At 71.7% G+C, this 46782-nt stretch carries 53 protein-coding genes; 32 read left to right on the top strand and 21 right to left on the bottom strand.

What is annotated here, in order from left to right; all coding sequences use genetic code 11:
• Nucleotides 1-172: 172 nt before the first annotated feature.
• From ACZ61C_RS27980 to ACZ61C_RS28000, 5 genes are all read right to left on the bottom strand, one after another.
• Nucleotides 173-922, bottom strand: a complete 750-nt coding sequence (locus ACZ61C_RS27980) for a short-chain dehydrogenase/reductase (protein ID WP_465310809.1) — start codon at nt 920-922, stop codon at nt 173-175.
• Nucleotides 923-947: 25 nt separating this feature from the next.
• On the bottom strand, nt 948-1196 hold the full coding sequence (locus tag ACZ61C_RS27985) for an Atu4866 domain-containing protein (protein WP_465310810.1): 249 nt from the start codon (nt 1194-1196) through the stop codon (nt 948-950).
• A gap of 54 nt (nt 1197-1250) precedes the next feature.
• Entirely contained in the window at nt 1251-2033 is a 783-nt protein-coding gene (locus ACZ61C_RS27990) for an HTD2 family dehydratase (protein WP_465310811.1), read from the bottom strand.
• 15 nt (nt 2034-2048) lie between these two features.
• Complete coding sequence (locus ACZ61C_RS27995) at nt 2049-3206, bottom strand: acyl-CoA dehydrogenase family protein (RefSeq protein WP_465310812.1); 1158 nt, start codon at nt 3204-3206, stop codon at nt 2049-2051.
• Between the two features lie 129 nt (nt 3207-3335).
• A complete protein-coding gene (locus ACZ61C_RS28000; protein WP_465310813.1) occupies nt 3336-4775 on the bottom strand; it encodes an alpha/beta hydrolase in 1440 nt (479 codons plus the stop codon).
• A gap of 85 nt (nt 4776-4860) precedes the next feature.
• On the opposite strand from ACZ61C_RS28000, the gene ACZ61C_RS28005 reads away from it, so the two are divergent.
• Nucleotides 4861-5997, top strand: coding sequence for a sensor histidine kinase (locus ACZ61C_RS28005; RefSeq protein WP_465310814.1), 1137 nt, complete (start codon nt 4861-4863; stop codon nt 5995-5997).
• Nucleotides 5994-6599, top strand: a complete 606-nt coding sequence (locus ACZ61C_RS28010) for a response regulator (RefSeq protein ID WP_465310815.1) — start codon at nt 5994-5996, stop codon at nt 6597-6599. The genes ACZ61C_RS28005 and ACZ61C_RS28010 overlap by 4 nt, the downstream gene beginning before the upstream one ends.
• Before the next feature lie 66 nt (nt 6600-6665).
• Here the strand turns inward: ACZ61C_RS28010 and ACZ61C_RS28015 are convergent, their stop codons facing one another.
• On the bottom strand, nt 6666-7139 hold the full coding sequence (locus ACZ61C_RS28015) for an ArsI/CadI family heavy metal resistance metalloenzyme (protein ID WP_465310816.1): 474 nt from the start codon (nt 7137-7139) through the stop codon (nt 6666-6668).
• Between the two features lie 82 nt (nt 7140-7221).
• Between ACZ61C_RS28015 and ACZ61C_RS28020 the strand changes: the two genes are divergently transcribed.
• Together ACZ61C_RS28020 and ACZ61C_RS28025 are read left to right on the top strand one after the other, a co-directional pair.
• Entirely contained in the window at nt 7222-7584 is a 363-nt protein-coding gene (locus ACZ61C_RS28020) for an ArsR/SmtB family transcription factor (protein WP_465310817.1), read from the top strand.
• 193 nt (nt 7585-7777) lie between these two features.
• Entirely contained in the window at nt 7778-8005 is a 228-nt protein-coding gene (locus ACZ61C_RS28025) for a three-helix bundle dimerization domain-containing protein (protein ID WP_465310818.1), read from the top strand.
• 7 nt (nt 8006-8012) lie between these two features.
• Here the strand turns inward: ACZ61C_RS28025 and ACZ61C_RS28030 are convergent, their stop codons facing one another.
• The gene (locus ACZ61C_RS28030; protein ID WP_465310819.1) at nt 8013-9788 is read right to left on the bottom strand and encodes a hypothetical protein; all 1776 of its coding nucleotides are present in this window, start codon (nt 9786-9788) and stop codon (nt 8013-8015) included.
• Between the two features lie 77 nt (nt 9789-9865).
• Between ACZ61C_RS28030 and ACZ61C_RS28035 the strand changes: the two genes are divergently transcribed.
• The 4 genes from ACZ61C_RS28035 (at nt 9866) to ACZ61C_RS28050 (ending at nt 11791) form a co-directional block, all read left to right on the top strand.
• Nucleotides 9866-10642, top strand: coding sequence for a hypothetical protein (locus ACZ61C_RS28035; protein WP_465310820.1), 777 nt, complete (start codon nt 9866-9868; stop codon nt 10640-10642).
• A 197-nt stretch (nt 10643-10839) separates the two neighbouring features.
• A complete protein-coding gene (locus tag ACZ61C_RS28040; protein ID WP_465310821.1) occupies nt 10840-11307 on the top strand; it encodes an Asp23/Gls24 family envelope stress response protein in 468 nt (155 codons plus the stop codon).
• On the top strand, nt 11304-11618 hold the full coding sequence (locus tag ACZ61C_RS28045) for a hypothetical protein (RefSeq protein WP_465310822.1): 315 nt from the start codon (nt 11304-11306) through the stop codon (nt 11616-11618). Before ACZ61C_RS28040 ends, ACZ61C_RS28045 begins: the two co-directional genes overlap by 4 nt.
• Nucleotides 11615-11791 (top strand): hypothetical protein, encoded by a 177-nt coding sequence (locus tag ACZ61C_RS28050; RefSeq protein ID WP_465310823.1) that lies wholly within the window; start codon nt 11615-11617, stop codon nt 11789-11791. The genes ACZ61C_RS28045 and ACZ61C_RS28050 overlap by 4 nt, the downstream gene beginning before the upstream one ends.
• A 306-nt stretch (nt 11792-12097) precedes the next feature.
• Here ACZ61C_RS28050 and ACZ61C_RS28055 read toward each other — a convergent pair whose 3' ends face one another.
• From ACZ61C_RS28055 to ACZ61C_RS28065, 3 genes are all read right to left on the bottom strand, one after another.
• A complete protein-coding gene (locus ACZ61C_RS28055) occupies nt 12098-12766 on the bottom strand; it encodes a fasciclin domain-containing protein (protein WP_465310824.1) in 669 nt (222 codons plus the stop codon).
• A 112-nt stretch (nt 12767-12878) separates the two neighbouring features.
• Entirely contained in the window at nt 12879-14462 is a 1584-nt protein-coding gene (locus tag ACZ61C_RS28060) for a molybdopterin-dependent oxidoreductase (protein ID WP_465310825.1), read from the bottom strand.
• 93 nt (nt 14463-14555) lie between these two features.
• Nucleotides 14556-15506, bottom strand: coding sequence for a beta-ketoacyl-ACP synthase III (locus ACZ61C_RS28065; RefSeq protein WP_465310826.1), 951 nt, complete (start codon nt 15504-15506; stop codon nt 14556-14558).
• A 214-nt stretch (nt 15507-15720) separates the two neighbouring features.
• Here ACZ61C_RS28065 and sigK point away from each other — a divergent pair, with 214 nt between their 5' ends.
• The 5 genes from sigK to ACZ61C_RS28090 all read left to right on the top strand — a co-directional run bounded on the left by sigK (nt 15721) and on the right by ACZ61C_RS28090 (nt 19083).
• Complete coding sequence (sigK, locus tag ACZ61C_RS28070; RefSeq protein ID WP_465310827.1) at nt 15721-16320, top strand: ECF RNA polymerase sigma factor SigK; 600 nt, start codon at nt 15721-15723, stop codon at nt 16318-16320.
• A complete protein-coding gene (locus ACZ61C_RS28075; RefSeq protein ID WP_465310828.1) occupies nt 16317-17036 on the top strand; it encodes an anti-sigma factor in 720 nt (239 codons plus the stop codon). The genes sigK and ACZ61C_RS28075 overlap by 4 nt, the downstream gene beginning before the upstream one ends.
• A gap of 154 nt (nt 17037-17190) precedes the next feature.
• Nucleotides 17191-18192 carry a ferritin-like domain-containing protein gene (locus ACZ61C_RS28080; protein WP_465310829.1) on the top strand — a complete coding sequence of 334 codons (1002 nt, stop codon included), beginning with the start codon at nt 17191-17193 and terminating at the stop codon, nt 18190-18192.
• Between the two features lie 160 nt (nt 18193-18352).
• Nucleotides 18353-18820: an SRPBCC family protein gene (locus ACZ61C_RS28085; protein ID WP_465310830.1), complete on the top strand. Its 468-nt coding sequence runs from the start codon at nt 18353-18355 to the stop codon at nt 18818-18820.
• A 101-nt stretch (nt 18821-18921) separates the two neighbouring features.
• Nucleotides 18922-19083: a hypothetical protein gene (locus tag ACZ61C_RS28090; protein WP_465310831.1), complete on the top strand. Its 162-nt coding sequence runs from the start codon at nt 18922-18924 to the stop codon at nt 19081-19083.
• A gap of 15 nt (nt 19084-19098) precedes the next feature.
• Here ACZ61C_RS28090 and ACZ61C_RS28095 read toward each other — a convergent pair whose 3' ends face one another.
• A complete protein-coding gene (locus tag ACZ61C_RS28095; RefSeq protein WP_465310832.1) occupies nt 19099-19419 on the bottom strand; it encodes a hypothetical protein in 321 nt (106 codons plus the stop codon).
• A 263-nt stretch (nt 19420-19682) separates the two neighbouring features.
• Between ACZ61C_RS28095 and ACZ61C_RS28100 the strand changes: the two genes are divergently transcribed.
• From ACZ61C_RS28100 to ACZ61C_RS28125, 6 genes are all read left to right on the top strand, one after another.
• The gene (locus ACZ61C_RS28100) at nt 19683-20399 is read left to right on the top strand and encodes a GntR family transcriptional regulator (protein WP_465310833.1); all 717 of its coding nucleotides are present in this window, start codon (nt 19683-19685) and stop codon (nt 20397-20399) included.
• Entirely contained in the window at nt 20396-21406 is a 1011-nt protein-coding gene (locus ACZ61C_RS28105) for an ADP-ribosylglycohydrolase family protein (protein ID WP_465310834.1), read from the top strand. Before ACZ61C_RS28100 ends, ACZ61C_RS28105 begins: the two co-directional genes overlap by 4 nt.
• Nucleotides 21403-22848, top strand: coding sequence for a purine-cytosine permease family protein (locus ACZ61C_RS28110; protein ID WP_465310835.1), 1446 nt, complete (start codon nt 21403-21405; stop codon nt 22846-22848). Before ACZ61C_RS28105 ends, ACZ61C_RS28110 begins: the two co-directional genes overlap by 4 nt.
• Nucleotides 22845-23765 (top strand): PfkB family carbohydrate kinase, encoded by a 921-nt coding sequence (locus tag ACZ61C_RS28115; RefSeq protein WP_465310836.1) that lies wholly within the window; start codon nt 22845-22847, stop codon nt 23763-23765. The genes ACZ61C_RS28110 and ACZ61C_RS28115 overlap by 4 nt, the downstream gene beginning before the upstream one ends.
• Nucleotides 23766-23893: 128 nt before the next feature.
• On the top strand, nt 23894-24406 hold the full coding sequence (locus tag ACZ61C_RS28120; RefSeq protein ID WP_465310837.1) for a VOC family protein: 513 nt from the start codon (nt 23894-23896) through the stop codon (nt 24404-24406).
• 122 nt (nt 24407-24528) lie between these two features.
• Nucleotides 24529-24789, top strand: a complete 261-nt coding sequence (locus ACZ61C_RS28125) for a DUF3040 domain-containing protein (protein ID WP_465310838.1) — start codon at nt 24529-24531, stop codon at nt 24787-24789.
• A gap of 235 nt (nt 24790-25024) precedes the next feature.
• On the opposite strand, the gene ACZ61C_RS28130 is transcribed toward ACZ61C_RS28125, so the two are convergent.
• Complete coding sequence (locus ACZ61C_RS28130; protein WP_465310839.1) at nt 25025-30757, bottom strand: RHS repeat-associated core domain-containing protein; 5733 nt, start codon at nt 30755-30757, stop codon at nt 25025-25027.
• A 292-nt stretch (nt 30758-31049) separates the two neighbouring features.
• On the opposite strand from ACZ61C_RS28130, the gene ACZ61C_RS28135 reads away from it, so the two are divergent.
• The gene (locus ACZ61C_RS28135; RefSeq protein ID WP_465310840.1) at nt 31050-31463 is read left to right on the top strand and encodes a nitroreductase/quinone reductase family protein; all 414 of its coding nucleotides are present in this window, start codon (nt 31050-31052) and stop codon (nt 31461-31463) included.
• A 61-nt stretch (nt 31464-31524) separates the two neighbouring features.
• Here ACZ61C_RS28135 and ACZ61C_RS28140 read toward each other — a convergent pair whose 3' ends face one another.
• The 6 genes from ACZ61C_RS28140 to ACZ61C_RS28165 all read right to left on the bottom strand — a co-directional run bounded on the left by ACZ61C_RS28140 (nt 31525) and on the right by ACZ61C_RS28165 (nt 37504).
• Nucleotides 31525-32169 (bottom strand): DNA-3-methyladenine glycosylase family protein, encoded by a 645-nt coding sequence (locus ACZ61C_RS28140; RefSeq protein WP_465310841.1) that lies wholly within the window; start codon nt 32167-32169, stop codon nt 31525-31527.
• A 103-nt stretch (nt 32170-32272) separates the two neighbouring features.
• Nucleotides 32273-33415 carry a PP2C family protein-serine/threonine phosphatase gene (locus tag ACZ61C_RS28145; RefSeq protein ID WP_465310842.1) on the bottom strand — a complete coding sequence of 381 codons (1143 nt, stop codon included), beginning with the start codon at nt 33413-33415 and terminating at the stop codon, nt 32273-32275.
• A gap of 138 nt (nt 33416-33553) precedes the next feature.
• On the bottom strand, nt 33554-34483 hold the full coding sequence (locus ACZ61C_RS28150; RefSeq protein WP_465310843.1) for an SDR family NAD(P)-dependent oxidoreductase: 930 nt from the start codon (nt 34481-34483) through the stop codon (nt 33554-33556).
• Nucleotides 34484-34493: 10 nt separating this feature from the next.
• Complete coding sequence (locus ACZ61C_RS28155; RefSeq protein WP_465310844.1) at nt 34494-34970, bottom strand: TspO/MBR family protein; 477 nt, start codon at nt 34968-34970, stop codon at nt 34494-34496.
• A complete protein-coding gene (locus ACZ61C_RS28160) occupies nt 34967-36334 on the bottom strand; it encodes a TIGR01777 family oxidoreductase (RefSeq protein ID WP_465310845.1) in 1368 nt (455 codons plus the stop codon). Before ACZ61C_RS28160 ends, ACZ61C_RS28155 begins: the two co-directional genes overlap by 4 nt.
• A 318-nt stretch (nt 36335-36652) precedes the next feature.
• Nucleotides 36653-37504 (bottom strand): MerR family transcriptional regulator, encoded by an 852-nt coding sequence (locus ACZ61C_RS28165; protein WP_465310846.1) that lies wholly within the window; start codon nt 37502-37504, stop codon nt 36653-36655.
• 230 nt (nt 37505-37734) lie between these two features.
• Here ACZ61C_RS28165 and ACZ61C_RS28170 point away from each other — a divergent pair, with 230 nt between their 5' ends.
• Entirely contained in the window at nt 37735-37878 is a 144-nt protein-coding gene (locus ACZ61C_RS28170) for a hypothetical protein (RefSeq protein WP_465310847.1), read from the top strand.
• A gap of 78 nt (nt 37879-37956) precedes the next feature.
• Here the strand turns inward: ACZ61C_RS28170 and ACZ61C_RS28175 are convergent, their stop codons facing one another.
• Nucleotides 37957-38133 carry a CsbD family protein gene (locus ACZ61C_RS28175; RefSeq protein WP_465310848.1) on the bottom strand — a complete coding sequence of 59 codons (177 nt, stop codon included), beginning with the start codon at nt 38131-38133 and terminating at the stop codon, nt 37957-37959.
• A 113-nt stretch (nt 38134-38246) separates the two neighbouring features.
• Between ACZ61C_RS28175 and ACZ61C_RS28180 the strand changes: the two genes are divergently transcribed.
• Together ACZ61C_RS28180 and ACZ61C_RS28185 are read left to right on the top strand one after the other, a co-directional pair.
• Entirely contained in the window at nt 38247-39791 is a 1545-nt protein-coding gene (locus tag ACZ61C_RS28180; RefSeq protein ID WP_465310849.1) for an SMI1/KNR4 family protein, read from the top strand.
• A gap of 68 nt (nt 39792-39859) precedes the next feature.
• Nucleotides 39860-40369, top strand: a complete 510-nt coding sequence (locus ACZ61C_RS28185) for a hypothetical protein (protein ID WP_465310850.1) — start codon at nt 39860-39862, stop codon at nt 40367-40369.
• 109 nt (nt 40370-40478) lie between these two features.
• Here the strand turns inward: ACZ61C_RS28185 and ACZ61C_RS28190 are convergent, their stop codons facing one another.
• Nucleotides 40479-41510 carry an FAD-dependent monooxygenase gene (locus tag ACZ61C_RS28190; protein WP_465310851.1) on the bottom strand — a complete coding sequence of 344 codons (1032 nt, stop codon included), beginning with the start codon at nt 41508-41510 and terminating at the stop codon, nt 40479-40481.
• A gap of 84 nt (nt 41511-41594) precedes the next feature.
• Here ACZ61C_RS28190 and ACZ61C_RS28195 point away from each other — a divergent pair, with 84 nt between their 5' ends.
• The 6 genes from ACZ61C_RS28195 (at nt 41595) to ACZ61C_RS28220 (ending at nt 44305) form a co-directional block, all read left to right on the top strand.
• Nucleotides 41595-41735, top strand: coding sequence for a hypothetical protein (locus tag ACZ61C_RS28195; RefSeq protein WP_465310853.1), 141 nt, complete (start codon nt 41595-41597; stop codon nt 41733-41735).
• Nucleotides 41736-41822: 87 nt separating this feature from the next.
• The gene (locus ACZ61C_RS28200) at nt 41823-42134 is read left to right on the top strand and encodes a WhiB family transcriptional regulator (protein ID WP_465310854.1); all 312 of its coding nucleotides are present in this window, start codon (nt 41823-41825) and stop codon (nt 42132-42134) included.
• 313 nt (nt 42135-42447) lie between these two features.
• Entirely contained in the window at nt 42448-42630 is a 183-nt protein-coding gene (locus ACZ61C_RS28205; RefSeq protein WP_465310855.1) for a YegP family protein, read from the top strand.
• 206 nt (nt 42631-42836) lie between these two features.
• The gene (locus ACZ61C_RS28210; protein ID WP_465310856.1) at nt 42837-43256 is read left to right on the top strand and encodes an ATP-binding protein; all 420 of its coding nucleotides are present in this window, start codon (nt 42837-42839) and stop codon (nt 43254-43256) included.
• Nucleotides 43257-43356: 100 nt separating this feature from the next.
• Nucleotides 43357-43773: an RNA polymerase sigma factor gene (locus ACZ61C_RS28215; protein ID WP_465310857.1), complete on the top strand. Its 417-nt coding sequence runs from the start codon at nt 43357-43359 to the stop codon at nt 43771-43773.
• A gap of 361 nt (nt 43774-44134) precedes the next feature.
• The gene (locus ACZ61C_RS28220; protein ID WP_465310858.1) at nt 44135-44305 is read left to right on the top strand and encodes a hypothetical protein; all 171 of its coding nucleotides are present in this window, start codon (nt 44135-44137) and stop codon (nt 44303-44305) included.
• Here the strand turns inward: ACZ61C_RS28220 and ACZ61C_RS28225 are convergent.
• Nucleotides 44280-44696 carry a hypothetical protein gene (locus ACZ61C_RS28225; RefSeq protein WP_465310859.1) on the bottom strand — a complete coding sequence of 139 codons (417 nt, stop codon included), beginning with the start codon at nt 44694-44696 and terminating at the stop codon, nt 44280-44282. The two genes, ACZ61C_RS28220 and ACZ61C_RS28225, sit on opposite strands and share 26 nt — an antisense overlap.
• Before the next feature lie 154 nt (nt 44697-44850).
• Here ACZ61C_RS28225 and ACZ61C_RS28230 point away from each other — a divergent pair, with 154 nt between their 5' ends.
• From ACZ61C_RS28230 to ACZ61C_RS28240, 3 genes are all read left to right on the top strand, one after another.
• Nucleotides 44851-45219, top strand: a complete 369-nt coding sequence (locus tag ACZ61C_RS28230) for a hypothetical protein (RefSeq protein ID WP_465310860.1) — start codon at nt 44851-44853, stop codon at nt 45217-45219.
• A gap of 119 nt (nt 45220-45338) precedes the next feature.
• On the top strand, nt 45339-45494 hold the full coding sequence (locus ACZ61C_RS28235) for a hypothetical protein (RefSeq protein WP_465310861.1): 156 nt from the start codon (nt 45339-45341) through the stop codon (nt 45492-45494).
• A gap of 7 nt (nt 45495-45501) precedes the next feature.
• Nucleotides 45502-46503 (top strand): zinc-binding metallopeptidase family protein, encoded by a 1002-nt coding sequence (locus tag ACZ61C_RS28240; protein ID WP_465310862.1) that lies wholly within the window; start codon nt 45502-45504, stop codon nt 46501-46503.
• Nucleotides 46504-46782: the final 279 nt, after the last annotated feature.

Below are 46782 nucleotides of genomic sequence, written 5' to 3' on the forward strand. Positions count from 1 at the left end.
AGAAACCCCCCCACCACCCCCCCCCCCCCCCCCCCCCCCCCCCCCCCCCCCCCCCCCCCCCCCCCCCCCCCCCCCCCCCCCCTCTCCCCCCCCCCCCCCCCCCCCCGCCGCGCTGGTCATCACGATCAGCGGCCGGATCACCGCCTGGCAGACCAACCCGCAGTGACCGCCGCTAGCGCCCCGCCGTCAGGCCGCCGTCGATGGTGACGATCGTCCCGCTGATGTAGCCGGCCCGCTCGGACGCGAGGAACGCGACCAGGTCCGCGACCTCACCGGGCTCGGCGACCCGCCCCGAGGGCAGTGCGGCGAACTGGGCGTCGACGTCGGTGTTCGCGGCCCGCATGGCCGTGAACCGCTCGGTGGCCACCGGACCGGGGTTCACGCCGACCACGCGCACGCCGTGGCGCGGGGCCTCGCCGCCGAGCGCCTTGGTGAAGGCCATCAGCGCGGCGTTGCCCGCGCCACCGGCGATGTACCCGGCGGTCGGCTGCTCACCGCCGGTGCCGATGACGTTGACGATCACCCCGCGGCCCCGGTCGCGCAGCCGCGGGTACACGAGCCGGACGAGGTCGATGTAGCCGAAGACCTTGAGGTCCCACGCGTGCCGCCACCGTTCGGGCCCGACGTCCTCGAGCGTGCCGGCGGGGATGTCACCGGCGTTGTTGACGAGGACGTCGACGGCCCCGGCCGCTTCGGCGAGCCGTGCGAGGTCGGCGGCGACCCGCAGGTCGACGGCATGGGTGGTCACTTCGACACCGTGGTCCGCCCGCAGCGTCCGGGCGCGCTCTTCCAGCGCCTCGCCGTTGCGCGCGGCCAGCCGCAGGGCGCAGCCTTCGGCGGCCAACACTTCGGCGATCGCCGCGCCGATGCCTTTCGACGCGCCGGTGACCAGTGCTCGTTTGCCCGTGAGGTGGAGATCCATCCGGCCAGTCTGCTCGCCTGAACCGTCAGCTGTCTTCGCGGTAGAGGACGAGGTGCTCGTGGTACAGCACGCCGTCGCGGATGTCGCCGGTTGCGGTGAAGCCGGTGTCGTCCACGTAGTCGAGGTGGGTGCCCGTGACCGTGTACCTGCCGGTGTAGGCGCTCGTCCGGGTGCCGCGCGCTTCGTCGTAGCGGCCGTCCGGGAGCAGTTCCTGGCGGATGTGGCCGTCGGCGGTCACCCACATTCCGACGACGGGAGTTGCTTCGTTGTCCATGCTTCCAGCGTCGCCGGTCCGCCGCGGGCGAACCAGGGAGAGCTACTCCCAGGTTCACTTCCCTCGGCCGGGCCGCAGCGTCCCCGTCGCGGTCTGCCGTCCGTGGCGGTCGCGGACCGACGTCGTGGCGCCGTCGGCGCGGGCGACCAGGCCCTGGTGGTCGAACAGCGGCGCCACGAGGCAGTACTCGAAGTCCAGGTCGCCGGTGGCGCCCTTCGCCCGGGCCGCTTCGGCCATGGCGAGGGCCTGGAGCGGGCCGTGGGTGAGCAGGCCGGGATAACCCTCGACGTCACGGCTGTAGTCACGGTCGTAGTGGATGCGGTGCGAGTTGTACGTCAACGCCGAGAAGCGGAACAGCAGCGTCGGCGTCACGTCGAGCGCCCACTCGCCGTCGGCGGGCGGGACCTCCGGGCCGTCGTCGGACGCGGCCAAGGCGCTCGACTCTTCGCGGTAGACGACGTCCTGCCGCTCGTCGACCACCACCTGGCCGCGCTGCCGGATCCGGTGGGCGACCACGACGAACGTCAGCGCGCCCGACCGGCCGTGCTTCTCCGTCGTGGAAAGGACTTCCGAGTGCCGGGTGGCGGGCTCGCCGCACCGCAGCGCCCCGGTCGTCCGGACCCGGCCGCCCGCCCACATGCGCCGCCGGCTCGGTCCCGGCGGGGCGAGGACCGTGCCCCGCACCGGGTGCCCGTCCGGGCCGAGGTCCGCTTGCGCGGGCCGGTCGAGCAGGTACAGCCAGTGCCACAGCAGGGGAAGGCCCGCCTCGACGTCGGGCAGCGGCACGCCGAGCAGCGCGGCGAGCGCCTCGGCCGGCTCGGGCTGGATCAGCTCCATGCTTGTCCTTCCGGCTCAGGACGGGATCGGGTGGCGCTTGACCAGCTGGCGTGCGATCACGGTCCGCTGGATCTCGTTCGTGCCCTCCCCGACGATCATCAGGGGCGCGTCGCGGAAGTACCGCTCGACGTCGAACTCCGTGGAATAGCCGTAGCCGCCGTGGATCCGCACGGCGTCGAGCGCGATCTGCATCGCCGTCTCGGACGCGAAGAGCTTCGCCATGCCGGCCTCCAGGTCGGCGCGCTCGCCGGAGTCGTACCGGCGGGCGGCGTGGTGCACGAGCTGGCGCGCGGCCTCGAGCTTCGTGGCCATGTCGGCGAGCAGGTTGCCGACCGACTGGTGCTGCCAGATCGGCTTGCCGAAGCTCTCGCGTTCCTGGGCGTAACGCAGGGAATCTTCGAGGGCGGCACGCCCGACACCCAGCGCACGGCAGGCGACCTGGATGCGGCCGATTTCGAGCCCGCGCATCATCTGCGTGAACCCGTGGCCCTCTTCCGCGCCGAGCAACGCCGTCGCCGGGACGCGGAAGTCGTCGAAGGTCAGCTCGCAGCTCTCGACGCCCTTGTAGCCGAGCTTCGGCAGGTCGCGCGAGACGTGGAAGCCGGGGCCGGGCTCGGCGAGCAGGATGCTGATGCCGCCGTGCGCGGGTTCCGCGGCGGGATCGGTCTTGCACAGCAGGGCGATCAGCTGCGACCGGCGGGCGTTCGTGATCCACGTCTTCGAGCCGTTGACGACGTAGGCGTCACCGTCGCGGCGGGCCGTGGTGCGCAGGGCCTGCAGGTCGGAGCCGCCGCCGGGTTCGGTCAGAGCCATCGTCGCGCGGATCTCGCCGGTCGCCATCTTCGGCAGGTAGGCGTCTTTCTGTTCGGGTGTGCCGTGCTCGAGCAGGAGCTTCGCGACGACGGTGTGCCCGCCCATCGCCCCGGCGAGGCTCATCCAGCCGCGCGACAGCTCCTCGGTGACGGCGGCGTAGCACCGCGCGGAGACGTGCGCCTCGCCCCACGGCTCGGGGATCGCGAGGCCGAAGATGCCCATCTCCTTCATCTGGCCGATGAGCTTCTCCGGGTACACGTCGCCGTGGTCGAGCTCCTGCGCGACGGGCCGCACCTCCCGGTCGACGAACGCCCCCACCACGGCGACGATCGCCTCTTCCTCTTCGGTGAGCCCGTCCATGACGACTTCCTCTCTGCGGCCGGCCTGCTCACCCCATCATCGCCGGTGAACGCCGCCCCCGCGCCGGACGCCGGCCCTCCGCGCAGCTTCGGACGCGGAGGGCCGATCCCAGCTGACGAACGCCGTCGCTCAGGCCGGGCAGAACGTGTCGTGCGCCGGGCGCTTGCCGGTGGCCAGATAGTCGCTCACCGCGGTGTTGCCGCACTGGTTCGCGCCGTTGAGGTAGGCCACGTGACCACCCTGGTCGGCCGTCACCAACCGGGCGCGGTCGCCGAACGCCGCGCGGAGACGCAGGGCGCCGGGCATCGGCGTCGCCGGGTCGCGGAGGTTCTGCAGCATCAGCACGTTCGCCGGGCCGTGATCGGTGATCCGCACCCGCGGCTCGGCCGGTGACGGCCAGAACGCGCACGGCCGGATGTTCGCCGCGTACGGGCCGTACATCGGGTAGCGGACCCGGTCGACCTCGACGTTGCGCTGGTAGGTCGCCACCGACTGCGGCCACCGCGAATCACCGCAGACCACCGCGAGGTACCCCGACGCGAAGTTGTCGGTACCCTCGGCGGCCGCCGAAGACGACGCCCCGGTCCCGTCGAACTTGTGCCAGAACTTCGCGATGGCGGGCAAGGTGACGTCCGCGCGGAGCAGGGCCGCGGTGAGCGTGCGGAACGTCGTGCCGTCGTACCCCTGCTCCGGAGCCCGGTCCAGGCGCTCGGCGAGCTCGAAGTACTTCGCCTTGACGGCCGCCGGGCTCGTGCCCAGGCCGTACTGGCCCGGGTCGGCCGCGGCGATCTTCGCGAACTCCGGGAAGCGAATTTCGAAGCCCAGACCCTGGCTCCGCAGCGCTTCGACGTCGTAGCCCTCCGGCCCGAGGCTGCTGTCCAGCACGATCCGGTCGCTGCGCTGGGGGAACAGCGTCGTGTACACCGCACCGAGGTACGTCCCGTAGGAATCGCCGTAGTACGACAGCTTCGGCTCACCCAGCGCCGTCCGGATCCGGTCCATGTCGCGCGCGGTGTTCGCGGTGGTGACGAACGGCAGCATGGACGCCGTTTTCGACGTCAGACACTGCCGGGCGACGGTTTTTGCGGCCGCGGCCGCCTTCGTGACGTCCGCCGGGCCGTGCGGGAAGGGCGGGTTCACGCTCGTCGTGCGTTGCTCGGGCGTCAGGTCGCAGGTCACCGGGGTGCTGTGGCCGATCCCGCGCGGGTCGAACCCGATCACGTCGTAGGCGTCGCGCACCTGCTGCGGCAGTCCGGACGCCATGAGCGTGCCCGGGAAGCTCAGGCCGTCGAGGCCGGGGCCACCCTGGTTGACCAGCAGGACACCGCGGCGCTGGGCGGGTTTCGCGCTCGCCAGGCGTGAGATCGCGACGCTGATCTTTCGCCCGTCCGGGTGACGGTAGTCCAGGGGCACGTCGAGGTTCGCGCACTGCAGGCCGGGTTTCGCGACGTCGGCCGGGCACGGCCCCCACGCCACCGGAGCCGCGCTTGTCGCGTCCGCCGCGGACACTCCCGAAACCACCGCGGCGAGGGCGAGCGCCGCCGGCAAGATCTTCGTTTTCATCACCATGGTTTCACCGCACCACCGCGCGGCCGGAGGGCCCTGTGCCATCTGTCATGGGGCGTTCCCGGCCGGTCCTGCCTAGGGTGACGGGGTGAGCGAGCGTGATCCGGGCCGGTTCTCCGTGCGGCAGTGGCCGGACTGGAGCTTCTGGGCGAACCGGCGGCGCCGGGTCGCCCCCGTCGTGGTGAACGGCCTCGCGCTGCTGGTGCTGATCCGCCGGGTCGTGATGATCGTCCACGAGCCGCACGGTACGGCGCGCACGGTGCTCGCGCTCGCCGCGATCACCTGTTACGGCGCCTGCTACGTGTTCGCGCTGTGGTCCGGGCCGGCGGCGCCCCGTCGGCAGCGGGCGGCCCTGGTGGCCGTGGTGTTCGGCTTCGGCCTCGCCCCCGCCCTGATTCTCGGCTCGCCCGAGTACCTGACGGATCTGACCTTCGCCGTCGCGCTCGGCCTGATGCTGCTGCCGCTGTGCTATTCGGTCCCGCTCGGGTTCGCGACGGCGGCGGCGCAGCTCGTCTGGATGCGAGCCGGGCCAGGGCACGTGAGCTGGAGCCAGGTCGCCGCGCTCGGCGGGGTCACCGCGGCGCTCGGGGTGGTCTTCGCGCTGACGTTCACCGTCGGGCACCTGCGGGTCGCCCGCGCGCAGATCCGGCGGCTGGCCGTGGACTCCGAACGCGAACGGGTCGCCCGCGAGCTGCACGACATCCTCGGCCACAACCTCTCGACGATGGCCGTCAAGCTCGGGCTGGCCCGGCGGATCCTGGAGTCGGCCGCCGACCCCGAGCTCGCGCTGAGCGAGGTCCGCGACCTGGAAACCCTGTGCCACCAGTCGCTCGCCGACGTCCGCGCCACCGTCTCGGGGTACCGGGAGGTGTCGCTCGCCGCCGAGCTCTCGGGCGCCCGCCTGGCCTTGCGAGCCGCGGGTGTCCAGGCCGAACTGCCGTCGTCGGCCGACGACGTCGAGCCCGAGCTGCGGGGCGTTTTCGGTTACGTCGTGCGGGAAGCGGTCACCAACGTGCTGCGCCACTCCGACGCCGGGCACTGCCGCGTCCGGCTCGGCCCCGGCTGGGTCGAGGTCACCGACGACGGCACGGTCACCGCGGAACCGGCGGCCGGGCACGGCCTGACCGGGCTCGCCGAGCGGCTGGCCGCGATCTCGGGCCGGCTCGAACACGGCCGCGGCCCGCGCGGCGGCTACCGGGTCTTCGCCGAGGCGGGCGCCGCGTGATCCGCGTCCTGCTGGCCGACGACCAGGCCCTCGTCCGCGGTGCGCTGGTGTCCATGCTCCGCCTGGAACCGGACATCGAGGTCGTCGCCGAGGTCGGCTCGGGCACCGAGGTCCTCCCGGCGGCCCAGCGCACGCAGCCCGACCTGGCCCTGCTCGACGTCCAGATGCCCGGCCGCGACGGGCTCGCCGTCACCGCCGAGCTCCGGCACGCGCTGCCGGCGTGCCGCGTCCTGATCTGCACGACCTTCAGCCGTCCCGGGTACCTCGCCCGCGCGCTGTCCGCGGGCGCGGCCGGGTTCGTCGTCAAGGATTCGCGGCCGGAGCAGCTGCTCAACGCGATCCGCCGGGTCCACGCCGGACTGCGCTTCATCGACCCGGCGCTCGCGGCCGAGTCCCTGGCCATCGGCACGAGCCCGCTGACGGACCGCGAAGCCGACGTCCTCCGCGCGACGGCCGAGGGCGGCACGGTCGCGGACATCGCGAAGACGCTCGGCCTCACCGCCGGAACGGTCCGCAACCACCTCTCGTCGGCGATCGGCAAGACCGAAGCCCGCACCCGCGCCGAAGCCGCGCGCCTCGCCGAGACCAACGGCTGGCTCTGAGCTCGGTTCAGGACAGGCGCCGTCGGGCATACGTCCGTCGAGCAAGCTGCAGCTACGCCTCGGCGGTCAGGAGCAGCAGCCTTCGGGCTGAGCGGCTTTGTCGACCTGGCCGGTCTCCGCGTCGGGCGTGCAGCACGTGGCCGGAGTCGCGACGCTATCGGTGCCGAAGGCTTGCGAATCGGCCTTCACGGTGTAGACCTCCCACGGCTCCTGGCCGGGGCCGTGCACCCACACCTTGTCCTGCACGGCGTAGCAGCACGTCGTGTTGTCCTCGGTCAGGGTCTCCATGCCCTCGCCGGTCAGGCGCTTACTGGCCTCGTTCACCTGGTCGGTCGACTCGACCTCGACGCCGAGGTGGTCCATGACCGTCGCCTGGCCCGGCTCCCCCTCCAGCAGCACGAGCTTGAGCGCGGGCTCGGCGATCGCGAAGTTCGCGTAACCGGGCCGGAGCTTGGCCGGCTCGGCGCCGAACAGCTTCGAGTAGAAGTCGATCGAGCCTTCGAGGTCGCCGACCCGCAGCGCGAGCTGAATCCGTGACATCCCATCCTCCTTGGATAGACGTTCATCAAATCAGGACGCGACTTAGATTGCTCTCTAGATAGACACCTGTCAACATAGACGCATGCCGAAACAGCTCCCGCTCGTTGCGCCGGACGAGTGCTGCTCCCCGCTGGCCCGCGAACCCCTGTCCGTCGACCAGGCGGCCGAGCTGGCGAAGCTGTTCAAGGCGATGGCCGAGCCGGTCCGGCTGCGCCTGCTGTCGCTGATCGCCTCCCACGCGGGCGGCGAAGCGTGCGTGTGCGACCTGACCGACGCGTTCGACCTGACCGGCCCGACCATCTCCCACCACCTCAAGGTGCTGCGCGAATCCGGGCTGATCACCGGCGAGCGCCGCGGGACCTGGGTGTACTACCGCGTCCACCCCGAGGTGCTGGCCCGCCTCTCGGCCGTGCTAATGCCCGGCGACACCCCGGTTCCGGTATGACCGACGCACCGACGGGCCGCTCCCGGGCCGCGGCGACCGCCGGCTGCCGATGACCGTCCGCCTGACCGGCCCGAACCGTTCATGACGCGCGAGTTCCCGCCACGGCCAGCGCCTGCCGTTCATCTCCTATTCACCCCATAGTTGTTTACCGGGCATTCGAACCCCACCGGCATGGCCGACGGGAAGGATCGCGATGAGCAGCCCAACCCTGGACACGCTCGCCTCCGAACAGCTCGACTCCCACCTCGCCCAGCTCGAAGACCGCCTGAGCCACGAATACGCCGAGGTAGCTCAGCCTCGGCTGCACGACCTCATCAGCCACGAACGCGCCCGGTTCACCGGCGCCCGCGTCCATGCCTTCGTGCCGATCCTGATCGAACGGGCCGTCCACACGACGCTGACCGAGAACCACCGGACCTAGTCGCCGGTCAAGGGATGTCGAGCAGCCACAGGTCGCCCGCCGCGGTGATCGCGTGGTGGCTGTCGGGCGTTGCCGCGATGCGGTACGAGTAGGGCATCGTGATCACCCCCGTGCCGCGCCGGGTCGCCGGGTCGATGACGTACAGCAGCGGCGCCGGGTCCATGGTCGGGCTGGCGCGGCTGACGAGCAGCCGCCGGCCGTCCGGGGTGAGGGCGAGCGACGTCGCCCCGCTGGTCCCGGGCGGTGGCGGGCCGAGGTCGACCGGCGTGGTCTTCAGGGTCGCCGTGTCGATCACCGTCAGCGCGCTGTGTGCGTCGGACTCGGTCTGGTTGACGACCCACACCGTGTGCCGCAGCGGGTCCGCCACCAGGTTCCCCGGCCCCGCTCCGGTGTCTACAGTGGACACAGCAGCGTGCCGGGCGGTGTCGACGACCGAGACCGTGTTCTCGTCGAAGTTGGCCACGTACGCGCGATCCCCGTCGAGCGCGATGCCGTCCGGGTCGACCCCGACCGGGACCGAGGCGACGACCGTGCCCTTCTCGATGTCGACCGCGACCGCGGAACCCTTGTCGTAAGCGCTCGGGCCGGAGATGACGGCCCATGCCGTGCGCCCGTCCGCCGACACGGCGACGTCGAGCGGCTGCCCGGCCAGCCGGACCGTCGAACGGACCTGGGCCGTCACCGGGTCGAGGATCGTGAGCGCGCCCGCCGGGGTCTTGGCCGGGCCGGTGCTCGCCACGACGAGACGGCGGCCGTCCCGGCTGAGCGCCAGGGCCATCGGGTGCGGCGCGACCGGAAGCGTCGTGGTCACCGTGCCCGTGCTCAGGTCGACCACCGCGACGTCGCTGCCGGGCCGGTCGGCCGGGCCGGCGTTGCCGACGTAGACGTGCTTGCCGTCCGGGGTGACGGCCACCCCCGACGCCCAGTTCACCGGCGCCCCGATCTTCCGGCCGGCCAGCTGCAGGGCAGGTGCGGAGAGGTCCGGCGCCGCGGCCGGTTCGGGGTGGCTCTCGGCCAGGCTCGAGAAGCCGACCGCGGCCAGGAGAACCACCGCGACCACCGGAAGCACGGCGAACGGCCAGCCCCGCGGCCCCAGCGGCGCCAAATGCGTGCGCTCGGCGCCGGGCGCGGGCGCGTCGTACAGCGCCGTGTCGCGGTGCCGCCGCTGCGCGCCGGTGAGGTTGGCTTTCGTGACGCCCAGCCGCCCGGCCGCGACCGCCGTCACCTCGAGGGCGACCAGGGCGCCGCAGGACAGGACGGCGACCAGCAGGCGAATACCCCAGCCGGCCGGCCAGGACGCGCCGAGCACGCCGAACGTCGCGGCCAGCCCACCACCGAACCCGGCCACGGCCACGAGCGCCCCGGTCAGCTGCCGCCGGGTGCGGCGCCGGTCGTCGCGGGCGTCGTCGAGGTCGTCGAGCTGCCGCTGCCGGTCCCGGACGTCCTCGGCCTCCCAGCCGGCCAGCTCGTGGGCGCGGTGCAGGCGGACCGCCAGCCGCAGCCGGCCGGCGTCGTCCTCGTGCTCCCTCAGCCGGGTGAACGTCGTGCCGGCGAGACCTTGGCCCACCGCCAGCAGGACCGCCAGCCCCGCGCCGGACCAGAACGGCTGCACGGCCAGCACCGCCGGGTCGGCCACCACGGCGAGCACGGTCAGCACCACCAGCGCCGCGAGCACCCACGCCGCCGGCCGTACCGTCCCCCGCACGCGGTTCGCGCGGCCGCGGGCGCGCTCGTCCTCGACCCGGTCGAGCAGGACCCGCAACTGGGCTTCGCGGTCGATCACGCTGCCTCTCCGGGGCCGGATCTGGGACCATGGTCACCGAGCACCACCGGGAAACGCAACCACCCGGGAAGGACCCGATGGACGGACCCGACGCGCAGGTCACCGCGTTGCCCTCCATGATCCGCACGGAGTCCGGCTACCGCGTCTTCGATCCGCGGCTGCTGGCCGCGGGACACACCCTGACCCCGGCCGGCGGGGTGACCCACCGCCGTGACGAGCTCCTCGGGCTCATCGCCATCGTGCTCGTCCTGGCCCCGGCCATCGCCTTCCCGTTCTTCTTCTCCAGCGGCGCCTTCTGGTCGGTCGTGCTGTGGGTCGTCCTCGGCGTCGGCGCCGGCCTGGTCCTCGTCGGGTTCGAACTGGCCTTCGACGCCGGCGACGTCGTGGAAAAACACCGCAAGCGGACGGGCGGTGATCCGTCGGTCCAGGTGAGCGACGGCCAGGACCAGGCCATGCGCATCTGCGCGCTGGGCGAACGAATCGCGAAGACGACCGCGTGGCGCACCGGCGCGTTCGACACCGACCGGCGGCTGGCGCACGTCGTGTGGAACGCGGCGCGCCGGGCACTCCAGCTCGAGTCCGCGAGAACGGACCAAGCCGAGGACAAGCGGCGCGGAGCCGATGCGGCGAGCCGCGCCGAAGCCGGCCGCGGCATCACGGCCGGCGAGCGCGAACTCGGTTCGCTCGAAGAACAGCTCCGCACGATCAAAGGGGCGGCCGACGCGATCGAGTTCAAAGTGGACCCGAACCGGCCCGCGCCCCGGCCGTCCGCCACCGCGGCCCGCTGGGCCGACCCGCTGCAGGACGCGGAGCTGATGGTCTTGGAAGTCAGCGCGCTGCGCGACTACCTGTGACGTGGCGCCTGTTCGTGTTTGTGCGCACCTCGGTCGTGAGTACCTCCGCCGCGACGAGCGCCATCCGCGAACTGGGCGGTCCAAACCTCCCACCGGCGAGAGATGCCCCACGTCCTCCGGCTCGTGACGTTCTCCGGCCGGCCGGGTCCATCAGGTGTCCAGCGGGACCTGCCCGCGCCCGGACCCGAAGGAGCCCCATGACGAACCCGGCCGGCACCACCAAAAAGACCTCGGACGCCACCGTGGTCGAGCGCGAAACCGGCGCCCTGTCCTCCGCGCACGGCGTCACGACCATCTCCGACGTCGTCGTCCAGAAGGTCGCCGGCCTCGCCACCCGCGAGGTCGCCGGCGTCCACGCGCTCGGCGGCGGCGCTTCGCGGGCGTTCAACGCCCTGCGCGAGCGGATCCCCGGCGCGACCGCCTCGGCCGGCCAGGGTGTGGCCGTCGAGGTCGGCGAGCGGCAGGCCGCGATCGACCTGCAGATCCTCGTCGAGTACGGCGTCTCCATCGCCGATGTCGCCCGCGCGGTGCGGCGCAACGTCATCACTGCGGTCGAAACGATCACCGGCCTCGATGTCGTCGAGGTCAACATCGGTGTCTCCGACGTCCACCTCCCCGGTGACGACGAGGGCGCCGACACGACCGAAACCGGCCGGGTCCGGTGACCGGCGGCGTCGCGAACGCCGCCGGCATCGCCACGCTCGTGACGGCGCTCCCGCAGGTGGCGGCCCTGCACAGCGGCCACTTCGGCGAGATCGCCACGCTCTTGCCGGGCCGTCGCGTCCCCGGTGTCCGGATCCGGCCCGGGGAGATCACCGTCGGCGTCACCGGCCGGTACCCGGCCACCGCCGCCGAGATCGGCGCGGCGGTCCGCCTCGCCCTCGGGCCGGTCGACCGGCCGGTGCACGTCCACATCGGCGACATCGCCGGACCGGCCGCGACCGTGGTCGCCGCCGCTGTGAAGGAGATCCCGTGAACCACACTCTGACCGGCCTGGTGACCGGCCTCGTCCTGGGCCTCGCCGCCGCTTTCGGTGGCTTCGGCGCCTTCCTCGTGGTCCTCGTCCTCGGCGGGCTCGGCCTGCTGGTCGGCCGGTTCCTCGACGGCAAGCTCGACATCTCGGCGCTCTCGGGCCGGGACCGGGGATGACGGTCGCGGTGGCACTGAACTGTCGCCGCCGAGTTCTCCCGCAGTACCAAGCCGGAGCCCGCTGACGTCTCACCGTCGCGCAAAAGGCCGGCCGCCGCCACGGCCCTGGAGTGATCCGGCGGTGGCGACGACCGGCGGACGCCGCCGCTTCGGCGTCCCCGGCGGCGGATCTCCTGCAACCCGCCGCCAGACTGTGGTCCCTCTCCGAGCCCGGACAGGAAAGGACGGCCGCCCCGGGCTCCAGAAGGTCTGTGGAGTCCGGGGCAGCCGCCCGGTGCCGGCCACCCGTCGGTGGCCAAGCCGGTGTTACTTGTTGGTGCCCGGGGTGAGCACCTTGTCGATCACGAAGACGGTGGCGTTCTTGGTGGGGATGTTGCCACACAGGATCTTCGCGCCGTTGACGGTCATGTTCTCGCCCGAGCCCTCGATCTTCAGCGGACCACCGGCGGTGTTCAGCGACTCCAGCGTGCCAGCGGAAGCGAGGCCCTTGGCGTCGTAACGCTTGCCGACGACGTGGTACTGCAGGATCGGCGACAGCTCGGCCGGCTTGCCCGCCAGCTCGGCGAACTTCGCGTCACCCAGCGCGGCGAACGCCGGGTCGGCCGGCGCGAACACCGTGATCGACGGCGCGCTGTTGAGCGTGTCCACCAGGTTGGTGGCCTTCACCGCGGCGACCAGCTTGGTCAGCAGCGGGTTCGTCGACGCCGCCGACGCGACCGGCTGCGGGCCCATCGAGTCCAGCGAACCCGGAGCGGAACCCTGCGGCAGCTGCGAGCAGGCCGGGCCGAAGACGTCGGCGTTGGTGGTCATGCCGTCGCCACCGGCGGCGGCGCTGGAGGACGGGGCGGCCATCGAGGAGGACGGAGCCGGGGCGCTGGAGGAACCCGACGACGCGGTGTCGCTGCTGCCGCAGGCGGTCAGGGTCAGCGCGGCGGCCGCGGTCAGGCCGATTCCGGCAATACGAAGGTTACGCACGAAAAATCACTCCAATTAATTACGCGGCTGAGGCTGCCGAAGTGGCGAAAACCTCTTGTTGCTGACTATTCGGCGCCCGACGGGAACCGGATTGGTGGTTCGGAAGAAATTCTCAGGCGGCGGTGAAGGTGACGTTGTGCCAGCCGGTCGCGCCGTTGGGCACGGTGCCCGCGCGCTCTTCGGTCTGGGTGTAGCCGGACTTGTCGGTGGCGCGGCAGAACACCTGGTGCACCCCGGCGGGCAGGTCGATCTCCGTCCACCACATCCGCCACGTGTTGAGGTTCACCTGCTGAGACAGGGTGGTCGGCTGCCAGGGGCCCTGGTCGATCCGGACCTCGACCTTGTCGATCCCGGTGTGCTGGGCCCACGCCACCCCGGCGACGCGGACCTTTCCTTTTTGGACGTTGGCGAAGCCGCGGTGCGAGTCGATCCGCGACTCCGTCTTGATCGGCGCTTCCCGGCTCCAGCTCCGCTTGAGCCAGTAGGCCTGCCGTGCCGCCCAAGTGGTGACTTCGATGTCCACGACCCACTTCGTCGCCGACACGTAACCGTACAGCCCCGGGGTGACCAGCCGCGCCGGGAAGCCGTGTTCCAGCGGCAACGGCTCGCCGTTCATCCCGATGGCCAGCATCGCACCCCGGTTGCGGTCGGCCGCCGCCGCGACCGGCGTCCCGGACGTCCAACCGTCCACACTGGTGCAGAACAGCTGCTCGGCGCCGGGTTTCACACCCGCTTCGGCGAGCAGGTCGGCCAGGTCGACACCGATGAAGTTCGACGTCGACACGTAGTCGCCACCGACCTCGTTGGACACACAGGTCATCGTGACGGTCCGCTCGACCAGGGGCCGGTTGCGGATGTCGTTGTAGCTGTAGCGGACTTCGCGGTCGACCATGCCGTGCAGCCGCAGGCTCCAGTCCTCGGTCCGCACCTGCGGCACCGACAACGCCGTGTCCACGCGGTAGAACTTGTCGTTCGGCGTCAGGAACGGCGGGGTGCCGAGCTTCGAGAAGTCGGCGTCGGCCGGGATCATCGGCGCGGTCCGCGCCGGGACCAGCTTGCCGACCGCTTCACGGGACGCCGTGGCATCACGCGACGAGCTGATCAGCTGGCCGCCGAGCCCGGCGGCTCCGGCACCGACGACAACTCCGGCGCCGCCGAGCAGGAACGACCGGCGCGACGTCCCGGTCTTCTCGTCCGAGTCCGGCTCCCGCCAGACGCGAGGCGCGATCCGGTGCAGCAGCAGGAAAACGGCGACACCCACGAGGAGACTGGCGATCGGGGCGAGCAACGCCACGAGCGTCAGGTCAGGGCGTTCGAAGACGGCGAAGGCGCCGACCAGGCCGAAGAGGGCGATGAGCACAGTGCCGGGCACCGGTGACCGTCGAGAAAGGACACCCGCCAGCGCGGCCACCCCGACCATGACCACGGCCATGCTGCCCAGCAGCACCAGCTTGTCGTAGGTGCCGAAGGTGCGGACGGCGAAGTCCTTCAGCTCGACCGGGGTGAGGTCGATGGCGCCGTTGCCGACGGCGAGGTAGGGCGAAGCGTTGACGCTGATGAAGCCCGCGACCAGGTGCCCAGCCGCCAGCGCCGCGGCGAGGGCCAGGACTCCGGTGAACGCGGCCGCGAAGAACCGGAGGCGGGCACGTGGCGGCTGTGACGGAGCTTCCGGGATCTCGAGCTCGGTGGCGGTCATACCGGTAGTTCGACGCGGCCCGCCCGAAGTATTGGTCCGGCCCGGCTATCCACTGAAAGAGTGATCCGTGCGAGCACAAGAAGGCTCCGGCACTCACGGGCAGGTGATGACCTGGCCGGCGTAGGTCAGCCCGGCGCCGAACCCGAACAGCAGCACCGGCGCGCCCGTCGGGATCTCCCGGCGCTCGACGAGCTTCGACAGCGCCAGCGGGATGCTCGCGGCCGAGGTGTTGCCGGACTCCGTGACGTCCGTCGCGATCACCGCGCCGGTCGCCCCGATCTTGCGGGCCAGCGCCGCGATGATGCGGACGTTGGCCTGGTGGGTGACCACACCGCCCAGCGCGGCCGGGTCGACACCGGCGCGCCGGCAGGCCTCGCGGGCGATCGGGGCCAGTGCGGTGGTGGCCCACCGGAACACCGCCTGCCCCTCCTGCCGGAACACCGCGGGCAGCGCACCGGGCCCCGCCGCTTCGAGCGTGATGCAGTGCCCTTGGGCCGGCTCCGAGCCCCACACCACCGGCCCGATGCCGGCCGAAGCCCGCTCGACGACGGCGGCGCCCGCGGCGTCGCCGAAGATCACACACGTCGTCCGGTCGGTCCAGTCGAGGAAGTCGCTCATCTTGTCGGCGCCGACGACGATCGCCCGGGTCGCGGCGCCCGCCCGGATGGCGTGGTCGGCCGCGGCCAGCGCGTAGGAGAAGCCCGAGCACGCCGCGTTGAGGTCGAACGCCCCGGGCGCGGTGATCCCCAGCCGCTCGGCGACCCGGCAGGCGAGGTTGGGCATCCGGTCGAACGCGGTGCACGTGGCGACGATCACCAGGTCGACGTCGGCGGCGCCGTAACCGGACCGCAGCAGAGCGGCACCCGCGGCGGCCGTCGCCATGTCGGCGACCGAGTCACCGGGGGCCGCGACCCGGCGGGCGCGCACGCCCACCCGCTCGCGGATCCACGCGTCCGACGTTCCCAGCCGGTCCGCCAGCTCGTCGTTCGTCACCGTCCGGCTCGGCTGGTAGTGCCCGAACGAGACCGCTTTCGAGCCTGCCATCGTTTCTCCTCATCGGTTCCCCTCCCGTTCGGACCGGACGGCGTCCCGGCTTGCCCGATCCATTGTGGACAGCGAGTTTTCGCTCGTCCGTGTGGGTGACCGCCTGGTTTTTTCGTCACAGCACCAATCCGCGCGGGCCGGTCGGGACGAACTCCCCGTGACACGCCGCCGACCGCGGCACGTGACTCGGCGCCCGCCGGGAAGGACAGGTGCCATGACCGCCCGCGCAGTCGCGTACCGCACCAGCGCCGAACCGGCGCCGGAACCGGTGAGCACACCGGAACAGCTGCTCGCCCGCTCCGCGCTCGGGGACGAGCAGGCCTTCGCCGCGCTTTACGACCACCTGGCCGGGCCGATCTTCGGCACCGTGTTCCAGGTGCTGCGCTCCCGGGCGTATGCGGAAGAGGTCACCCAGGAGGTCCTGCTCGAGATCTGGCGCAAGGCGGCGGCGTTCGACGCCACGCGCGGCCGGGTGCGGACCTGGGCGCTGACCATCGCGCACCGGCGGGCGATCGACCGGGTCCGGTCCGAGCAGTCCGCGACCGATCGGGAAGAGCGAGCCGACCGGCTGGACCTGCGCCGCCCCTACGACGACGTCACCGAGACGACGCTGGACCAGCTCGACCGGGCTCGGGTCCGCGCCGCGCTGGCGGTGCTGACCGACCTCCAGCGGGAGTCGATCCTGCTCGCCTACTTTCAGGGTTACACCTGCCGGGAGGTGTCCGAAAAACTCGGTGTCGCGATCGGCACCGTCAAGACCCGCATGCGGGACGGGCTCGTCCGCCTGCGCGACGCTCTGGGAGTGCACCGATGACCACCGCCGACGCCCACCTCCTCGCCGGCGCCTACGCCCTCGACGCGGTCGACGACCTCGAACGCGCCGCCTTCACCCGGCACCTGAGCGAATGCCCCGCGTGCGCGGGCGAGGTCGCCGAGCTCCGGGCCACCGCCGCCCTGCTGGGCGCCGCCGCGGCCGTCCTTCCCGGCCCGGGCCTGCGCGGGCAGGTGCTCGCCGAGATCGCCCAGACGCGGCAGCTGCCGCCCCGCGTCACCCCCGAGCCGGCTGCCCCGGTCCGGCGCTCCCCCTGGCGCAAGCGCGCGTTGATCGGGGTGGCGTCGGTAGCCGCCGCGGCGGCGGTGCTCGCCGGCGGCATCAGCATCGGGCTGGACCAGTCGGTCTCCGGCCGTCCGGTGCCGGTGGCCGAGGGCGGCGCGGTGACCTCCGCGTCCGACGCGACCACCGTGCGCACGGCCGCGGTCGGCGGCGGCTCGGTCTCCGCCACCGCCTCCCGGCAGCTCGGCCGGGTCTTCGTCGCCGCGCAGGCGCTGCCGCGGCTGGATCCCGGCCACGCCTACGAAGTGTGGCTGACCGGTTCGGGCGCGCCGCGGTCGGCGGGACTGATCGCCCCCGCAGGCACCGTCGAGGTCGCGCTCCCCGCCGGCGCCGACGGTGTGTCGGTGACCGTCGAGCCCGCCACCGGGTCACTGCAGCCGACCACTCCGTCGGTGGCGGACCTCGCCGTGGGCTGACCGCGCTCGGCGCCGCGAAACCCGATCGGGGAACCCACCCATCCGCGGCGGGCACAGCCCCGAAAGGGGACTGTCCACGAAGGATCCATCCCCCGGGCGCCGGCTGGCTCGGGTGTCGCCCGTCGCACCCGCGCGGGCGGGGAGGAGCTCATCCGTGTTTGGCAAGCGTTATGCCGCTTCGATGATCAACCGGAGCGCCGAAAACGACCAGGACCGCCGCCGTTTCCTCAAGGCGGCCGGGATGACCGGGCTCGGGGTGGTCGGCGCGGGCGCGCTCGGCGGCCTCGCCACCGGGACCGCATCCGCCGCGACCGCCCGGCCCACGGCTGCGGCCGCCGCCGCGTCGGCTGAGGTCAGTGACGGTGCCGTCCTCAACTTCGCGCTCAACCTGGAGTACTTGGAAGCCGAGTTCTACCTGCACGCCGTCACCGGCAAGGGCCTCGCCGACTCGATGACCACCGGCACCGGCACCCGCGGCGGCGTCACCGGCGGCCGGGCGGTGCGGTTCACGACGAAGGCCGCGAAGCAGTACGCCCAGGAGATCGCGGGCGACGAGAAAGCCCACGTCCAGTTCCTGCGCTCCGCACTCGGCTCGGCCGCGGTCAGCCGTCCCGCGATCGACCTGCAGTCGAGCTTCACCGCCGCCGCGCAGGCCGCCGGCCTGGTCAAGCCCGGCCACAGCTTCGACGCGTTCGCGTGCGAGGAGAACTTCCTGCTCGCGGCGTTCCTGTTCGAGGACGTCGGCGTCACGGCGTACAAGGGCGCCGCGCCGCTGATCACGAACAAGACGTACCTCGAAGCGGCAGCGGGGATCCTCGCGGTGGAGGCCTACCACGCGGCCAACATCCGCAGTGCCCTTTACCAGCACAGCGGCGGCATCCTCGGGCTCGGCCTGCTCGGCCGCGACCTGCGCGAAGCCAGCGTCAAGCTGTCCAACGCCCGCGACAGCCTCGACGGCCCCACCGACGACGACCAGGGCGTCATCGACAACCACGGCCAAGCCAACATCGTCCCCACCGACGCCAACGGCATCGCCTACAGCCGCTCGCCCGGTCAGGTCCTCAACATCGTCTACCTGACGAACAAGGCCGCCACCTCCGGCGGGTTCTTCCCCAAGGGCGTCAACGGCGAAGTGAACACCAGCGCCGCCAACTGATCCGACCGGGGTGCGGGATCGCCGTCGGGGCGGTCCCGCACCCCGCACCTCGCGGGTCATCTGTGATCGGGTCGTTTGTGCAGCGGTTCGCCGGGTAGCCGATTAATGGCCGTGCACAGCAGGTGCGGTACCCCGAACAGCAGAAGGAGCTGACCGCGGCATGAGCACGATCACCAAGTCCGTCGACGTCGAAGCCGACGTGAGCACCGTCTACAACCAGTGGACGCAGTTCGCCGACTTCCCCCGTTTCATGGACGGTGTCGACCGCATCGAGCAGCTGGACAACACCCACACGCACTGGACCGTCAGCGTGGCCGGGGTCAAGCGCCAGTTCGACGCGACGATCACCGAGCAGAACCGTGACGAGCGGATCGCCTGGAAGTCCGACTCCGGGCCCAACCACGCGGGAGTCGTGACGGTCCACCGCCTCGACGACACCCACACGCGGGTCACCGTCCAGATGGACATCGACCCCGAGGGCTTCGTGGAGAACGTCGCCGACAAGACCGGCATCCTCGACCACCGGGTCCAGGGCGACCTCGACCGTTTCAAGAAGTTCATCGAGGTCCGCGACGGCCAGGAGACCGGCGCCTGGCGCGGTGACGTCGACCGTCCCGCCCAGCACTGATCACTCCCCCGGAACGCCGGCGTGGGAGAGGCACCGTGGCCTCTCCCGCGCCGGTCCCACACCACGGGCATCGCTCCCGGCAAAGCGGGTACTCCTCCGTCATGACAGACGACGACCATGGCGCCGACAGCCCACAGCCGCCCGAACCCGATCCCGAACCCCGGACTTTGGACCGCGGACTCGCCCCGCAGTCGGAGGCCCCGGAGATCACCTCGACCCACCCCCTCGACCGCGGACTCGCCCCACCCGACGACGAAGAGTGAGCGGCCCGGCGTGCTTCAGGGGCGGGCAGCGAGCTCACGGCCGGTGCGGAAGAACCGGACGACGGCGTCCGCGCCACCGAGCTCGGCGGTCCCGGCGGAGAACACCGCCACCAGTGTCTTCACCGCCTCCGCGTCGAGGGCCATCACCTCGCCCGGCCGCACGCCCGGACCGCCGCCGTACACCCCGGCGGGCTCCCCGGCCTCGAGGCCGGCCGCCGCGGCCACGTCGTCGTACGAGCGCCCGTTGAGAGAGAACCGCCCGGCTTCGGTAAGAAGTTCGTCACCTTCGACGCGCCGGTCGGGCCCGGCCGAGGTGGCGAAACCGGCTTCGACCACGCGCAACTCGATCCTCCCGGTCGCGCGGTGCTGAGGTCCGGTGAGCAGTAGCTCCGCGGCCCCGTGCAGGAAGCGCCGGGTGAGTCTGCCGCGACCGCACAGTGTCCGCGAACCAGCGAGGCGTCCGGGCAACCACCGGAAGGCTCGTGGCCTGGGGCGTCACGTGCGGCCGTCCTCGGCGCTTTCCGCGACTGGCACACCTCCTGACGGCTCGGACGTCATCACGGTCTTGTGTGCTGGCTCTCGCGCTGTACTGTACAGGTATGAACAGGCTTGGACAGGTTCACTTCGGGAAGCGGGACCGGCTGATCGCCGAGCTCGCCGCGCAGATCCGCTCGGGCCGGCTCGCGCACGGGGCGCGGCTGCCCGGTGAAGTCGAGCTGGCCGGCCAGTACCAGGTCAGCCGGGGCACCGTGCGGAGCGCGCTGTCCGAGCTGCAGCGGCGGGATCTCATCGCCACCCGGAGCGGGATCGGCTCGTTCGTCACCTTCGACGGGGTCGAACTGGACCAGTCCGTCGGCTGGGCGACCGCCCTCGCCGGGTCGGGCTTCGCCATCGGCACCCAGCTGCTCGGCATCGAGCGGGTCGCGGACGCCGCACTGACCGAGCGGTTCGCCGTACCGGAGTTCGTGGCCGTGCGGCGGTTGCGCCGCGACCGGGAAGCCGGCCCCGTCTCCTACGAGGTCTCGCTCGTGCCCGCCACCGGCACGCTTGCCGACCTGCCCGAGCGCGGTCTGGTGCGCGGCTCGCTCACCGCCACCCTCACCGACGCCGGCCTCGTCGCCACCGGCGGTGACCAGTGGCTCGGCGCCGAACCGCTCGCCTCCGACGCCGCCGCGCTGCTGGAGCGTCCCGCGGGCACCCTCTTCCTGCTCGCCACGCGCACGAGCACCGACGCGGACGGCGGGCTGGTCGAACACGTCGTGAGCCTGCTCGACCCGGCCCGGTTCCGCTTCCACCTGGGCTTCGGTGACCGGTGAACGCCCGCGACCGCGCCCTCGGCGCCTTCACCGGACTCGCCCTCGGCGACGCGCTCGGCATGCCCACCCAGTCGTTCTCCCCGGCGCAGATCGCCGCCCACTACGGCGTGGTCGACACCCTGCTCGACGCCGTGCCCGAACAGCCGATCGCGCCGAACCTGCCCGCCGGCACGATCACCGACGACACCGAGCAGGCCGTCCTGGTCGCCGGGCTGCTGCTCGACGGCCACGGCCGGATCGACCCGCACGTCTTCGCGAAGGCGCTGCTGGACTGGGAAGCCGACATGATCCGGCGCGAGCTGTCCGACCTGCTCGGGCCGTCCACCAAACGCGCCCTGCAGCTGCTGGAGTCGGGCACCCCGCCGGAGCGGGCCGGCCGGTTCGGCACCACCAACGGCGCGGCCATGCGCGTCACGCCGATCGCCATCGCCACTCCGCCGGAGCTCGGCACGCTGCTCGACGCCGTCGTCGCGGCCAGCGAGCTGACGCACAACACGAGTCTCGGCATCGGTGGCGCCGCCGCGGTCGCCGCCGCCGTGTCGGCCGGCATCGACGGCGCGGACCTGCCGCAGGCGCTGGACTTCGCCGAAGAAGCCGCGGCCGCGGCGGCGCCGCGAGGCCACTGGAGCGCCGGCGGCGAGATCGCCGCGCGGATCCGGTGGGCCCGGCGCTTTGTACGCGGTATGGACGCCGACGAGCTGACTACCGCCGTCACCGGCGTGATCGGCACCTCGGTCGCCGCCCAGGAGTCCGTCGTCGCGGCCTTCGCGATCGCCGAAGCGCTGGGCGACCGGCCAGAGAAAGCGCTTACCTTCGCGGCCGGCGTGGGCGGCGACACCGACACCGTCGCCGCCATGTGCGGGGCGATCCTCGGCGCCCGGCACGGCCTGGCCGGACTCCCGGCCGACCTCGTCGAAACCGTGCGGAAAGTCAACCGCCTGGACCTCGAACCCGTCGTCGACGGGCTGCTCGACCTGCGCAACCCGGCCCAAAGGAGTCGCCGATGACCACCACCGAAACACCCGCCGAAACCGACGGCGCCCTGGAAACCCGCGGGATCGAGCCGGTGCCCGAAGCCGAGCGGACCGGCCGTCCCATGCAGCTGTTCTGGGTCTGGTTCGCGGCGAACATCTCGATCCTCGGCCTGCCGCTGGGCGCGACGCTCGTCGCCGTCTGGCACCTCGCGTTCTGGCAGGCCGCGATCGTCGCCTTGCTCGGCGCGGTCGGCTCGTTCGCGATCGTCGGCGCCGTCTCCATCGCCGGCCGCCGCGGCGGCGCGCCCGGGCTGACGCTGTCCCGCGCGGTCTTCGGGGTCCGTGGCAACGCGGGCCCGACCGTGGTCTCGCTGATTTCCCGGCTGGGCTGGGAAACCGTCAACACGACGACGGCCGCGTTCGCGCTGCTGTCCTTGTGCGCCATCGTGTTCGGCACCGATTCCCGGGCCAAGTCGGTGCCCGTGCTCACGATCGCCTGCATCGCGGTCTTCGTCGTGTGCACCGTGATCGTGTCCGGGCTCGGGCACCGCGTGCTCGTGGCGGTCCAGCGGTGGGCGACCTGGATCTTCGGGGCGCTCAACATCGTCGTCGGAGCCGCGCTGGTGACCACAGTGGACTGGCACGCGGTCGGCTCGGCGTCGCCGGCCTCGCTCGGCGCGATGATCGCCGGGATCGGCACGATCGCGGCGGGCACGGGCATCGGCTGGGCCAACGCGTCGGCGGACATGTCGCGCTACCAGCACCCGGCCGTGCGCGCCGGCTCCCTCGTCGCCTCCGCCGCCGTCGGCGCCGGAATTCCCTTGGTGCTGCTCATCTCGCTGGGCAGCCTGCTGTCGGCGGACGACCCGGCGCTGGCGCAGGCCGGTGACCCGGTCGCCGCGATCCGGGCGATGCTGCCGGCCTGGATGGCGGTGCCGTACCTGATCGCCGCGTTCGGCGGGCTGCTGCTGTCGAACCACCTGTCGGTGTACTCGGCCGGGTTGACCACGCTGACCCTCGGCGTCCGGATCAAGCGCGTCTACGCCGTTGTCGTCGATGTCGTGGTGACCACCGTGGGCGCGATCTACTTCATGCTGGTCGCCGACAACTTCTACGACCCGTTCATCGCGTTCATCAGCCTGCTGGCCGTGCCGATCACCGCGTGGGTCGGCGTGTTCGTCACCGACATGACGCGCCGCCGGAGCTACGACCCGGACGCCCTGATGGACATGCGCCGCACCAGCCGTTACTGGTACCGCGGCGGGGTCGAGCCGCGGGCGCTCGGGGCATGGGCGGTGGCCATCGTGGTGGGCTACCAGTTCACGACCGCGGGCTCGGGCGACGACGTCTGGTTCACCGGGCTCTTCGCCGGGAGCTGGCCCGGCCAGAACGGTCTCGGCTGGGTGATCACCTTCGTCGTCGCCGCCGGCCTCTACGGTCTGTCCGGCGGCGCCCGGCGCGGAGCCGGCCGATGACGGGACGGCTGGTCCACACGGGACAGGTGGTCGTGGACCTGGTCATGCGCGTCCCGGCCCTGCCCGCGCCCGGTGGCGACGTCCTGGCCGCGGACACCGCGCTCCACGCGGGCGGCGGCTTCAACGTCATGGCCGCCGCCGCTCGCTCGGGCGCGCGGGTCGTCTACGCCGGGGCCCACGGCACGGGCCGGTTCGGCGACCAAGCGCGGGCCGCACTCGCCGCCGCGGGCGTCGGAGTCGTCCAGCCGGTCACCGCCGAGGTGGACACCGGCGTGTGCGTGGTGCTCGTGGACGACTCCGGCGAGCGGACGTTCGTGACCGCAACCGGCGCGGAAGGCAGGCTGCCCCCGGACGGGTTGTCCGGCGTGCGGACGACCGCGGAAGACCTGGTCTACGTGACCGGCTACAGCCTCGCGCACGAGTCGAACCGGGACGCGCTGCGCAAGTGGCTGCCCGGTCTCGACGGGCCGCGCGTGCTGTTCGACCCGGGACCGCTGGCCGCCGATGCCGGCGATCTCGCCGCGGTCCTCCCCAGCGTGGACATCCTGTCCGCCAACCTGGCCGAGGCCCGCGCGCTCAGCGGCGAGACCGACGCCCGCGCGGCGGCGAAGGCGCTCGCGTCCCGGCTCCCGGCCGATGCGGCGGTCATCGTGCGCACCGGCGCGGACGGCTGCGTGCTCGCCCAGAACGGCACGGTCACGGTGGTGCCGGGCTTCCCGGTCACCCCGGTGGACACCAACGGCGCCGGTGACGCCCACTGCGGCGTCCTCGCCGCCGCGCTGCTGACCGGCGCGGACCTGACCACCGCGGCGATCCGGGCGAACGCGGCCGCGGCGTTGTCGGTGCTCGAGCCCGGTCCGGCCACCGCCCCCCCGGCCGAGCGGATCGACCGGTTCCTCGCCTCGGCGCGTGAATGAGCAATGCGGTGCGGAGGCGACCGGATGCGACGTGCGTCACCTCGAGCGAGATCAATAGCGGTCACATCCTGACCGGTATTGAGGGCACAGTTCAGGTCAGTCGCTCGCACGAACCGCAGGAGGGTCCCATGGCCGTCAGCACGCTCACCCACCTCAACTTCACCGGCAACGCCCGGCCGGCACTGGAGTTCTACCGATCCGTCTTCGGCGGCCACCTCATGCTCATGGAGCACGGCGCCCAGCTCGGGAGCCCGACCGACGACCGCGACACCGGCTACGTGCCGATGGCCGCGGACGACCCCGACGCCGGCCGCGTCGCCTTCGGCATGGTGGTGGCCGAAAACGGGTTCCGCATCGCCGCCTACGACGTCCTCGGCACCACCGGCGCCACCCAAGCCGGAGGCATCGCCGCACCTCCCGGCCCGGCTTCACCGCGCGCCCACGGAGTCACCCACACCGAGCCGTTCTTCGTGCTGCTCAACGGCGACTCCCTCGACGAGCTGACCCCGCTGTGGCAAGGACTGTCCCAGGACGGCACCGTGATCGCCGACCTCGGCCCCGCGCCGTTCGCGCCGGTCTACGGCATGGTCACCGACCGGTTCGGCGTCACCTGGGTCTTCGGTCTCACCCAGGGTGGCTGACCCGGGTCCGGCCGACGCGCCGCCGTAACACCTTCGGGTGACTTGTCACCGGTCGGGTGGGAGAAGCCCGTTCGGGTGGGCATTCCCTTCCGTTGCGACTTCGCGCGGCGAGAGAGGTGCCCATGTTTCCCGAGGACGAACGGCGCGCGCTCGAGCGGATCGAAGCCGAGCTCTCGGCCACCGATCCCGCCCTCGCCGACCGGTTCTGCCGGCCGCCCGACAGGTGGCGGTGGTTCTTCGTGCTGCTGGCGGTCACCGGCGTGTGCGCGCTCGTCGTGGGAGTCCTCGTGGGCAGCGGAAGCCTGACGGTGGTGGGGATCGTGACGATCGGCGTGCTCGCCGTCGAGCACTTTTCCCGGCGGCCCGGCAAGCCTGACGGGTGACCTCGGACCCCCACCCCCGCCGGCGATCAGGTCCAGGCTTCGAACCCCGCCGGCGGCCGCACCTCGATCGGCACGCCGATCGCGACCCAGCTCATTCCCCGCCAGGACGTGGTGCTGCACTTGAACCACAAGCAGATGGGCGTCGGCGGCGACAACAGCCGGGTCCTCCCCCGCACCGGGCGAAGGGCCGGCAGGACGACCACCGTCCGGATGCCGCGCCAGGCGGATCGAGCCGTCAGGAGAACGGGGAACGGCCGACGGAGTTCCCGACGGCGCCGGGCGACGGCGGGGGGTCGTCGATGATGTTGACGTAGCGGTACGCCTGGTAGTTGCCGTTCGCGTGGCTGTCGAGGGTGGCGTCGTTGATGTTGGCCGTGGCGCGCTTCACCGGGGTCGCGCCGAACGAGTAGTACTCGAAGTTCCCCTTGTCGTCGAGCCACTTGTGGAACAGCAGGACGTGTTCGGTGGTCGAGTTCAGGATGTCCCCGGCCTGGAGCTCGGAGCGGTCGATCTTCTCACCGTAGTAGGGCAGCGTGTAGGTGCTCGCGCTCCAGCTCAGGTGCCAGGCCATCGAGACGTACCCGGAGCAGTCGCGGCGGTAGACGCGCCCGTCACCCGGCCCGGGTGAAAACCCGTTGTCACCGGGGGCGAAGTGGTCCGGGTCGTAGTACGGCCCGGGCTTGTGGTCGACCCAGTACTGCGCCCGGGCGATGATCTCCGACCGGGTGATCTTGACCTCGTTCTCGGGGTCGCACTTGTTGCCGTCCGCCTTCTGGCAGTCCAGGCCGGTGCGGTCGACCTGGTTCACCGGGTCGTTCGCGGCGTAGGCGTACCGGTTGAGGCCGACGGTGGCTTCGCCGTCGATGGTGGGGTCGGGCGAGATGAACCGGCCGAGCTGGGGGTCGTAGTAGCGGGCGTTGAGGTACACCAGCCCGGTCGTGTCCTGGCGTTCGGCGATGAAGCCGCGCGCTTCGAAGGGCAGCGTCCCGCCGGCCGACAGGACCTCGCCGAACGGCCGGTACTTCTTGCGGTGGACCTCCACCCCCGCCGCGTCGGTCTCGGCCTGCACCGAGCCCTGGACGTCGGTGTGCACCCAGTACTTCGTCCCGCCGTCGACCCGGGCCACCGGCGTGCCCTCGATCGAGACGTACTTGGTGGTCGTGCCGGCGGTGACGTTCACCTCGTAGTCGACGCCGAGGTAGCGGCGGGTGACCCCGCCCTCGACCGCCTGGAGGCGGGTGTCGTCGGCGTCGTAGGTGTAGGTCGACGTGACCCCGTCCTTGACGACCGAAGCGAGCAGCCCGTCGCCGTTCCAGGTGAGGGTGCGGCCGGCGCCGGAGGTCATGTTGCCCGCCGCGTCGTAGGTGTAGGTGCTCCCCCCGGCGGTGGTCACCGCGTGCGGGCGCGCCGGATCGTAGGCGTAGGCACCGGTCCGGGAGTTCGACGCGATGTTGCCGGTCGCGTCGTAGGTGAGGGACTGGTCGTTCGCCGGGCCGGCGTCGTCGGTCGCGCTGGTGAGCCGGCCGCCGTCGTCGTAGGTGTAGGTCCAGCTCTCGTCGGGGAACGGACTGGTGACCTTGGTGATGTTGCCGCTCGCGTCGCGGGTGAACTCGTTGTCCTGCACGACGTTCGGGCCCGACTTCGTCTCGATGCCGGTGAGCCGGCCGCGTTGTGGGTCGTGCGGACGGGTGGTCGTGGTGCCGTTGGCGTTGGCGATCGCCGTGACCTTGCCGTCGGCGTTGTAGGTCGCCGAGGTGACGTAGCCGGGGATCGCCGTGAGCCGGCCCGCGCTGTCGTAGCGCAACGGCGCCGCCGCGGTCCCCTGCGTGTCCCCGTCGGGGTAGGTGGTCCACAGCTTGCGGTCGCCCGCGTCGAAGCCGTACCGGAACTCGTAGCTCGTGCCGCCCACGGTCCGCACGGTCTTGACGGTGTGGCCAAGGACGTCGTAGTCGAACGTCCGGGTGCCGGCCGCGTCGGTGTTCGCGGTGACCTTGCCGAGGTTGGCGTAGCCGGCGCGGACCTGGTCGTAGGTCCAGGACACGGTCGCGGCGACCGCGGTGCCCGCGTTGGTGGTCTTGGTGGTCTTGCGCCCCAGCTTGTCGTTGGTGAACGTCGTGCGCTGGTTGTTCGCGTCGGTCTGGGCGACCGCGCGGCCGGCGTCGTCCCACTCGTAGGTGGTGACGCCCTTGTCCGGGTCCGCCACCTTCGTCTGCCGCCCGAACGAGTCGGTGGTGTAGGTGATGACGGCCCCGGCCGGGTCGGTGGACTTCGCGAGGTTGCCCCGCAGGTCGTAGACGTACCGCGCGGTCACGGGCGTGCCGCCGGCCGTCTCCTGGCGCTCGGCGCGCTTGCCGTAGGCGTCCAGGCGCTCGGTCGTGGCGTGGCCGTTCTCGTCGGTGCTGGTGGTCGACCACGGGGCGTAGCTCTTGGTCTGGACCGCACCATCCGGCAGCGTGGTCCTGGTCGCCCGGTCGAGCCCGTCGTAGGCGGTGAGCGTCGGGTACGTCACCGGCTGCGCGGTGCCCGCGACCCAGTAGTAGGGCGCGGTCTTCGACGCGACCTGGCCACGGGCGTTGTACACCGAATCGACGTGGATGTCCCCGGTCGCCGCGTCCGGGCCCTTCGCCACGGTGCGGTACGGGCGCTGCAGGCCGTCGACGTAGCGGCGGCTCCACCGCGGCGCGTTCGTCCCGTCCGCGGCCGGCGTCTCGACCTGCTCGTACTGCTTGGCCGGATCGCCGACGTCCACCCACTCGTGGCGTTCGAACTTGCCGCCGGGCTGGGTGGTTTCGGCCGCCCGGCACAGCGCGTCGTAGGTCACCGTGGTCGCCTGCCGGTTGAGGTCGTTCACCCGGGTCGGCGTCCCGCAGACGGGATCCCACGTCGCGTCGACCGGCTGGGACAGCGCGTTGGTCTCCACGGTCTGGAACACGTGGTACGTCGGGTCGTAGCCGAGCGTGGTGCGCCCGCCGAGCGCGTCGACCTCCGCGGTGAGGTTGCCCCACGCGTCGTACTCCTTGCCGGTCCCGACGAACGCGTCCTGGGTCGACAGCCACTGCGCCGACGACGTCGCGTAACCGGCCGCGGGAGCCTGGTCCCACGCCGCGCCGTCGTACCCGGTGCGGGTTTCGGTGAGCTTCGTCCCGCCCGCGCCGGCACCCGCGACGACCTTGACCGAGGCCGGCTTGTTCACGATGTAGGCGGCCGTGTTGGGCACGAACGTGGTCACCGTCGTGCGTTCGTCACCCGCCTGCTCGTCGTCGCCGGTCTCGATCTGGGTCACCACTTCGCCGTAGGCGTTGTACGCCCGGCTCGTGGAGGTGCGCTTGCAGTCCGCGCCGGGGCAGACCGCGCTCCTGCCGGTGTAGGCGGTTTCCGTCGTGCCGGTCGGCAGCACCGTCCTCGGCACGGTCGTGCCGTTGGTGGCGTAGTCGGTGGCCGTCGAGCTCAGCAGCGCGCCGTCGCCACCGTGGTTCTCGACGCGTTCCGGCTGACCGATCGCGGCGAGGTCCTGGCGGAACGTCGTGTCGACGTACGGGCACTGCGTCTCGCCCGCGTTGCAGGGCTTGGTTTCCCGCTGCGTGCGGAACCCGAGGAACGTGCGCTCCGGGTGGTTGTAGGCCCCGCCGGAGTAGCTGTAGTTCGTGGTCGCGGCGCCGCCCGGGCCGGGGTTGTCGGTCACCGCGGACACCGTCTGGGTGAGCGGTGGGTTGTTCGTGTTCGCCCACGCCGACGACGGCTGGTAGCTCACCGTCGCCTTGTCCCCCCACTCGTTGGTCCGGGAGGTCAGCACGTCGGTCGCCGCGCCGCCCATGTTCCAGACGTGGCGTCCCGTATTGAGGCCGATGTTGGTGCGGTAGAGCTCCACCATCTCCGTGCGCATGTCACCGTTGACGTCCATTTCGAGGAAGTCGCTGGTGCACTTGCCCTTGCTGCAGGAGTAGGTGCCCATCGTCGGGTCGCTCGCGCCGGGTGTGAAGCCGGAACCGGTGGACAGCCAGATGTCGCGTTTCGTCGACGCCCCCAGGAATCCCGGGGAGAGGGCGACCATGTCCATCCGGTGGTCGCCGTTGACGTCCATCGCGAGCTGCTTGGACGTCTCGGCGTAGGCCATGCTCGTGTCGGTGGCGCCCAGTTTGTAGCCGTAGCCGGTGGACAGCCACGTCCGGCGGGTGTACGTGCCGAGCAGCGGGTAGAGCTCGACCATGTCGACTTTGTCGTCGTCGTTGACGTCCATCATCAGGAACCGGCTGCCGGCGCCGTTGGCGTTCTGCTGGCTCCAGGAGATGCCGGTGTCGGCCGCCCCGGAGACGAAGCCCGTGCCGGTGGACAGCCAGATGTGCCGGTTGCCGGCGCCGAAGAGCGCGGGCGACAGCTCGACGAAGTCGGTTTTGCCGTCACCGTTGACGTCGGCGGCCTCGAACTGCCGGTCCGCGTCGTAGGCGATACCGGCGTCGTTGGAGGCGAGCGAGAAGGTGGTGCCGTCCGAAAGCCACGTCGCACGGCAGAAGTTCACCGGGAAGATGCCGCAGGAATACAGTTCCAGGACGTCGGCCTTGCCGTCGCCGTTGACGTCCATCGGGAGGAAACGCGCGTTCGCGTCGTTGCGCCCCTGGGCCGCGCCGGTCGAGCCCGCGGTGAAGCCGGTGCCGGTGGACACCCACAGCTGCCGCGCCATGCCCAGGCCGGAAGGCGAGAACTCGAGCAGGTCGGCCTTGCCGTCACCGGTGAAGTCGCCGGGCAGGTAGCGCGCGTTCTGGTTGAGCGACGTCGCCCCTTCGGTCGACGCGAGCGTGAAGTCGGTGCCGGTGGACAGCCACGTCTTGCGTTGGTAGGACCCGAAGTTCGGCCACAGCTCCAGCATGTCGGTCTTGCCGTCGCCGTTGATGTCCATCGGGAAGTCCTTGGCGTCGTCGCTGGCCCCGGTGAACGCCTTGTTGTCGGCGCCGGAGACGAACGCGGGCGCGCCGGCCTGGTAGGTCGCCGTCACGGGTGGCATCGCGGTGCCGCCCGTGACGGTGCCGGCGGCGTCCAGGACGGCGTCGGTGCCGAACTGCTGCACGGCCGACAGCAGTGACCGTCCCGTCGCGTCACTGGTGGCGTAGGTCAGCTTGTACGCGCGGACCCGGCTGCCGCTGACGCCCACGTCGATGGTCTTGATGCGGCCCTGGACGGTCCGGATGCCGCCGTTGCCCATCGCGCGCAGGTCGGTGTCGGTGCGCTGCTCGTAGCGGAACTTGATCGTGGTCCCGTTGTAGGTGACCGAATCGAGGTACTCCCAGCAGCACGCGAACTGGTCGGCCGCCCAGTTGTAGGTGACCGTGTTGCCCTTCGTGTCGACGACCTGGCTCAGGCCCCACCGGGAGACGAGATCGGTCCCGGCGGACAGCACCGGCGCGTAGACGCGCTTGACGCCGTCCTTCTCGGTCAGGGTCCACCGGCCGGCGGCCCCGGCGCCGGTCAGCGCGAACTTCCGGAAGGACTCGTTCTTGGTCGCGTGCGTCCCGCCCGAGGTGCAGCTCGGGCTCACGCTGCCGGCGACGCAGGGCACGAGCTCCTCGCCGTCCGCGAGGTAGACGTCCGAGGCGTCGTACTTGGGGGCGCCCTTGCCGGGCCCGGTCCGCTCGATCTCGCTGAGGCCGCTCAGCGTCCAGCCGACCCCGGCCAGCCCGTTGAGGGCGGACGAGTCGTAGGCCAGGGAGAACTGCGGGGTGATGTCGTGGAAGGCCGGGACCCGGATCGCGATCGAGTCGGTGAACGTGCCGTTCCCGTCGACCCGCCACGACTTGTCGGGCACCTGCGGCTCCGGCGTCTTGGCGACGTCGGCGAGCGAGGTGCGCTCCTTGTCCTTGGCCGGCCCGCCATCGGCCGGCGCGGTCACCGCCCCCGCCGTGCTCACGCTGCCGGCCAGCAGCACGACGACGACCAGAAACCCGCGCAGCGCGCGGCCGACCCCTACCGACCTCATGGCCTGACCCCCAGGCACTCGGAGCGGACGGGCTGGCCGTCCGGACGACTGCGCCGCGCGGCCTTGATCCGTCGGCTTGATCGGCTTGAGAGTACATCGCAGTCCGTGCACTTGAAAGGGGTTGTGTCACGACAGAGCTACGGATCGCTACCTCGCCCGTGGCATCTCGATCACGCACAGTCAGTAGTCGACCAGCCGCGGTGCGAGCTGCTTCACTCGGGACCGGTCCCCGGCACGGTGCGCTAGGAACGGGACGGCCGTCCCCGGCCGCCGGCAGTGTGGAAAGGAAGCCATGCCCGATTTCAACGAGGTGAACCCCGCGGTCATCGCCGAGTTCCGCGCCAACGGCGGCGAGGTCGGCGGCCCCTTCGCCGGTGACACCCTCATTCTGGTGCACCACTTCGGCGCCCGGTCGGGCACCGAACGCGTTTCGCCTCTGGCCTGCTACTCCGAGGGCGAGCGCTTGTTCGTCTTCGCCTGCAAAGCCGGCTTGCCCGAGAACCCGGCGTGGTACCACAACCTGATGGCCCACCCCGAGGTCACGGCCGAGCTGGGCGACGAGACGTTCCCCGTGCGCGCCAAGGAGATCAAGGGCGCGGAGCGCGACGAGATCTACGCCAAGAACGTCGCGCAACGACCCCAGTTCGCCGAGTACCAGGCCAACGTCACCCGGCTCATCCCGGTCGTCGAGCTGGTCCGCCGCTAGCCGGCGAAACGCCAGGTCGTGGATCCCCGCCGGCTGCGGACGCACCCGGGTTCCCCCGGTGCTATCGGGGAGCTTTCCGACGTGCCAAGTAGTGGTGCCACACCAGCATCGTTCCGATGGTGCGGTACGGGGCCCACTCGCCGGTCGCCGCGGCGACCTCGGTCGCAGGCGTGCCGCGAGGGAAGCCTTTGAGCGTCTTGAACCCGTTCACCGCCGCCAAATCGCCCATCGGGAAGAGATCGAGACGGTGCAGGACGAGAATCAGGTAGACGTCGACGGTCCAGTTGCCGATGCCCTTCAGTCTGACCAAGCGTTCCCGGATCGCGTCATCGGGCAAGGTGGCGAGTTCGGCGAGATCCAGGTTCCCGTCGGCGATCTCCTGAGCCAGTCCTCGCACATAGCCGATCTTCTGGCGGCTGAAATACGTGGCGCGCAGCTCCTCGTCGCTGAGCGCGAGGACGTTCTCCGGCGTGATCGTGCCGATTCGGTCGCGGAGCTTTTCCAGTGCGGCCTTGGCCGACGCCAGGGACACCTGCTGTTCGAGGATGAACCACACGAACGACTCGAAGGTGTTGGCGCGATCCCAGAACTCCGGGTAGCCGTACTCGCCGACGATCCGGGCCAGGTCGGGATCGTCGGCCGCCACCTTGTCACACAAGCCGGGCAAATCGGCGCCGGTGAACGTCCGGATCGTCAGGTCGGTCATGGGCACAGTCTTCACCTGACGCACCGGAGCCCGCTTCTCGGCTGAAGAGCGGACGAAATCTCCGACGTTGGTTCGTTGACGTGAACGGGGCCGGCCGACCGCGTCAGGGCTGGTGCCGGTACAGCAGCAAGGCGGTGTCGTCCGGCAGGAACGTCTCGGGCTGGATCGCCAGCAGGGCGTCGGCGACCGTGTCGACGTTCTCGCCGCCCAGCTCCGCGAGCAGCGCGCCGGCGCGGTCGATGCCGTCGTCGATGTACTGGCGCCGCGCCTCGACCAGGCCGTCGGTGTACAGCAGCAACAGCGAACCGGCCGGCAGCAGCACGCTGGCCTGAACGCGCGCGCCGCGGGCCGGCACCCCCAACGGCGTGCCCACCGCCTCGCCGAGCCGTCGGTGACCGCCGGCGCCCGGGACGCTCAGCAACGCCGGCGGATGCCCCGCCGACGCGTAGTCGAGATGACCGGTGCGCACGTGCACCACCGCGCAGAAGACGGTGGTGCAGAACGCGCCTTCCAGATCGGCGGCGAACGTGCTCAGCGACGTCAGCGTCTCCGCCGGACCACGGTTCTCCAGCAACAGCACCCGCGCGGCGCTGCGCAGCTGCCCCATCACCGTCGCCGCCTTCAGGCCCTTGCCCACGACGTCGCCCACCATCAGCGCGCACCGGTCCCCCGGCAGCGGGACGACGTCGTGGAAGTCGCCCCCCACGACCAGCAACGGGGCCTCGTCCGGGCGGCGCGAAGCGTCGTCGTGGGCCGGCCGGTAGCGCACCGCGATGTTCGCGGGCAGGTCGTGCGTGGGGCCGAGCATCGCGTGCTGCAGAGCGAGCGCGATCTCGGCGGTGCGGCGCCGCTCGCGTTCACGGTCGAGCTCGTCCTCGGTCCGGGAGGTGATGTCGGTGATCACCATCGCGACCAGCCGCTCCGAGCCTTCGCCGTCGAGGGCGAAGGCCGCGACCTCGAGGTCACGGCCGGTCTTCTCCAGGCGCTGGACGCGGCGGACCGTGCGGCCCGTGCGCCAGACCTGCTCGTACAGGGCGTCCCACGGGGCGGACTCCTCGGGCGGCAACCGCTCGCTGACCGCATCACCAGAGGGATCGGCCATGCCGGTGTGCACGACTACCGCGCTGTTGGCGTACACGCACACGAAGCCCGCTGGTGTGTCGCGGCGCATCACGACAACGCCGTAGGGAGCGCGGTCCAGCACCTCCCGGCTCCACCGGTGCTCGAGCCCTTCGCTCGCGCTCACGCCGGAAAGATCCCGGTCGCGCACCCGTGATCGCTCACTGAGTACACCATGGCGAAACCTCGCAGCTCGTGGACCGGCCATGACCGGGAAGCTGCCTGCTGAACTTCGCCGTCGCGGACTCTACGGGAGATCGACCGTTCACCGCTCGACGGCGTCCAGGCAGTACCGCAGCAGGCTCTCCACCTCGGAGGCGGACGCGTGGGTGTGCGGGAGCAGGTGCCGGGGGCGTTCGCGGCGGTCGTGCCAGAACCGGCCCGTCGGTGGGGCGGGCCGGGTCGCGCCGAGCCAGATCGCGGTGTCGGCGCCCTCGTCGGGCGTGCGCAGCAGCGGCCCGACGAGCCGCCGGAAGGCCGGCAGCGAGGTGGCGAGCCCGGGGGTGTCGGCCCAGCCGGGGTGGAGGCTGTGCACGCCGATGCCGTCCGCGCGCCAGCGCTCGGCGAGCAGCGGCGTCAGTTCCACCTGCATGCGTTTCGTGCGCGCGTAGGCGGTCGCACCCCGGTAGCGGCCGGTGAGGTACTCCGGGTCGTCGACGGCGAGGGACTGCGTGTACATCCCGCCGGAGGACATCAGGATCACCCGCGCGTCCGCGGACGCGCGCAATGCGGGGCGGAGCAGCTCGGTCAGCAGCAGCGGCCCGAGCACGTGCGTGGCCAGCGTGACTTCGTGCCCGTCCACGCTTTCGTCCCGTCGGGGCGGCAGCACACCGGCGTTGTGCACGACGATGTCCACGCGCGGCTCCCGGGCGGCGAACTCGCGCACCGACGCGAAGTCGGCCAGATCGCACCGGGCGGTTCGGACCTTGGCCTCCGGCACCGCGGCACGGACGCGGGCGAGCGCGTCTTCACCGCGCCCGAGGTCGCGGACGACCAGGACGACCTCGGCACCCAGCCGGGCCAGTCCTCTCGCGACAGCTTCGCCGAGGCCTGAGCTCGCCCCGGTCACCAGGGCCACCCGGCCGCGCAGTGCGTCCGGAGGCGGGTCGGCGGCCGGCCATGTCCGGCGGCGCAGCAGGTAACCCGCGCGCGAGTAGCCGAGGACCACGGAACGGTCGAGGAGGGTGTCGATCACGGCAGTCCGATCAGTTGAGCACGACGATCGCGGCGTTGAGCGACGTCGCGAAGAGGGTCCACGCAAGGTAAGGCAGCTGGAGCACCGCGGCGGCCGGCGAGCGGCGGCGGAACACCAGCGCCGTCCCGGCGATCACGAGATCCAGCGCCACGATCTCCACCAGGGCCACGGTGTAGGCGCCCGCGGCGAAGAACAACGGCGTCCACGCCGCGTTGAGCACGAGGCCGGCCGCGTACCAGGCGAACTCGCGCCGCGTGCCGCCCGCGCGCCAGAACAGCCAGCCGGACAGGGCGATCAGGAGGTAGAGCACGGTCCACACCGGACCGAACAGCCAGCCGGGCGGCGCCCACGGCGGCTGGTTCAGCCCGTCGTAGACGGCCCGCGACCGCGTGGCCGCGAAGCTGCCGACCGCGGCGACCACCGCCACCACGGCGACGAAGCCGGCCAGCACGACGGGCGCGGGAGCCGAACGGTGCACGGTCGTCATACCGGTTCTCCCACGGTCGGGCGCTCGGCCGGGGCACTCGCCCGGCCGAGCAGATGGGCGAGTGCGTCGTCGAGCCGCGGGTGCCGGAACACGTGCCCGGCTTCGATCAGCCGGCCCGGTCGCACCCGCTGGTCGGCGAAGGCCAGTTCGCGGGCGCCGTCGCGGCCGAGCACCAGCTCCGGGCCGAACCGCGGCACCTTCAGCACCGCCGGTCGCGCGAGGACCCGAGCCAGCACCCGGGTGTAGTCGGCGTTGCGGAGGGGCTCCGGGCTCACCGCGTTGACGACGCCTTCGAGCGTGCGATCGGTGAGCGCGCGCAGGTAGACGTCGGTCAGGTCGTCGAGGCCGATCCACGGTGTCCACTGCCGGCCCGCGCCGAGCGGCCCGCCCAGCCCGGCCGCGAACAGCGGGTACTGCAGCCGCAACACGCCACCGCGCGGGCTGAGCACCAGCCCGGTGCGCACCCGGACGACGCGGATCCCGGCGCCGGCCGCGGGCTCGGCGGCCGCCTCCCATTCGTCGACGACGCCGGCCAGGAACCCGTCGCCGCGGGCCGTGTCCTCGCCCAGCACTTCGTCTCCCCGCTCGGGGCCGTAGTAGCCGACTGCGGACGCCGAGACGAACACACCGGGCCCGTCGGGCGTGCGGGCGGCCAGTTCGGCGAGCGCCCGGGTCGGGCCGAGCCGGCTGTCGCGCACGGCGCGCCGGTGGCGCCCGTCGAACCGCCCGGCCACCGAGGCCCCGGCCAGGTGCACCACCGCGTCCACCCCGGTGAGCAGCTTCTCCTCGGGATCCTCCGGCCGCCACGTCCGTTCGTCGGGGGTACGGGCTTCGCGGCGGACCAGGCGGATCACGCGGTGGCCGCCGGTGGTCAGCAGCGCGGTCAGCGCCGAGCCGACGAGCCCGCTCGCGCCGGTCACCGCGACGGTGAGCGGCTCGTGCCAGTACCGCCGCTGCGCGGCGAGGTCCTCGGCCAGCTGCCGGTGGCGGTAGGCGAACATGGCCCGCAGGAACGCCGCCGGCAGCGGTGTCTCGACGCGGTCGGTGACAACCGTGCGGTCGGGTCCGTCGGCCTCGAACCGATGGGTGTGCCGCCAAGGCAGCACCGACGCCAGCACCGGGGTGGCGAGCCGGTCGACGAACTGGTGCGGCGGCCGGTAGCCCGCGGCCTGGTGCGCCGCGGCCCAGCGAAGGCCGCCGGGAAGGACGAGCGCGGCCGTGCCGTCTCGCAGCGAGTCCGCTTCCGAGCCGACTCGCACCGGCTGCCACGGCGGGGTCAGCCGCGTGATCGCCCCGGGCAGGCCGTGCCAGGCGAACACCTCGTCCAGCGGGGCCGGCACCACGGCGGAGAACTCCGCGCTCATCGACACCTCCGATGCACATTCGACTCAAGGACGGGTTTCACGGTAGTCATTCACCGCGAAATCTGCCGATCCAGGACGCATTCTTCGATTCATCTTCGATGCAAGCACATACGGAGACTCTCCGGCGACACCGCGCGCCACAACGGACCGCCCGGATCGGGCTGCTCGTCGCCTCCCCTGGCCTGCATCCTCACTGACCGGATCTGCCTGAGCCTGCGCTGGGCCGACCGCAGCATCGAGGAAACCCGGGGCTCGGGAACGGAAGCGGCGGTGACGCCGCCTCGTGAACCCTGCCTGGTCGTCATCGGCGCCCCGGGGTCAGCCGCCGAACCCGGCCAGCGCCGCGGTGAAGGACAGCGGCAGGGGCTCACCCACCGTCGGCAGCCCCCGCCAGCCGGGGCCGGCCGGACGCACCGGCACGCCTTCGCTGTGCAGAACCCGCAAGATCCGCACGTCCGCGGACTGCGCCGTCATCGACCAGACCACCACGTCGCTCGGCGCGAACCGGCCGGTGACCACGCGCAGGACGTCGAGCGGCACCAGGCCACCCAGGAACATCGCCGGCGCCCCGTCGTCGTTCAGCGCGGCGCTGAGCATCTTGACCGGCAGCTCGTGGCGCTCCGCCGGGCCGCAGACGAAGACGACCGGGGAAAGACCGGCCCGCCCCGGCGCCGGCGCCGGGTACCGGTCCACCGCCCCGGAAGCCGCCGCCGCCAGCGCCCATTCCGCGGCCATGGCGTTCCGGTCACCATCGCGCGCCCACCGCTCCCCGATGGCGCGCAGCACCGGCGCGACGACGTCGGTCCACGTCTTCGCCACCCCCAAGCTGCCGAGCGCGTCGTCGACCAGACCGCCCATGGTGGCCAGGTCGAGCTGCTCCGCCGTCTCGGCGAGCCGGCGCCGGCGCTGCCCGGCGGTCACCCCGGCGGCCGAGCGCTCCAGCACCAGCCGCGCGGCGTCGCCCGCGCTGGTCCCCTGGGCCTGCAGAGCCCGCATCCGCCGCAGCCGGTCGACGTCCTCGAGCGTGTACCGGCGCCGGCCGTTGGCTTCCCGCTCCGCGGCGCCGATCCCGTACCGCTGTTCCCAGGTGCGCAGCGTCACCTGCGACACCCCGAGTGTCCGAGCCACCTCGCTCGAGCTGAAGAACCGCGTCCCGGCGGTGTTGCCCATCCGGCCTCCTCGTGGAGGCGTATTGAATCACGAAGTGGCCGTGTCACCCGTCGACCGGCACCGCACCCCCGGTCAGCGTCCCGAGCCGAAGATCGTTGTGGGCGTCGCCCGGCGCTCGGCGGCTTCCACAACCGACCAGCGCAGGGGCGCGTAAGCCGAGGAGTCGTTCGAGATCGTCACGGCCACCGCCGGCAGCGGCGGGGAACTGGATCCCGCCGTAGCGGCTGCCCATGCCCGAGCCCCGGAAAACGAAGGTGGCGGTGATCTCCGCCGAGGTGCAGACACCGACGGCCGATACCGGCCGCTCGTCGTCGATGACCCGTTGGATCCGGCAGCAGGCCGCCCCGCCCCACGATCCGGCAAACCGGCAGTGACCGGCGTCACGGCAGCCGACCGGAACCGGAAGTCCGCGATCGATTCGCGGAGACTCCCGGGTCCCGGACGACCAGGCGTCAGTCGAGCACGCTCTTGACGGCGTCCTTGACCTTCTCGCCCGCTTGCTTGACGTTCGCTTTCCCCTGCTCGGCCCGGCCTTCCGCCTGCCACTGCTCGTTGTCCGTGGCCTTGCCCACGGCTTCCTTCGCCTTGCCCTTGAGCTCTTCGGCCTTGTTCTCCAGCTTGTCGTTCACGTTTCCTCCCACGTCCGGTGTCCTGGAGCTGCTACCCGGTAACGCCCCTCGCCAATCCGCCACCTGGATCACCGGCGCCCGGGTCTCGCTGCCCCGTGCTAGCGTCGCCCGGCATGGATTTCGACCGGGTTGCGCACATCATGGCGACCGCCCTGCGTGAGGGCGCGGGCGAAAGGGAAGCCGTGCTGCGGGTGCGGGTCGCCGGCGGGCTGGCCATCGACGCGTGGAGCCCGGCGAAGGAGTGGGTGCGGACCGGTGACCTGAGCGGCCTGTTCGGCTCGCGGCCGGGAACGTACGAGCTGCACTTGAGCGCGGACGGCGCGTACCACCTCACCGCCGGTGGGGCGCTCGCCCCGGACGAGGACGGCTGGCTCGTGTTCGACGACCGCTTCCGCTACCCCAACCACCCGCGCCCCGGGCTCCGCCGTCCCCCAGCGGCCGATCCGGTCGGAGCGCCGACGGACCCCGCCGTGCTCGCGGAGATCACCCGGTTGTGCGCCGAGTTCGCGCGGCACTACGAGCGTGTCAAGGGCCACACTCCCCCGTGGCCGTCCGGCCGCACCGAAGCGGACCTCGCGGCGGCGGAAAGACGCATCGGCGTCCGCCTGCCCGACGACCTGCGCGCGCTGTACCGCGTGGCGGACGGTGATCCTGAGCAAACCGGCCTGCTGGGTCCTTATTCGTGCACCCCGCTGAACCGCGTGCTCGCCGAATACCTCGAAGGCTCGCCCGGCTCATACGGCTGGGAAGACAGCGTCACCGACTCCGGCGTGGTGTTCGAGACCCCGCCGTTCGGTCACGTCAAACGGTTTTCCCGCAGCGACTGGTGGCTCACCTTCGGCGGTGACCGGGCGATGAACCACCTGTGCGCGGATCTTGATCCCGGCCCTTCGGGTCGCGCCGGTCAGGTCCTGGAGTACGGCCGCGACATCCACGGCCCGCTGCGCTGGGTCGCGCCCTCGATCACCGCGATGCTGACCGAGGTCGTCGACGCGCTGCGCGCGGGCCGGTACGAGGACTACGCGGGCGAGGTGTTCCTCGACCCGGAGGTTTCGTTGCGCGACAACATGTTCCGCGAGCACAGCGAGGTGCTGAACGTCCCGGTGCTCGGTGACCTGGCCACGCACGAGATCGCCGGGCGTGAGCTGGTGCAGCAGCTGTACGTCAACGACGCGGACACGCTCGACCTCACCGTGTTGCAGGGGTTTCCGAACCTCCGTGAGCTGCGGATCAACCGCGCCACCCACGTCACCGGCGACCTGTCCCCGTTCCCGGCTCTGGAGGCGTTGACGATCGAAGCGGACCGCGCCGACCTGGACGCGCTGGCCGGGCACCGTCTGTGGCGGCTGGAAGTCAAGGGGCTCAAGCATTCCGTGGACGTGGCGCAGCTGGCGGCCCTGCCGAGCCTGATCCACGTCGACGTTCGCGGGGTCGAAGTGGCCGGGCTGCACCGGATCGCGCACCAGCGGCACGTCCGGGTCCTCGGCGTCGATCCGGCGCAGCTCGCCTCACTCCTCGAATCCGGCGCCCCGCTTCCCTCGCTGGCGGCGCTGCACGTCGATCGCCGAACGCCGCTGGCCGAGGCCCGGGCGCTCTGGGGCCGCTTCGCTCCGGACGTGACGCCGCCGTGGCACGCGGAGACCAGCGGAGCCGTGTAGGCGGTTGAGGACGGCGAGTTCGGGGTACCTGCGCAGTCCGCTCACCTTCCGCACGACCGAGGACGATCATGTCGGAGTCGACCACGCCCGAACCCTCGCCGGCCGAGCTGCGCGCACTGGCTGCGGACGCCGAAGCGCTCGCCACCCGGACGGCGCAGGTCGCCGCCCGGTTGCAGACCACGCCCGACGACAGCCTGCACCGGCTCGCCCGGCCCGTCGCCAAGGCGACCCACGACCTGAGCGACTACACCGACGAGCTCTCCCGGACCGCCGAGAGCCTCGCCCGGGTCCGCGTTTCCCGCGATCCCGGCCTGTGCGACGTCCCGTGGGGCATCTGCCCGGCCCACGGCGTCACGCTGCGCGCCGGCGGCGACCGTGCTTGGTGCGCCGCCCCCGGTTGCGACCGCGAGTGGGACTACGACCGGCTCCACACACCCTGCGCGGAACCGGCAACCGCGATCGTCACCGACGAAGACGGCGCGACCGGCAAACTGTGCGCGATCCACGCGCGAGACGCCGGCGACCGGCTGGCCGGCTGCACCATCTCCGATCTGGGCCACCAGGCGCCGGCCGGCTGACGCGACCTCGGTCGTCTTTCGGCACCGGCAGCCGGCACCTCGGCGGACATCGATGTGTCGACAACGGGCTTCGGGGACCGCCGTCGCAGTGTCGTCACCCCCGCCGTGTTCAGGCTCGCCTGCCCGTGTGGGAGGGGTAGTCGGGCAGGGTGATGACGTCGACCGGCGGTGCCGTGGTGCGGATCCGGTTCAGGACCTTGCCCGCGGGCCCGGCGAGGACACGCAAGCCGGCCTGCAGCAGCGCGCGCTGCCACGCGGTGTGCGGATGTCCGATCCGGGGCATGACGGCGGCCTGGGCGCGGTCGGTCTGCGGGCGCAGGATGTGTTCGTAACGGGTGAAGGCCGCGGGAACGTCGTGCGGAGTGGCGGCCAGCTCGCCGGCCAGGACATAGGCACCGGCCAGCGCGTTCGTGGTGCCGGTGCCGAACGGGCCCGCGCACCAGGCGGCGTCACCGAGCACCGCGACCCGCCCGTGGTGCCAGGCGGGGAGGCGGACCTGGGTGATCTGGTCGACGTAGAGGGGCGCGTCGTCCAGGGCGGCGAGGATCCGCGGGGCCTGCCAGCCGACGTCACGATAAGTCGCCCGCAGGATCGCGGTGATGCTGCCGGAGTCGAGCTGGTCGAGACCGCGCAGGCCGGTGCGCAGGGTCAGCATGGCCCGGGTGGTGCCGACGTTGTCGGGCCGCAGGTGCACCAGGCGGCCGTGCCCGGCCACGTGGATGCGCCACTGGCGGTCATCGTCGGCGGTGCGCGGGATCGTGGCGTAGGCGAAGAGAAGCCCGAGCTCGTGCAGCGCCGGTTCCGGAAAGACCAGATCACGACTCCGCGACCGTGAGCCCTCGGCGATGACGACGGCGCCGAACCGGCGCCCGGCGCCGTGCGCGAACTCCACGTCGACACCACGGTCGCCGTCGTGCAGGGCGGTGATCCGGTCGCCGAAGACGTACTCGACCGCGTCGGCGGAGTGCTCCCGGAGCAGCCGGGCGAGCTGTCCGCGCAGGATCTCCAGTTCCGCGGTGGGGCCGGTGTCCGCTTCACCGCCGCCCGCGGGGAACCGGGCGTAGGCGCGGCCGTCGGCGTCGACGAAGGACTGGCCGGTTTCGCTGGTGTGGTGGCGGGCGACGGAGTCGTCCAGCCCCATGCGACGCAGTACGGTGCGCCCGACGCCTCGGATGTCGATGTTCTGCCCCCCCCGTCGCGCAGGTGCCCGGCGCGCTCGACGACGGTGACGTCCCATCCTGCCGAGGCCAGCCAGGACGCGGCGGCCGGTCCGGCGATGCTCGCGCCGGACACCAAGATGCTCGGGATGCTCATCCCGGGCGCGTACCCGGTCACCCGCCCGGCAACACCGCACCCGCGCGGGTGATCTTCGCGAAAGCCCGGTTCACCCGGCAAGCACCGGGTAGTCCTCCGGTCAGCGGCCGGCCCGGCCGTCGACGGAAGGGATTGCCCGATGACCGATGTGAGCCGTCTGCCCGCCGTCGTCGCCGAAAACTGGGACTGGCAGATACGCGGAGCGTGCCGCGGCATGGACGCTGCGGTCTTCTTCCACTTCGACAACGAGCGCGGCTTCGCCCGCCGAAGCCGCGAACAGTCGGCCAAGGAAATCTGCTCGAGCTGCCCGGTCCGGGCCGAGTGCCTCGAGCACGCCATCTCGACCGAAGAAACCTACGGCATCTGGGGCGGCGTCGGTGAAGACGCACTGCGCCGGCTGATCGCCGCCAAACGACGCTCATCCGGACCGGTCACCCCGCCCGCCGGGTGACCCGGCCGGTGGTAGTTCGAACACCCCGTTCTCGACGGACAACGGACGCGGTGGGGGGCGCTGACTTCACGTCCCCAAGCCGGGATTCCCGCTCGCGCACGTTCGAAGCGGTACCGGTGCAGGAGAAGGCGCGCCTCCTGAGCCTTCGTCGACCGTGACGTCGTTGACGCGTGCCACCGGTTCGCTTTGACGTGCCGGGTGGCCGACTTCGCCGTCCCGGTCGACTGCGCTCTTCGACCGCGGGTTACGGCCGTTCTCCGTGGGGTAACCCGATCGTGTCCGAGCACGATCAGGCGCCCCCTAAGGAGCGACCATGGCGGGAAAGTTCGAGGTATACCAGGACAAAGCCGGTAAGCACCGCTTCCGCTTGAAGGCGGGCAACGGCGAGGTCGTCGCCTCTGGCGAAGCCTACGAGACGAAGGCCGCCGCGAAAGCCGGCTGTGAGGCTGTGCAGCGCGCCGCGGACGGCGCGGCCATCGTCGAAGTCGAAGCCTGAGCCGGCGCCAGGCCGGTTGGGCAAGACAAGTCCGCCGGCGGACACGGAACCGCGAGTGCGCTGTCCCACTTCCGTCGGCGGCCGGCGGCGACCACCGTCCTCCGCGAAGAACCTGCTCCGCTCGTCAGGTGTTTCGGCTTCCAGGCGTGGGTATCCGACCTCCACGGACCTCGACCGGCGGGGCCGCAACAGCTACTGGGAGTCCAATGTCGACTGGGTACGCGAAGGTGACGAACGACCAGACCGAGACCCTGGTGCTGGACGTCGAGGACGATCTTGCCGAGCTGTCGTGGGTTCGGCGCTGGGCGCGATCCGCGCTGGGCGACCTGCCGGAGCAGGACGTGGTCGAGGCGGTCATGGTCCTGGACGAACTGGTGTCCAACGCGCTTCGGCACGGGACACCACCCCGTCAGGTGCGGTTGCTGCGCCGGTCGAACTGGCTCCGCGTCGAAGTCGACGACTCGTGCTTGGATCCCGCGTGCCCGCGTCCGCCGTCGGAAACGGGCGGCCGTGGACTCGCCCTCGTCGAACGGTGCTCGGTCGCCTGGGGTCAGGACCAGCGCGGTACGGGAAAGACGGTCTGGGCGGAAGTCGTTCCCACCGCACAACCGGCTCCCGAGGGCTGAACCTCGTCGGCGGTGTTTCGGGCACCGCCGCGATGGGCACCTCCACCCGCGCCAGGCTTCAGCAGCGAGGCCCCGGGAGGAAACTGTGCCATCGTCCGTCTTGACCGCTTCTCCCCACGAACCGGTCGACGCACCTCTGCTCGCTTTCGAACGCTTCGTCCGCCTCAACCACGTCACCGTGTTCCGGCTGGTCGCCTGTCTGCTGGGCGACGCCGTGGAGGCCGAGTCAGTCACCGAAGAGCTGTTCGTCGCGCTGTGGCGCCGGCAAGGTCGCGATCCGAGTGTCACCGATCTTCTGTGCGACGCGGTCGACCGCTGCGTCGACCGCCCGGCTGCGACGTTGTTGCTCGGCGTGCTGTGTCGTGTCGGCCGCCTCGACCGGACGGCGTGGCTGCTCCACGATGTCCTCGACTTCCCCACCGCGAGGACGGCCGAGCTGCTCACCGTGACCGAGCCGGATCTGAGGGACGGACTCCGGCGGGCACGGCTTGCGCTGAGCCGAGTCCTGGCACCGTGACCGCCGGCCCGTCCGGGAACCGGCCGTGCGAACACGATCCAGCCGCCGCGTGGGACGACCGCGAGGGAGCGAGCGCACCGTGCCCCGGTTGTGCCGCGCTGCGGGCCGAGATCGTGAGGCTCCGCCACTGCCTGAACCTGATCGCCGCCGCCGACGTCCGGCCGGCGCCCGGTCTCGTCGACCGGATCATCTTTCGGATCCGGTCCGCGGGATGACCGGCGATGCGACGGCTTCGTCCGAAGACGTCGCTTTGTAGCACAGCGTCAAACTCGCACTGCGGTCGCGGCCGGGATCTTCAACCGCTATCTTGACCCCTCGACGGCTGGCGTATCCGCCACCGGTTCCCCAGGAGGAGCATCCGATGGTCAACGCCGGCTACTACGCGGGCTGGGGCACCTTGAGCCTGATCAACGCGGGACTCGCCCAGAGCAAGAACCGCAGCGGCCTGGTGTGGTTCCTGCTGTCCCTCTTGCTCGGGCCGATCGCGACGTTCTTGATCGTCTTCCTCAGCCCCGCGCCGGCAAAGGCCTGACGGAAGCCCCGCGCGCTCGAGCCGATCGGCCACTCCCGGTGGGCGCGGGGATCGACGTCACCCGAACCGGGCCGTCATGCTCGTCGAACTCTTCGACGCCGAGCATCGCGCGCACCAGAGGGCGGGCAGCCGGGGCCATGCTGACGCCACGGGAATCGCACTGCAGCAGTGGAAACCGGAACCAGAACGCTCCGCACCACCAGTTGACCTGCCGTACCAGCAGCCGGTCGACGTCCGAAACGGCGTGCCAACCCGGGGTGGACATCCGGGCGAGCAGCGGCCGGGCTCGGGCGGGCAGCTGTCCCATCAGCTCGGCCAAGTCGTTCCGGACGTCTTCGCTGTCAGCCCAGTCTCGCCCGCCGGTCTCGTAGTTCACCGTCTCGTATTTCATCCGAATCGTTCCCCCAGCCGCAGCGCTCGGTCATTCGGTGCCAGAGTGCCCACGAACCGCTCGTTTCACACGACCACCTTCAGGCCTTCCGTTTGTGCTGCAGCGCGCCGGGTACACCCCGAATCCGGGTGCCAGGCCGAAGGAGCGTGCCGCGATGACCGCCATTTCCGTCCTGCGCGTCGCGGCCGGAGAGCTGCCGTCGGGCGCTGCGGCCCGCCGGCTGGCAGCCGAAGTGTTCGCGGACGTTTCAGCCGCCCGGCACGTCGATCTGTTGCTGCTCGTGGACGAACTCGTGACGGACGCACAGCGCCACGGCGGACGGCTGCGGGAGGTGTACCTGTGCCGGTTCGACATGCCGACGACCGCCCACATCGAGGTGATCTCCACTCCGCCGGCCGTGCCACGCCGCAATGCGGCGGAGTCGGACGATGCCGCGCTCGGCCGGTTGATGCTCGACGAGCTGGCGGCGGCCTGGGGCGTCCAACGCGAGGGCGACGACTGGATGACGTGGGCGGAAGTGTGAGCCGTCGTCACCACCGAGTGAAAACGAGTGTTTGGACAACCCCCGCCGAGGGCATCCCGGCCGCGAGGTCGGCCGCCACCAATCCCGGTGGCGAACCTCGGGAAAAGGAGTTCTCCACCGTGATCGTTCTCGGCGTCATCCTGATCGTCCTCGGGTTCCTCATCAGCATCCCCGTGCTGTACACGATCGGCATCGTGCTCGCCGTCGCCGGCGTCGTGCTGGCCATCCTCGGCGGCACCGGGCGCAAGATCGGCGGCCGCGCGCACTGGTTCTGAGGCCGAAGTGCACACGTTCACGTGCCCGGAATGCGCCAACCTGCTGTTCTTCGAAAACGACCGGTGCGTGGTCTGCGGAACTGCCGTTTGCTACGACCGCCAGAGCCGCGCAATGGTCAAGACCGTCGAGTCCCACCCGTGCGCGAACGCCGACCGGGCCGGGTGCAACTGGACCGCCGTCGAGGGCGAGCTGTGCGACTGCTGCGCCTTGACGAGAACCCGGCCCGACGACGGCGAAACCGCCGCCCGCAGCGCTTTTCGCAGCGCCGAAGCGGCCAAGCGCCGGCTTCTCCACCAGCTTGACGATCTCCGCCTGCCGGTGGTCGACCGCACGGTCGACCACCGGCACGGCTTGGCGTTCGACCTGCTGTCCAGCGCCGGCCGCCCGGTGACGACCGGGCACGCCGACGGAGTCGTCACGATCGACCTCGCCGAGGCCGAGGACAGCCACCGCGAAGCCCTCCGCGCCCGGCTCCACGAGCCGTACCGCACACTGCTCGGGCACTTCCGGCACGAAGTCGGGCATTGGTACTGGGAAAGGCTGATCGCGGGCCGCCCCGCGCTGACGGAGTTCCGGCAGCTGTTCGGCGACGAACGCGCCGACTACCAGCAAGCCTTGGCCGACCACTACGCGAAGCCGCCCGGCCGCGACTGGGCAGACAGCCACATCAGCCACTACGCGGCCGCGCACCCGTGGGAAGACTGGGCGGAGACCTTCGCTCACCTGCTGCACATCCGCGACACCGTGCAAACCGCCGCGGCACTGGGAGTGCTCGTGGCGGGCAGCCCGATCGAGCCGCACCAGGCGACGTCGGTCGACGCCGTCCCCGAGGACCACTTGGACGACCTCGACGGCCTGCTGGAAACCTGGGTCCCGTTGTCCCGTGCCCTCAACCAGCTCAACCGCAGTATGGGCAAGGAAGACCCCTACCCGTTCGTCGTTTCCGCTCCCGTCCACGCCAAGCTGCGCTTCGCCGACGACGTGATCGTCGCGCAGCGAAGCCGGTGAGGCAGATCGGCTGGCATCACCCGCAGGGGTGGCTTCACCGGAACGGCGGTTGAACTCTCCGCCGGCGGGTTACAGATGATCAAGCAGTCAGGCGAGGGGCGTGGCTGCGAAGAGGGGAATCAGGGGAGCGGAGGCGCGGGGAAACGTCGCCGCAGCAGTGGGGGGGGGGGGGGGGGGGGGGGGGGGGGGGGCGGGGGGGGGGGGGGGGGGGCGGGGGGGGGGGGGGGGGTGGGGTGGGGCTTTGCGGGGGGGGGAGGGTGGGGGGCGCAGGCGCGCGGG

The organism is Amycolatopsis sp. NPDC104587, from assembly GCF_055583645.1.

Excerpts from the sequence above, each read along its gene's own strand:
- ACZ61C_RS27980 (WP_465310809.1), bottom strand. The coding sequence starts at position 922 with ATGGATCTCCACCTCACGGGCAAACGAGCACTGGTCACCGGCGCGTCG.
- ACZ61C_RS27985 (WP_465310810.1), bottom strand. The coding sequence starts at position 1,196 with ATGGACAACGAAGCAACTCCCGTCGTCGGAATGTGGGTGACCGCCGAC.
- ACZ61C_RS27990 (WP_465310811.1), bottom strand. The coding sequence starts at position 2,033 with ATGGAGCTGATCCAGCCCGAGCCGGCCGAGGCGCTCGCCGCGCTGCTC.
- ACZ61C_RS27995 (WP_465310812.1), bottom strand. The coding sequence starts at position 3,206 with ATGGACGGGCTCACCGAAGAGGAAGAGGCGATCGTCGCCGTGGTGGGG.
- ACZ61C_RS28000 (WP_465310813.1), bottom strand. The coding sequence starts at position 4,775 with ATGGTGATGAAAACGAAGATCTTGCCGGCGGCGCTCGCCCTCGCCGCG.
- ACZ61C_RS28015 (WP_465310816.1), bottom strand. The coding sequence starts at position 7,139 with ATGTCACGGATTCAGCTCGCGCTGCGGGTCGGCGACCTCGAAGGCTCG.
- ACZ61C_RS28020 (WP_465310817.1), top strand. The coding sequence starts at position 7,222 with ATGCCGAAACAGCTCCCGCTCGTTGCGCCGGACGAGTGCTGCTCCCCG.
- ACZ61C_RS28025 (WP_465310818.1), top strand. The coding sequence starts at position 7,778 with ATGAGCAGCCCAACCCTGGACACGCTCGCCTCCGAACAGCTCGACTCC.
- ACZ61C_RS28035 (WP_465310820.1), top strand. The coding sequence starts at position 9,866 with ATGGACGGACCCGACGCGCAGGTCACCGCGTTGCCCTCCATGATCCGC.
- ACZ61C_RS28040 (WP_465310821.1), top strand. The coding sequence starts at position 10,840 with ATGACGAACCCGGCCGGCACCACCAAAAAGACCTCGGACGCCACCGTG.
- ACZ61C_RS28060 (WP_465310825.1), bottom strand. The coding sequence starts at position 14,462 with ATGACCGCCACCGAGCTCGAGATCCCGGAAGCTCCGTCACAGCCGCCA.
- ACZ61C_RS28065 (WP_465310826.1), bottom strand. The coding sequence starts at position 15,506 with ATGGCAGGCTCGAAAGCGGTCTCGTTCGGGCACTACCAGCCGAGCCGG.
- sigK (WP_465310827.1), top strand. The coding sequence starts at position 15,721 with ATGACCGCCCGCGCAGTCGCGTACCGCACCAGCGCCGAACCGGCGCCG.
- ACZ61C_RS28075 (WP_465310828.1), top strand. The coding sequence starts at position 16,317 with ATGACCACCGCCGACGCCCACCTCCTCGCCGGCGCCTACGCCCTCGAC.
- ACZ61C_RS28085 (WP_465310830.1), top strand. The coding sequence starts at position 18,353 with ATGAGCACGATCACCAAGTCCGTCGACGTCGAAGCCGACGTGAGCACC.
- ACZ61C_RS28090 (WP_465310831.1), top strand. The coding sequence starts at position 18,922 with ATGACAGACGACGACCATGGCGCCGACAGCCCACAGCCGCCCGAACCC.
- ACZ61C_RS28100 (WP_465310833.1), top strand. The coding sequence starts at position 19,683 with ATGAACAGGCTTGGACAGGTTCACTTCGGGAAGCGGGACCGGCTGATC.
- ACZ61C_RS28110 (WP_465310835.1), top strand. The coding sequence starts at position 21,403 with ATGACCACCACCGAAACACCCGCCGAAACCGACGGCGCCCTGGAAACC.
- ACZ61C_RS28115 (WP_465310836.1), top strand. The coding sequence starts at position 22,845 with ATGACGGGACGGCTGGTCCACACGGGACAGGTGGTCGTGGACCTGGTC.
- ACZ61C_RS28120 (WP_465310837.1), top strand. The coding sequence starts at position 23,894 with ATGGCCGTCAGCACGCTCACCCACCTCAACTTCACCGGCAACGCCCGG.
- ACZ61C_RS28125 (WP_465310838.1), top strand. The coding sequence starts at position 24,529 with ATGTTTCCCGAGGACGAACGGCGCGCGCTCGAGCGGATCGAAGCCGAG.
- ACZ61C_RS28130 (WP_465310839.1), bottom strand. The coding sequence starts at position 30,757 with ATGAGGTCGGTAGGGGTCGGCCGCGCGCTGCGCGGGTTTCTGGTCGTC.
- ACZ61C_RS28135 (WP_465310840.1), top strand. The coding sequence starts at position 31,050 with ATGCCCGATTTCAACGAGGTGAACCCCGCGGTCATCGCCGAGTTCCGC.
- ACZ61C_RS28140 (WP_465310841.1), bottom strand. The coding sequence starts at position 32,169 with ATGACCGACCTGACGATCCGGACGTTCACCGGCGCCGATTTGCCCGGC.
- ACZ61C_RS28155 (WP_465310844.1), bottom strand. The coding sequence starts at position 34,970 with ATGACGACCGTGCACCGTTCGGCTCCCGCGCCCGTCGTGCTGGCCGGC.
- ACZ61C_RS28160 (WP_465310845.1), bottom strand. The coding sequence starts at position 36,334 with ATGAGCGCGGAGTTCTCCGCCGTGGTGCCGGCCCCGCTGGACGAGGTG.
- ACZ61C_RS28165 (WP_465310846.1), bottom strand. The coding sequence starts at position 37,504 with ATGGGCAACACCGCCGGGACGCGGTTCTTCAGCTCGAGCGAGGTGGCT.
- ACZ61C_RS28170 (WP_465310847.1), top strand. The coding sequence starts at position 37,735 with ATGCCCGAGCCCCGGAAAACGAAGGTGGCGGTGATCTCCGCCGAGGTG.
- ACZ61C_RS28180 (WP_465310849.1), top strand. The coding sequence starts at position 38,247 with ATGGATTTCGACCGGGTTGCGCACATCATGGCGACCGCCCTGCGTGAG.
- ACZ61C_RS28185 (WP_465310850.1), top strand. The coding sequence starts at position 39,860 with ATGTCGGAGTCGACCACGCCCGAACCCTCGCCGGCCGAGCTGCGCGCA.
- ACZ61C_RS28190 (WP_465310851.1), bottom strand. The coding sequence starts at position 41,510 with ATGGGGCTGGACGACTCCGTCGCCCGCCACCACACCAGCGAAACCGGC.
- ACZ61C_RS28200 (WP_465310854.1), top strand. The coding sequence starts at position 41,823 with ATGACCGATGTGAGCCGTCTGCCCGCCGTCGTCGCCGAAAACTGGGAC.
- ACZ61C_RS28205 (WP_465310855.1), top strand. The coding sequence starts at position 42,448 with ATGGCGGGAAAGTTCGAGGTATACCAGGACAAAGCCGGTAAGCACCGC.
- ACZ61C_RS28210 (WP_465310856.1), top strand. The coding sequence starts at position 42,837 with ATGTCGACTGGGTACGCGAAGGTGACGAACGACCAGACCGAGACCCTG.
- ACZ61C_RS28220 (WP_465310858.1), top strand. The coding sequence starts at position 44,135 with ATGGTCAACGCCGGCTACTACGCGGGCTGGGGCACCTTGAGCCTGATC.
- ACZ61C_RS28225 (WP_465310859.1), bottom strand. The coding sequence starts at position 44,696 with ATGAAATACGAGACGGTGAACTACGAGACCGGCGGGCGAGACTGGGCT.
- ACZ61C_RS28230 (WP_465310860.1), top strand. The coding sequence starts at position 44,851 with ATGACCGCCATTTCCGTCCTGCGCGTCGCGGCCGGAGAGCTGCCGTCG.